Origin of the sequence: Fervidobacterium islandicum, assembly GCF_000767275.3 — a bacterium.
GTDB lineage: Bacteria > Thermotogota > Thermotogae > Thermotogales > Fervidobacteriaceae > Fervidobacterium > Fervidobacterium islandicum.
Window position 1 is genome coordinate 115343 of the sequence record NZ_CP014334.2, and the last position, 57671, is coordinate 173013.

The following is a 57671-nucleotide window of genomic DNA, read 5'->3' on the forward strand; positions in this document are numbered from 1 at the left end:
TTCATCCTCCCATTTCTCAATTACATATTATCAAAAATATCATCGAAGACAATTAAGCCAATTCGCTATCTTGTGGTTGGAAGAAAATCAGAAATTTATAGCATTCTTAAGGAAATCGAAGAAAAATCAAAGGGAAAGTATCAATTTGTAGAATACATTAACCCATCACCGGTGACATTCAAAGAGAAAATAGCACAATACGATAATGTTCTCATAACAGACCCGCAACTTGAAAAAGAAATCGGAAACGAACTGGAGCAAATTAGGCAAACTCACAAAATCGAATATCTTCCAAACTTAGCAGAAATGGTTTTAAAACGCATCCCTCTTGAAGTTATGCAAAAATTCGAAGAATACTACAAAGTTTACTTTGACAACATCAAAGAATCTCCGGCAAAAAGAGTAATGGACATATTCTTTTCACTCATCGGGCTGGTTGTATATTCTCCAGTGATATTGATATCGGCGATATGGATATTCCTCGAAGATGGAAAACCAATTTTATTCAAGCAACAAAGGGTTGGCAAGAACGAGAAAATATTCGAAATAGTCAAACTTCGTTCATTAAGAAATACTAAGATAGATGTAAGCAATCCAAATAAGGATATTGAACAGAGAGCTCTAAAAATAGGTAAGTTCATAAGAAAAACAAGAATAGACGAATCAATACAGTTCTGGCTTATTCTAAAAGGTGACATGAGTCTTGTGGGGCCAAGACCAGAAATGGTTGAATATCACGAAATGATGAAACCACACATACCGTATTATACATATCGTCTCTTGGTAAAGCCGGGTCTAACTGGCTGGGCACAGATTAATTACAAGCATTCGTCGACATTGGAAGAATACAAAATAAAGACGGAGTATGATTTGTACTACGTCAAGAATCGAAGTATCTTTCTGGATTTGAGAATAATTCTGCAAACTTTGGAAAGATTGGTGTTCAAAGATGGAGCTAGATAACAGACTAAGGTTTATTTTACCCTACATAGCTTGGTGAGGTGGCTTTGTTTTGGCAAAGCACATACTTATAGTTGCCCAAGTTTTCTACCCAGAGCAGTACAGAGTTAATGACCTAGTGGCTGAGTGGACAAAAAGGGGTTACAAAGTTTCAGTTCTTACCGGTATCCCAAATTATCCAGAAGGCAAGTTCTATAAAGGATACGGTTTTTTTAAAAGGCGTCATGAATATTACAAAGGAGCAGAGATTTACAGAATTCCAATAATCCCCAGGGGAAGAAATTTTTTTACATTATCGCTTAATTACCTTTCTTTTGCATTATCTGGAATTATTTGGTCTCTGTTTGCAAGATTAAGAGCAGATATAGTTTTCGTGTATGCTGGTTCACCGATAACTCAAGCCTTGCCAGGAATAGTATATGCCAAAAGGCGGAAGATTCCGTGTTTTTTATATGTTTTGGATCTATGGCCAGAAAACGTAGTCGCTGTCACAGGTGTCAAAAATCGGGTTTTTGTCGGAGTGATTAAGAAGCTGGTGAGTTACATATACAAAAACTGCACAAAAATCTTTGTCCCATCAAAGGCTTTTATTGAAAGCATATTAGAAAACGGTGGAACAAAGGAAAAATTAGTTTATTGGCCACAATATGCAGAGGATTTCTATAGACCGCTAAGTGAATGTAGTTACGGCTCTTACATACCTCAAGACCGTTTCAATATTGTATACGCTGGCAACATTGGATACGCCCAAGGATTGGATATTTTAGTAGAAGCCGCAAAAAATCTGAAAAGAATAGGTGCACCGGTTAGATTTAACATGGTTGGAGATGGAAGTTATAAGGAAGAGCTCATAAGGAAAATTCAGGAAGAACAAGTCGAGGATTTTTTCAACTTTCTTGGAAAGCAACCAGCCGAAAAAGTCCCGGAAATGATAGCATGTTGTGATGCGACATTGTTAGTTTTACGTGACAACCCAGTTTATGAAAAATACATTCCGGCTAAACTCCAAACATATTTGGCATGTGGAAAGCCAGTAATCGTATCAGCAAATGGTGAAGCGACGAACATAGTGCGAGACGCACAGGCTGGAGTTGTCTGTCCCGCCGGAGATGTGGAATGCTTGACGCAGGCAATACTATACTTGGCAAGTACTCAAAAAGGGACTTTGGAAAAAATGGGGGAAAACGCCCTTAGATATTCCAAAAAACATTTTGACAAAAATAAGTTGCTGTATTTAATGGATGAATATATCAAGGATGCGATTGCGGAGGTGAGGAAATGAGTATCTTTACTGGGAAGACCCTTCTCATCACAGGGGGAACTGGAACTTTTGGAAATGCTGTACTTAGAAGATTTCTCAATACTGATATAGGAGAGATAAGAATATTCTCACGCGATGAAAAGAAACAGGATGATATGCGAAAGCTTTACAAAAATGACAAGATCAAGTTTTACATAGGGGACGTTCGAGATTTACAGAGTGTTCGTAATGTAATGCCTGGGGTAGATTTTGTGTTCCATGCAGCAGCTTTAAAACAGGTACCCAGCTGTGAGTTCTTTCCACTTGAAGCAGTAAAAACAAATGTAATTGGCACGGATAACGTTCTCACCGCTGCAATAGAATTTGGTGTGAAGAAGGTTGTATGTCTTTCGACTGATAAAGCACCCTATCCTGTCAATGCGATGGGCATGACAAAGGCTCTTATGGAAAAAGTGGTACAAGCAAAATCGAGAACGGTGCCCCCCGATAAAACCACGATGTGTATTACACGTTATGGAAACGTTATGGCCTCAAGAGGGTCTGTTATTCCTTTGTTTGTTCACCAAATTAAAACAGGTCAACCCTTAACAGTAACACACCCTGAGATGACAAGATTTCTCATGAGCATAGACGAAGCGGTAGACCTTGTTTTGTACGCAATGGAGAATGGAAAAAGTGGAGACATCTTAGTCCAAAAGGCTCCAGCTGCACGCGTAGGAGATTTAGCTCAGGCTATAAAAGAATTGTTTGAAGCAGACAACGAAATCAAAATAATTGGCATTCGGCATGGGGAAAGAATGCATGAAATTCTTCTCACCAAGGAAGAACGCACAATTGCAGAGGACCTTGGCAATTTCTTCAGAGTACCAACTGATACAAGAGACCTAAACTATGACAAATACTTCGTTGAAGGCGATCTTAGGGTAGAAAATGTTCAACCTTATGCTTCAAACAACACAACAATCTTAAACATAGAGCAAATCAAAGAAAAGCTCTTGTCTCTTGAATACATACAAGAAGAACTGGCTGAGTACAAGAAAGAAAAAATAAGAATTTTTCAAATAGAAAAATTCGTATAGTGAGGGTTGATTGGAATGAAAATCCTCGTGACCGGTGCCAAGGGATTTGTTGGGAAAAATCTTGTTGCACAACTTAAAAACCTTGGTTATAACGAAATTTATGAGTATGACAGGGAAGCTGAAGAAAAACTTCTATATGACTATACTAAAGAATGTGATTTCGTTTATCATTTAGCAGGTGTGAACAGACCTCAATCTGAGGAAGAATACATGGAGGGGAATTACGGATTTACAAGAAAACTCATAGAAGCTCTTATACAAAATGAGAACAGAGCTCCTATTCTCTATGCATCTTCCATTCAGGCAGAGCTCGATAATCCATATGGAAGAAGTAAGAAAGCTGCTGAAGACCTACTTTTTGAATTCCAAAAGAGTCACGGCAATAAAGTCCTAGTGTATAGACTGTCAAATTTGTTTGGAAAATGGAGCAGGCCCAACTACAACAGTGTTGTTGCAACGTTTTGCTACAACATAGCCAATGATTTACCAATAGAAATAAGAGATCCCAACGCAGTTTTAAGGCTTGTATATATAGACGATGTGGTAGACGAATTTATCAGAGCAATGAACGGTCAAGAGACAAGAAAAGGTCAATTTTGTGAAATACCGAGGACATATACAATAAGGCTCGGTGACTTGGCAGAGATGATTTACAGTTTTAAACAAGCTCGCGAAGACCTATCGGTTCCCAAATTATCTGATGAGTTCGTTAAAAAGCTCCATGCTACGTATTTATCGTACTTACCAAAGGATAAATTTGGATACAAGTTAAAAATGAACGTCGACCACAGAGGCTCTTTCACAGAGTTTCTAAGAACACCAGATAGGGGACAAATTTCTATAAATATCGTAAAGCCTGGTGTCGTAAAAGGTAACCACTGGCATAATACAAAAAACGAAAAATTTCTCGTAGTTAGCGGTAAAGGTGTTATTAGACTAAGAAGAGTAGATTCAAGTGAAGTTATCGAATACCATGTGTCAGGTGAGGAACTTCAGGTTGTTGACATACCACCAGGTTACACTCACAACATTGAGAACACGGGCGATGCAGATATGGTAGTTATAATCTGGGCAAATGAACCTTTTGATCCAGATAAGCCGGACACATACTACTTGGAGGTTTGAGCGATAATGAAAAAACTTAAAGTTATGACTGTTGTTGGAACTCGACCAGAAATAATTAGACTTTCCGAGGTGATTAAGAAACTTGACAGTTGCGAAGCTATAGAACACATCTTTGTGCACACTGGTCAGAACTACGACTATGAACTAAACCAAATATTCTTTGAAGACTTGGGTCTAAGGAAGCCTGATTACTTCCTTGATGCCGCAACCGGTTCCCCGATTGAGACTATAGGGAACATACTTATCAAAATAGATCCCATTCTCAATGAAGTTAAGCCCGATGCTTTCCTCGTTTTAGGAGATACTAACAGCTGTCTTGCGGCAATAGCTGCTAAAAGAAGACGGATACCGATATTTCACATGGAAGCTGGTAATAGGTGTTTCGATCAAAGAGTCCCTGAGGAAACGAACAGAAGAATAGTTGATCATATCGCTGACATAAACCTTACATACAGTACCATTGCTCGCGAATACTTAATTAGAGAAGGCTTTCCACCAGACAGGGTAATAAAAACTGGCAGTCCGATGTACGAGGTAATACATGCCAACATGCAGAAGATACAAAATTCTGATATACTTGAACGCCTCGGACTTGAAAAAGATAAATACTTTGTAGTATCATCACATAGAGAAGAAAACGTTAACGATGAAAAAAACTTTTTTGATTTGGTAGAGAGCTTGAATGCGATCGCAGAGATTTATGGATTGCCGATTATAATGAGCACACATCCCAGAACAAGGAAAATGCTAGAAGCAAAGGGTATAACCTTTCATCCATTGATTAGAACACTTAAGCCTCTGAGTTTTAGTGATTACGTAAAGCTCCAGATGAATGCAAAAGCAGTCCTTAGCGATAGTGGTACGATAAGTGAAGAAGCGTCTATACTTGGACTAAAGGCTCTTAACATAAGACAAGCACACGAAAGACCTGAGGCAATGGAAGAAGCAGCAGTAATGATGGTTGGACTAAAAAAAGATAGAATACTCCAAGGACTCAAGGTTCTTGAAATGCAAGAAAACCGTCGAATGAGGATAGTAGATGATTACAACGTTCCAAATGTTTCCGATAAAATTGTTAGAATAATCCTTTCATATACCGACTACGTAAGGAGAGTCGTTTGGGGAGAGTACTGATGAGAGTCTTACAAATTAACTCGGTTTGTGGTGTTGGAAGCACTGGGAGAATAATGTTGCAGGTTCATAACACTTTGAAAGAAAAAGGTCACGAAAGTTACCTCGCATACGGACGTAAGCCAGTGAGAAATTGCGAGGAAGCTATAAGAATAGGGAATGACCTTGACGTGTACTCTCATGTTTTACTCACTCGAATGTTTGATTTGCATGGATTTGGTTCAAAGAAAGCAACAAAGGAATTTGTAAAAACTCTGGAGAAAATTAACCCAGACATAATACATCTACATAACATACACGGGTACTACTTGCACATAGAGGTACTTTTTGACTTTCTAAAACGATATGATAAGCCCGTTGTTTGGACCTTGCATGACTGCTGGGCTTTCACAGGTCACTGTGCTCATTTTCTCTATGCAAGGTGTGATAAATGGAAGACAGGCTGTTATTCATGTCCAGAAAAGAAGGCATATCCCAAAAGTGTTTTTTTGGACAATTCTAAATCAAATTATCAACGAAAAAGAAAAATCTTTACTGGTGTTAGAAACATGACATTGGTAACACCATCTCAGTGGTTAGCAGGACTGGTCAAGGAATCCTTTTTGGCAGAGTACCCAGTAAAAGTAATTCCAAATGGTGTTGACGTGTCTATCTTCAAACCAACTCCGAGCGATTTCAGAAAGAGGTTTGGGTTGGCCAATAAGTTTGTGATACTCGGAGTTGCTAATGTATGGGATAGGAGAAAGGGTTTCGACTATTTCTTAGAATTGTCTAAATATCTATCCGATGACGAAGTTATCGTACTTGTTGGGGTATCAGATAAACAAATTAAAATGCTACCAAGAAACGTAATAGGTATAAAGAGAACCAGCTTAGCAAAAGAGCTTGCCGAAATTTATACAGCAGCAGATGTGTTTTTTAATCCCACGTTAGAAGACAATTATCCAACCGTAAATCTTGAAGCACAGGCGTGTGGAACATATGTAATAACCTTTGACTCTGGCGGTTCTAGTGAAACTATCGTTTCAGAGAAATCAGGGATGGCTATAAAACCTTGCAGCGCCAAATACATCTTGGATTTGGTAAAAAGCCTGAAGTCAATTGGTACAAAAGGTGTAATTATAGAGAGTTCGATGAGAAGTGTTATTTCTCACCAGTTTATGGTAAACTCATATATTGGCTTGTACGAAGAGTTATATTGTGAAGGGAATGAAAAAGTTGTTGGCGTCTAATTCTAGATGTACAAGAAGCGCACAGATTTATGACTCTAAAGTGTTATTTATAATTATTGCAATAATCGTTTCTTATACCGCTTACCTAACATTATTAACTCCCAAGCTCAATCCTGGGCTACACTGGGTAGCTATTCTTACCTTTTTGCTCAACGGCTCATTCTTTTTAATACAGTTAGCAACTATATCCCCGCTCGGATTTAGTCTCAAAGAGATATATTATTTGTTTATGGTAATTTTCATGTTCGTAGCACCGCTTATCCAATACATTTCTGGACAGTTTCCTTGGTGGGATACATACTTGTTAACAAATGAAAGAATTATTTATGCTAACATTCTCATTTTGCTCTTCACGGTGCTATTTGAGCTAACATATATAAAAACGAATGAACGTGCCAAAACATTTCTGGGAAAGATTTTTCAGAAGGAAATTAAACACCACAGGCTTTACATCTCTTGGTTGTTGATTGTCTCAGCTTTTTACTTTGCTTACCTGCTTCGGGAAGCTTCAACTATTGTTCTTTTGTTTTCCAGAGGTACCTATGGGGAAGTCTTCACAGATGTATCTCAGCCTGTTATGCTGATTTTGAACATTACCTTTGGCGGAATTTCGGTACATCTCTTAGCTTATGTTATTGCTACGGCAAGAAAGCGTGCGTCTATTAATCGCATACTTCTGGCTTTGGCGTCGTTACTGGTTATACTGGAAAATTTTCCAACAGGAAGAGCAAGATTTTGGACGGGGGCAGTTTACTTGGGAATTTTTATAGTTTGGAAAAGAACCTTTAAAAAGAAAAATTTGTTTAAAGTAATTTTTATAGTAAGTTTCATAATACTATTTCCACTTTTGAACCTTTTTAGAGCACAAGCCATTAACGAAGCACTTGGTTCGAACATCAAACCACCAACCATTCTTGAAACTATAACTACCGGTGATTTCGACGCCTATTCAATGTTTGTAAGAACCATAGCGGTAGTTCACGAGGAAGGACCAACAAATGGGAGACAACTCCTAGGCAATCTGCTTTTTTTCGTTCCCAGGTCTATGTGGCAGAATAAACCTGTGGGAAGTGGTCATGAAATAGCTCAAAGACTTGGGTGGAGCTTTACAAATGTGTCATGTCCGCTCGTGGGAGAGGCATACATTAACTTCGGGATTTTGGGAATACCATTGTTTGCAATTGCACTTGGCTATGTGACGAAAAAGTTAGATTCCTTATATTATGGCTCTATAGTTCGTTTTAGTAGTAATGTGCTGGTGATAGAATTACTTTACCCTTTTTACATAGGATTCCTGTTTTTCATTCTTAGAGGGGATTTGCTCAGCTCATTGAGCTATACTATAGGCTTTTCGATACCGGTCTTTGTTGAGATTTTATTTGAGAAAATCTTGCCAAGTAAATTGCTTGGAAGGAGTGTGGTAAATTGGGAAAAAAGCGTTTATTAATAGTTCATAACATTGCTTGGAGTCATTATAAAGCATTACTCTTCACAAAGATTTATGAGATAAGTCAGAAGCATGATGTCCACATGCAAGTTATCCAAGTCGCTTCGACTTCTGGGAATAGAAAAGGGATAGGTGATGTTGATTATTCGATTCATAAGTATCCATGTAATGTTTTATTTAACACCAATTTCGAAGAAATTCCACTTTTGAGAAAAATAACCTCACTTGTTGCTCAGGCTAAAGCATTTAAGCCTGACATTATTGTACTACCAGGGTACGATGATATGGCATGGTGGGCCGTTGCATTTTATGGAAAACTCTATAAAGTAAAGGTGGGAACAGTCATCGAAACTAATGAGTTTGATAAGAAAAGATATTTTTTCAAAGAGGTTTTGAAAAAAATATTTTTAGGAATGTGTGATTATGTTTTACCTTGTGGAACAAAAGCGAAGGAATACATGAGAAAATTAGGTGTGCCTGAAACAAGGATATCTGTTGTTCCATTAACAACTGATGTTGAGAAACTTATTGAACTGTCACAGGATGCTAAGTCCAGTCGTTCGATGATTCTTGACAAATATGGAATTTCAAAAACAAGAAATTTTATTTACGTTGGTAGACTTAGTCCAGAGAAAAACCTAAAACTTCTAATACAAGCCTTTAACGAACTTAAGAAGAAAAATCCAAAGGCGGAGAAATGGGGACTTGTTGTTGTGGGTGACGGACCTCAAAAAGAGGAGTTGAAAACTCTGGCTTCTGATTTAAAAGTTGATGGTATTGTTTTTACTGGAGGCACTTCGTGGGATGAGGTTCCCAAGATAATGGCAGTTTGTGATGTTTTCGTTCTTCCAAGCATTTCGGAACCATGGGGACTGGTGGTAAACGAAGCTATGGCGTGTGGATTACCTGTTGTTGTTTCAAAGAAAGCGGGAGCATATTGGGATTTAGTGAGAGACGGTGAAAATGGATTTGGTTTTGACCCAGAGAGAAAGGATGAGCTGGTAGGAATATTGGATCGTTTGGTCAATATGGAAAAAGATTTGGAAAAATTAGGAGCTGTTAGCAGGCAAATTATAAGCAACTATACCATTGAAAAAGCAGCAGAAAGATTCTTAAGAGCGCTTAATTTGATAAGTTGATTGTTTGTAGATTTTAGAGACCACTCTCCGTTATTTTTAGAGCTTAGAAAAACTGAGGAACATAGCGGATACGACGGACAGCATTAGCTTGTAGTGACGGTAGATTGACTTGTAGTGATGAAAGAAGTTAATTATGAACCGGCGCTGTTGATTTTTTTCCTTTGTTATTTTTAGAAAGGTTCCTAATGATGCCAAAGCCGTTAATACATAAATCAAGGTTGTCAGTTTCCTCAAGCTTTGCTTTAGTCGGAAGAAGTCTGTTAGTATTGATATTTTTAAACAACGTCTTTACTGCACTTTCATATACGCCAAACGAAAGCTTTTAAGACGAAAAAGATAGGGAAGCGGAAGTATTTAAAGTTCTCAGGAATAAGAGTGACTGGTTCAGGAAGGTTAAAAGGTACTCTATCTTTGGTATGACAAGCTCTAGAAGACAACGAAAGAGCGATGGACTTTGTAAATTTGTATAGATTTACCACAAGAAGTGCATTTGGGATAAGGGAAAGGGAATTTTTTGCGTTTGTGAGAATGGGAAAGTTTGAAAGAATGATGGCAGAGTTTGCAAAGGAATTGTTGGTTACCGTATTTGTCGTGACAGTTTTTGTACAAGCTGGTGGAACCGCATTTGGGACAGGAGAGCGTTGAGTTGTTCATATCGGGATACCTCCTTTGTCGAGAGTTGGTTGGGGGGTGTCCCCTCTTTAAAGGATAATGCGGTTTTTGGAAAGTTTCAATACTTTTAGTTAACATTATCTACTTTTACGTAGGAGGTGTTTTCATTGAAAGTTATATACACAGTTTTCGATTATTTAGAAGAAGATGATCGATATGGACTAGTGGAAAGGCTCAATGCTACGAGCATTCTGCTTCATAGTAAAACTGGAAAAATAAATAAGGTTTTATCTCGAGCAATGGTGATAGGAAGATGCTTATTCGATCGCGGAATTCTTGTAACTCAGAGCAAGCAAAGAATTATGGCTGTTTTAAAAAGAATGGGGTTCAAAACCGTTTTTTTAAATCACGGCTGGGGCACCAAACGCACGCCTTCGCACCTTGTCTCTAAAAATAGAAAAGAACTAAAAGACTCCAGATTGGTTAGAAAGTACACAGACTATGTCATATGTTACAGTGACTTTGACAAGACCTATTTTCTCCGACATCCTTTACTTGATGATCTTCCAATGCCTGAATTTGTTCCTCTTGGACATCCGAGAAACGATTTTTTGGTCAAGAATAAAGATAACATTGGGTACAAGTCAGAAGTAAGAAAAAAACTTGGGCTACCAACAGATGCAAAAGTCATTTTAATAGCTCCAACTTATAGGGACATTCCCGAGTACAATGTTGAAGTTCTCAACTTGTATATTAGGGAATTAGAGAAATTGCAAAGATATTTAAATGAGAGGGTCTACGTATTGTACAGGCCGCACTATTCCATAGTGAGTTTAGAATACCAAAATTGGAAGAATATTATAGTTTGCGACAGTAAGAGGTTTCCAGATCCTAGACCTCTGATGTTAGCTTCTGACTTGCTCGTAACTGATTACAGTTCTATTTTTGTTGATTATCTTCTCATAGACCGTCCAGTGGCGTTCTTCCAGCCTGATATAGAGAAATACCAAGAAGTAAGGGGGTTGGCAATCGATCCTGATAATAAAGTTCATATGCCAGGTCCAAAACTCAAAAGTCTCAAGGAAATACTTGAACTTTCTGAAAAAGATTTTGCCGAGTACGACTTAGAAGTTTCTAAAAAGTTTTTTCATAAGTTTACAGACGGCGGTGCTACCGAAAGAGTGGCGAGTTTTATTAATAATCTTCTTAGAACAATATGAAAGGAGGTCTGAAAATTGAAGAAGACCTACGTTATAATTTTAGCTGCTGGAAGTTCAACACGATTCGGTGGCGAGATTCCTAAGCAATTTTCCAAGTTAGCCGGTAAGCTTGTTATTGAGCATACTATTGATATTTTTGAGAACCATCCCTTGATCGACGAAATAATAATAGTTGTAAATCCACAGTTTAGGTTCTATGTGGAAGAAATTGTTACCAAGAATAATTTCAGAAAGGTAAAAAAGATACTAAACGGTGGGAAAACACGTCAAGAAAGCTCTAAAATAGGTGTTTTTTCCATAGATGACGATGATGATGATGCTTACGTTCTGATTCACGATGCCGTTAGACCTTTTGTCTCAGACAAGACTATAAGTGAAGTTATTCGTATGCTGTATGAATATGAATCCGTCGATGTTGCGATAGATGCGACTGATACTGTTATAATGCGTGATGAAACAGGTACTGTCGTTCGAGACATACCAGATCGGAGCAAACTGATGCTTGGTCAAACCCCACAAGGATTTAGACTTAGTGTTATCAAAGAAGCTTATAAACGCTTTGAGGAAAATCCTCTGAAAGTTACAGATGATTGTGGTCTGGTTGTAGGATACGGTCTGGGTAGAGTAGGTATCGTCAAAGGAGAAAGATTTAACATTAAAATTACTTACCCAGAAGACCTATACCTGGCTGACAAGATTTTTCAGGTTAAGAGGTATTTGCTCACGCAAGATGTGTCACATTTTGACAGTTTGTCTGAAAAAGTTGTCTGTGTGTTTGGTGGAACTAGTGGTATTGGTAAATCCATTGTCGAGATGGCAAGGTCATACGGCGCACATGCTTACGGCTTCTCCCGAAGAACAGGAGTTGACGTTAAAAATGCTGAAAGTGTTAGGAAAGCTTTAGAGGAAGTTCATAACAAACATGGACAAATTCACTATGTTGTAAATACTGCAGCTATAATGAACTTAGGTACTATAGAAGCAAGGGAATATGACAGTATTAAGGAGGAAATAGAGGTAAACTATCTTGGTTCGATAGTTGTAGCTAAGGAAAGCTATAGGTTTTTAAGAGAAACAAGAGGAATGCTACTTTTGTTCGCCTCAAGTTCTTACACGCGTGGTCGAGAGTTATATTCTATATATTCCTCAACCAAGGCTGCTATCGTAAACTTAGCACAAGCGTTAGCCAACGAGTGGTCTGCGACTGGAATCAAAGTGAATGTTATTAATCCTGAACGCACAGATACAGAATTAAGAAGGAAGAACTTCGGATACGAAGATAGTTCTATGCTGTTATCTCCAGAGCATGTTGCACGTATTTCGTTGTCCGTTCTTCTCTCAGACTTAAATGGGCAAGTTGTCGATGTTAGAAGGCATGACTATACCGAAGGTTTCGACTTAAATATTTAACTTGCTGGCTTCTTGTACCTCTGTTTAAAATTCGCTTACAGTTGAAAGCTGTTATAAAACTTTCAGATCTTCCAAAGTCTAAATTCCCACATTTATATTCCAAAACTAAGCTCATATTAGGGTTCAAAGCGAAGAAATGTTTTTAGACTTATTTAAAAAATATATTGTTTTGCGTATCAAGTAAGGTTTTGTGATTTGATTAGGGGTGTCTAAACGGAAAAGCCTTAACTCTCTGAAACAATTAATCGATGGATTTTTCATGCTATCAAGGGGGAATTTGGTTGAAGAAATACTTGAAGTTGTATCTAACATTTTCCTTAGGGACTTGGTTTAAAGCAGCGGTAACCGTGATAACAGCACCATTAATAAGTTATTTGTTAACACCAGATGAATTTGGTAGAGCGTCAATGTATAGTATGTTTTTCCAAGCTCTATACACCTTAATGTTCTTGGGAAGTGACCACGCTTTTTTCAGATTTTTCTACGAGAAAAGTGAAAGCGGTAGACGTGAGCTACTATGGAATTGTCTTTATCCTTCTTTGACAACATCAACAATAATAGCTGTTCTTGTTTTTACATTTGGTGATGCCATCAATAGGTATCTTTACGGAGAGCAGTATAGGTATGTTTCTTTGCTTCTCGTCATTACGATATATTTGTCACTTTTTCAAAGGTATAACGCTTCTATAGTGCGCTTACAGAAAAAGGGTTTCCTCTATTCAATAATCGAAGTTGTCAATTCGCTTGCAACCGCTCTATCTACAATTGTGCTCGCAAAAATAACCCACGGAAGCTTTTACTCCATTATAGTTGGACAACTTATTGGCTATTTGGCAAGCTTGCTTGTAGGAATCCCTCAGTTCAAAGGGTATTGGAAACCAACTGCTGTTTCATTGAAGGATATACGAGAGTTGTTGGCGTATGGCTTACCATTTGTGCCAGCACTTTTGATGGGGTGGTTGTTCAGTTCCGTCGACAAAATTAGCCTTAGACAGTATCGTACGTATACAGAAATTGGTTTGTACTCTGTAGCTTACAAAATAGCGTCTGCTTTATTATTAGTCCAAGCTGGTTTTACACTAATATGGGGTCCGACGGCATTTGAAAGGTATGAGCAAAACAAAGATGATAGAACGTTTTTTAAAAAAGCTAATTCAGTTGTGAGTTTTGCCATGTTTTCATTTGGAATGGTTGTTTTTATTTTCAAGGATTTGTTAATACTGCTTTTCTCAAGGAGTTATAGAGAAAGTGCACAAATTCTTCCCTTTTTGATACTCGTGCCTGTAATGTTGACTATTTCCGATACTGCGCAAATAGGAATCAGCATCAGTAAGAAAACTTATTGGCATTTGGCAACAACTATTATGGCAACTGCTGCTAACTACCTGGGCAATAGACTTATGGTTCCATCGTTAGGGGCTCGCGGAGCAGCTATCTCAACAGGTTTATCTTACATTCTCTACATGTTTGTAAGAATGTTCATTTCCGAGAGGCTGTTCCCTGTAGGATATGACATAAAGCGAATTTCAGTGAGTACTTTAGTAACATTAGCAGTTTTGGTAGTGGGCACGTTTAATCATTCGTACACTGTAAATGTTTTGGTTGGAGTCTCAGGGTTGGTGTTAATTACTTTCATGTATGGTGAAGAGTTCAAGATTCTTCGCAGCGAGCTCTTAAGCCTTCTTAGGAAAAACGTGTCAAGTGAATAAAGCGAAGAACACTTTGAGTCTTTGGAATACAGCTTTTCAATCGGTGATTTTAAGCAATTGCAATTAAACCGACTTGCGGCATTGCATAGAGGACTTGGTAGAGTTTTTGTTTGCTCATAGCCCAGTCTTTGCACATGACCTTGTGCTGGTTTGTAAATTGCCGGTCTGTAATTTGCCCAGACATTCGTCATTCCCAATCGTTTTTATATTTCTCTTCTGAACGATTTTCTTAACATTTGTGAGTTATCCTTTTATTGCCAGAAGCACCTTTTAGAATGTTTCAGGTCATTTTGGATTTTACATAATAAAGTTAGAACAGCATGATATAATATAATTATCCAGGAGGTGATAGTAATGCATGAAATTGTACAGTCTTCCGCTATTATTTCAAGTAGAGGTCAGGTGCAGATTCCAGCAAAAATACGAAAGGCAATAGGTGCCCAGACGGGAGATTTGGTCATCTTCCGTATGCTTGATGATGGAACTATTCTGATGAAAATAGTGAAAAGGAAAAGACTTTCTGAGTTGTACGGCTCTTTAAAATCAGGTGTGAAGTTTTCAAGTTTGGAAGATGAGACAGAGAACACCAAAAAGATGTGGACGGCTAAGAGGGAAAGTGAGAGGATGAAGAGATGAAAAAATACTGGATTGATGCAAACATCATCCTAAGATACTTGCTCAACGATAACGATGAATTGTCACCAAAAGCAAAGCATGTAATGGATATGGCGGATAAGGGAGAAATTACACTATTAGTATCTGTGATAACCATTGCTGAGGTTGTATGGGTATTAGAATCGTTTTATGAAATTGCAAAATCCCAAATCGCAGATACTTTGTCGGTATTTGTGTCATCAAGAGGTATAGAATGTGAGGAAAGGGACAACGTGCTCTTGGCTCTTGAGGGCTACAAGTCAAGGAACGTGGATTTTATTGACGCATACCTTGCGCAACATGCTCTAAGCTCAGATGCAGATGGAGTAATAACTTTTGACAAGAAACATTTTGCAAGATTAGGCGTGAAAATATTTGAACCAGACGTTTTTCTAAAGTAGCATCGTTTCTGATAGTCAGAAAGCTCACTGGGGACGTCTGATATTGCTGTAGTTCCTACTAGCTGAAGGGCAATCGTTCTTGGTGTGTTTTTATTGGTTGTGTTGGCTTATTGAAATAATTCAATTCACTATAGGGGATATTATTGTAAAAGAAAAAGTTATACACAAACGACAAGTTCTACGAAAATCTCGGATCTTATACTATCTCCCGGAAAAATGGAAAAGAATGATGTGCTGATGATGAAAAAAATCGAGAAGTATTTCGGAAAAACAGATAGTGTTAACTTATAGTGATGAAAGAGTGTAAGTGTGAAAGAATGAGATTGATATTACCATTGTGCGTTTTCCAAAGATTCTTCACTACACAAAAACCTTGAATATATTTCGCTAAATTCTTCGTATTCTTCAGTCCTCGCTCGAGTCGGAAAAAGTCTTTCAGTAATGAAAACTTAGATTCACACATGTTTTTACCATATGATACTACTTGGGTAAGAAAGCATTGACTTGTTCATCTTTGGGAAACGTGTTCTTGTCAGGAATTGGTTGGGGAGTGCCCCTTTTTAAAGGTTAATGCGCTTTTTGGAAAGTTTTAATACTTTTTTCTGACATTATTCTATGACAAGAGGATAGGTCTAATGAAACATTCCGGGCATCATTAATCAACGTCGCTCGGTGAACTTTGTTAAAGAGGTGGATTCACATGAAAGTTTTCGTCCTGACGAACCTTTTTCCACGTGAGGTGAATTTGGCAAGCGGTTCGGCAGATGGAGTATTCATAACAAGGAGGATCGAACAATGCGTTAAACTCGGCATTGATTATACAGCGGTGCCGGTTTGGTTCAAAGATGGTTGGCTAGACAGCCTTGCAAGACGCTTACTCAGAAAAGAGCAGATTAACCCGGTTAAAGAATTCAACGGGGTTCAGTACTCGCGGGTGGATTGCAAAAGAAAGGCCACCTGGTTGGTGTGGAGATTGATTAGAAAGATAAATCTGATCACTGAAGAGCACATAATAGCAAAGCAAGCCGAAAGTTTTGCACGCTGTGTGGAGTCACGTTTTGACTTATCCAGTTTCGACTTGATCCATGCCCATGGAATGTACACACCACCAGCAGGTTTAATCGCACAGATTCTATCTGAAAAGTATTCAAAACCATACGTTTTGACTGTTCATGGAAGCGATGTTAATATTCTCATGGAGAAAAGAAAGAAGGTCTACTTGGACGTTTTCGAGTCGGCTCAAGCGGTGATTTTTGTCAGCAACGCACTTCTGGAGAAAGCAAGATCTTTTGGTTACTCAGGTAAAAACGCTGTCGTCATTCCAAACGGGTACGATCCACAGATTTTCAGATCGCTCGACAAAGACCAAGTGAGAAGACAGCTTGGAATATACACCGAAGGGTACAAGTACGTTGGGTTCGTGGGAAATTTGATAGAGATAAAGCGAGCTGATAAACTTGTTGAGATATTTGACATGATTAGAAAAGGATATCCAAAAGTTAAGTTTATTGTAGTTGGAGTTGGACATTTGAGGGATAAGATGGAGCAGGAAGCGGAAGATAAAGGGTTGGAGGTTTTGTTCACAGGAAGGTTAGACCAATCTGAGGTAGCGAAATACATGAATGCAATGGATGTTATGGTTTTACCAAGTAGAAATGAAGGCTGGCCATGTGTTGTCTTGGAAGCCCAAGTATGTGGAACATGTGTGGTGGGGAGCAGCAACGGGGGGATTCCAGAAGCGATTGGGTTTCAAGAATACGTGGTTGAAGAAGGACCAGATTTTGAGGAAAGGTTCGCAAAGAAAGTCGTTGAAGTACTACGAAGTGGATATGATAGGCAGAAGATTGTTCAAAGAGCCCAGAAATACACCTGGGAGTACATTGTGAAGATGGAGAAACAGGTCTATGAAGCTGTACTGCAAGAAAAGAAAGAAGAATGTATAACGATAGACTGAAACAAGGTTATACCCTTTCGAAGGAGAGCCATAAATGAGCACGAGAAAATACTTTAAATCTTTTCTTTCCTTTTCAATTGGCACGTGGTTGCGTGCGTTTATTTCTGTTTTCACAACACCAATAATCACTTACTTGATAAATCCTGAAGAATTTGGTAAAAGTGCGATGTATGCAACAGCTTTTGGTGTAATTAACACAACTGTGCTTTTTGGAACCGACCAGGCTTTCGTAAGATTTTTTTATGACTACGAAGAAGACAGGAAAAATGAACTTCTATGGTCGTGTCTTTTGCCTTCTGTTTTTATTGCTACTATTCTCTCGCTGTTTGTCTTAGTTCTGTCGGACAGAATCAGCGTAGTGTTGTATGGTCAGAGATATGATTTTATAAACCTCATGCTCGTTGTAAATATATACCTGTCATTGTTCCAAAGGTACAATCAATTGATAGTAAGGATGTTAAAGAAAGGGATGCTCTATTCTTTGATAGATATAGTTGCCGCCATTTCAACAACAGTTTTTACGATAATCTTTGCACTAATCAGTCGCACATTTTACTCGGTAATTTTGGGAGGATTTGTTGGAACACTGCTTGCACTTTTAGTAGGTATTTCTCAAGGGAAGAGCTATTGGAGGGTAACGAAACCAAGGAAAGAAGAGTTAAAAGAAGTTCTTAAGTATAGCGCTCCATTTGTGCCAACCATGTTGTTGTTTTGGTTGTTTAGTTCAATAGATCGAATAAGCCTAAGGCAATATAGCACATTTGTGCAGATAGGAATTTACAGTGCGGCTTTCAAGGTTGTACAAGTACTAACCTTAGTACAAAGTGGTTTTACCACATTCTGGGTACCAACAGCGTATGAAAGATACTCAAAGGATAATCAGGATACATCATTCTTTGTGAGAGCCAATGAAATGGTAAGTTTTGTTATGTTTTCGGTTGGTTTTCTTCTTTTGGGTTTTAAAGATATATTGTTTTTGTTGTTGGCAAAGTCATATAGAGAAAGTAGTATGGTGTTTCCATTCTTAGCATTCTTGCCAATAATGTATTCTATTTCTGAAACAACGGTAGTGTGGATAAACTTTAAGAAAAAAAGTTATTGGCATATGTTGATAGCGACGGTTTCCGCTTTAACAAACTACATCGGCAATACAGTATTAGTTCCGATTTACGGAGCCAGAGGTGCGGCAATATCAACCGGGATATCGTATATTGTATTTTTCTGGATGAGGACTTTGGTTGCGATGAAGTTGCATCCGGAAGCAGGATACAATTTGAAGAAAGTTACATTGGTAACTGTTTTGATGTCAACTGTTGCGTTAATTGAGACGTTTCAAAACAACGTTGCGGTGAATATGGTTTTGGGAGCATTGGGGATAATAATTACGATAATTGTTTACAAAGAACCTTTTACGTTAGTAAAAAAAGAGTTTTTGGATGTTCTAAAGGCGCGACTTTTGAGGTAATCGTATGAAACCTGAGTTAGACCAGGACTTCTGGAGATATTCTTTTGTAGGCAAGTAGTCCGATTTTGCAAGGTTTTGGTATACCCCATGAATACAAAGACCACAAACAGCTCCTTACCACCCCATCCCAAGCACCCACATCGGGATACAATTTCTAACAGGCAGGTCTATATCGTCTCGGATGACAAAATCTGCCAGTTTTGGGTTTTTGTTTGCTCCTCCGAATTCCAGGTGAATCCCGTTGAAAACTAAATCTGCTTTTGTTTCGTCTTTTTCAGCAAATGGTGTCCCGCGATTTTTCAATGCGAAGACATCCTGCTTCTAAGACATTGTAAATAACAGGGTCAGCGAAGAATATCTTTGAACCTTTGGAGCTTGGCTTTTCAGCCGGTGATTTTAAGTAATTGTAATTAAACCGACTTGCGGCATTGCATAGAGAACTTGGTAGAGTTTTTGTTTGCTCATAGCCCAGTCTTTGCACATGGTCTCGACGTTAATGTTGACTATTGCTTTGACGGTTTTCAGTGAGTTTCCCAGCAAATCATACAAACATTTATGCATTTTCTAGGGAGGTTTTCTCTCAGTAAAATTTCCTTCCTACTGCTGGTTTGTAAATTGCCAGTCTGTAATTTGCCCAGACTTTCGTGATCCTAGATCGTTTTTACATTTCTCTTCTGAGCGATTTTCTTAGTATTTGCAAGTTGTCTTTGCTAGAAACACCTTTCCAAATTTTTAATGTCATTATAGATTTTGCATAATAAAGCTAGAATAACATGATATAATATAATTATCCAGGAGGTGATAGTAATGCATGAAATTGTACAGTCTTCCGCTATTATTTCAAGTAGAGGTCAGGTGCAGATTCCAGCAAAAATACGAAAGGCAATAGGTGCCCAGACGGGAGATTTGGTCATCTTCCGTATGCTTGATGATGGAACTATTCTGATGAAAATAGTGAAAAGGAAAAGACTTTCTGAGTTGTACGGCTCTTTAAAATCAGGTGTGAAGTTTTCAAGTTTGGAAGATGAGACAGAGAACACCAAAAAGATGTGGACGGCTAAGAGGGAAAGTGAGAGGATGAAGAGATGAAAAAATACTGGATTGATGCAAACATCATCCTAAGATACTTGCTCAACGATAACGATGAATTGTCACCAAAAGCAAAGCATGTAATGGATATGGCGGATAAGGGAGAAATTACACTATTAGTATCTGTGATAACCATTGCTGAGGTTGTATGGGTATTAGAATCGTTTTATGAAATTGCAAAATCCCAAATCGCAGATACTTTGTCGGTATTTGTGTCATCAAGAGGTATAGAATGTGAGGAAAGGGACAACGTGCTCTTGGCTCTTGAGGGCTACAAGTCAAGGAACGTGGATTTTATTGACGCATACCTTGCGCAACATGCTCTAAGCTCAGATGCAGATGGAGTAATAACTTTTGACAAGAAACATTTTGCAAGATTAGGCGTGAAAATATTTGAACCAGACGTTTTTCTAAAGTAGCATCGTTTCTGATAGTCAGAAAGCTCACTGGGGACGTCTGATATTGCTGTAGTTCCTACTAGCTGAAGGGCAATCGTTCTTGGTGTGTTTTTATTGGTTGTGTTGGCTTATTGAAATAATTCAATTCACTATAGGGGATATTATTGTAAAAGAAAAAGTTATACACAAACGACAAGTTCTACGAAAATCTCGGATCTTATACTATCTCCCGGAAAAATGGAAAAGAATGATGTGCTGATGATGAAAAAAATCGAGAAGTATTTCGGAAAAACAGATAGTGTTAACTTATAGTGATGAAAGAGTGTAAGTGTGAAAGAATGAGATTGATATTACCATTGTGCGTTTTCCAAAGATTCTTCACTACACAAAAACCTCGAATATGTCTCGCTAAATTCTTCTTATTCTTCAGTCCTCGCTTGAGTCGGAAAAAGTCTTTCAGCAATGAAAACTTGGATTCACACATGTTTTTACCAAATGATACTGCTTGGCCAAGAAAGCATTGAGTTATTCATCTTGGGGGACCTGCTTTTGTCAAGAGTTGGTTGAGGGGTGTCCCCTCTTTAAAGGATAATGCGGTTTTTGGAAAGTTTCAATACTTTTAGTTAACATTATCAAGCACAGGTACTGGGGAGTGAAGTGAAACTTGTCCCAGAAGAATATACGAGCCCGATCTGCCCAGTATGTGGCGACAAGAATCATGCAGATGGTCGGAACTATGAATGCAAGAGTTGCGGATTTAGATATCACAGGGACGGAGTAGGCGCGATAAACATTTTGCAAAGGTATCTTGGAAAAAAATTCCAAGTAGTAGCGGGATTGGCACCCGTCAGAGGAGTGAGGTTTAAACCACACCTCTGTGGCCATGGAGTTAAAAACGCTCCATGGAAGGCAGCCTAAATGAGCAGCTAAGAATCCCACCCCCTTTAGGGAATTGGGAGTGTCAAGTGAATATTGGCTCTTGATAAAAGGACGTCGAGAAGAGGTATTATGTTTCTTTGGTCTACCTTTCTTATGTTCAACAATGCCAGAAATTAGAAAGTTTTTGATCCAAGTTTGAACACTATGCTCATAAACACCTAAGAGAAAAGCAACTGTACTTTTTGGAAGGTGTTCATCCAACAATGTTGTAAATGACCAGTTCCATGCCTGAATTAAAATAGCCGACCAGGGATACCCCGGTCGGTTTTTTGGTATTTTCTGCTTAGTCATCTTCTCCATCAGAGTAAAATAGTTCATTGACTTCTGCCAACTCGTCAGGAGAGACGTAGTCAAAGCGAATGGGTGTGAATGGCAAGTGTGTGCATTTTGGGGGTTTTTTGCCGTACATCATTATAGATACTACTTTGTTTCTTATGTACCAGTTCAAAAACTGCTCTTCATCTCCCCTTCCGTCGGATTCTTTAAGGCCTACCATTAGAACATACCAAATAGTCTGTTCAAGGTCTTCATACGAATAGAGGAATGCTTGTTGATACCCCAAAAGTATGCGGTCCATATGCTAAGGCATGCTTTTATTACTAATTCGTGTATTATCAGGTAAGTGCATAGGGATTTGGCGTGGTAAAAGATATCTTATACTTTGAGGTGCTAAACAGCGTGAAAGGAAGTTGGATGATAAAATATTAAATAGGAAGCTGAACATATCCACAAAGGAGGTAGCTGAACATGGAAGTTACGCATTTTGCATTCTGTGATGAATCGAACTGGAATCAAGGAAGGTTCAGAAGTATTGCAATGGTAAGTGTGCCTGCTAAAGAGTTCCAAGGTATTCAACGGGATTTCAAAGAAATACTAACTACCAATGGAAAGCAAGAATTCAAGTGGAAGAAGATACACGATGCGGTTTATAAGAGAATAGCATATGCTTTTGTGGATAAAGTGCTCTCCTTAGCAACGCAAGAAGAAAAGTTAATAAGAATTGATATTCTAATATGGGATATAAAAGATAGAAGGCACGACATTCCTGGAAGGGACGACGAGTTAAATTTGCAGGTGATGTATTATCATCTTTTCAAGAATGTGATAAGCCAGCGCTGGGACGGTGGTGCCGTCTGGCATCTAATGCCTGACCAGAACACGGTGGTGAACTGGAATCGACTAGAACAGTACTTATTAACATATACAGAAAACAAACAATTAACAAAGGGGCCAATTTCGTTCTTCGAGTTTCTAAAACGGGAATTTTCAATTGCAAGAATAACTCCCGTGGATTCTAAAAATTATCCTCTGGTCCAGGTTGCCGATTTGTTTGCCGGATTGGCCGTGTGTTCTTATACCAATATTTTCATTCTGAGTGTAAAAAGAGAAAAATGGGAGTGAGTTTACTCGAGACAAATGGTTTGAAAACATGGAATCCAAAGAACCCTATCAATTTCTGGTTTTACACTCCCCAGCATGAAAACGATAAAGCACCGACGAGATGAGAAAATGCACTACGTATTAAACTTGTTAATGTTTTGTTAATACATGTTCTTGGTTTGCCTCATACCTTTCGTTTTGTTTATCAAGCTCATAACACAAAATTAGCGAAAAAACAAGTGGCAAAAGCTTGTTTGAAGACAATTCGATTTTCAACTCTAATATATTTCGGAACAGCCTCAGCAAATGTTCATTAGCCACCTAATGGTACGTTGATATTTCGATGCAACTGGTTTGCTGAGCTGTAGTCAATGTAATCACCAGAATAGTTCAGCAGCTTGAGGAAACTCCTGTGTAAAAGTGTTCTGTACGCCATAGATAGCCGCAATAATCTTTCGTATTCATTAGGCGTTTTAGGAGTCCCCCCATGTATTAGAGCGTTTCTTTCTCTTATTGCTTCTTTTTCAGTCTTGCCGATTCTCAGTCCTATGCGTTCCAGAAAGAGTTCAATTTTCTCGCTCATTCCTATACTATTAGCGTTTTGTATCTTGCTAATAATGCGTTCTTTGAAGTCATAGTCTTTTAATTTTTGTTTTAGGGCCTTAAGTTCTGGCTTAATTAATTCTTTCCACTCATCGTTTGGAACGTATGTTTTCAAATCGTTTTTGTTTTGTAAATCGAGGTACCTTTTAGCCAACATTTCCAGTGCAGATTGCATGATTGGAATTTGTAATTCCAGAGGAACTTCCAATGAGTAGAATAGTCTTACCAAAAAGTCGTTTAGTCCGAGCTTGTCACGTAAATTCAGATATTGTAAAGTCAGAACTGAAAATGTCTGTTCAAATTGTAATGGATTCGTAGGAACTGGGATTGGAGGAACAGGCTGTTTTCTGCATTTTGCAACGATATTTTCACCCCAAGGGTTGAGTCCAACAGCTTTTATAGGCCTTGAGTTAAAGTCATACGTTGTGTAACCTACTTTTAGAAGGTGTTTTCCCAAAATAAACCCTGCTATTTCGGAGATCGCTTCTTCTGTCTCTTCCTCAGGTAACCCCCATTCCTTTCGGTATTCAATTGCCAAGTTACGCGACCAATTGGGACCAAATTCCTTGGGTACCAGTGCAACTATGAATTTTGTTTTACCAATGTCAACAAAAAAGAAATCAAAAGCCACAGCTGTATTACCTTGCTCGAGCACTCGTATACTGATCGGTTCTGAGATGCGTCTTTCTAATTTGTACTCGGTTGTCAATACCCTCTGAGTTTTTCTAAAGAAATAGAAATTTTCGTTCCAACCCGGACCGTTCAAGTACCAATACACGATTCTAGATTCATCATTTTCTTTGGCGTTTTGCCAACGTATTTCTATTTCGTTGCAAGTTACGTCAAACCGAAATGGAACGTTGCGGGAACTAAATTCCGTTTCTTTCACTAAGCAACCTTTTGAACTCCATTTCACCAAACTGCTCAAACATGATCCTTCTAAGTCAAATTCTCCATCTGAGCCAATGAGCTGAAAATACTCTGGCACTATGCTATCTGATGAGATCGATAGGATTAGTCTGTACATCTCATCGCGTTCAATCTTAATTTTTTGGTAATGAGTTATGCTGTCTTTGGTCTCTTTTTTACAATCAAAAGCAAGATCAGGAAAAAAGGCTTCCCATTCAAGAAGGTTTTTAATATTCACCCATAAGCACCTCCTACTTGTGAAGTTTGATTTACAGCTGTTCGTCTGGCTGAGTTATGAAATGTGTAAATGACTAAACGGTTACTTCAATATATTCATCCTCTCTAATTTTGTCTTGAATGTGCCAAAGCTTGCATTTGTTGGTTTGACTACTATTCCGATGGCTCTAGCATTTATTACTTATGCAGCACGGAGCGTATAGCATTTTCGTCACAAGCGCCAGCGACAGCAAATACATCTTCTCCAACAAGGAAAAGCACCAACAAGACAGATGTCGGAAAATTCAGCTGTACTGAGGTGAATTTTTGAAATTTCCTTGTACTGACTTTTGAGACTCTTAAGGTTGTTGAGACCGTTGGAAGAAACTGCTACTCCAATTTTCAATTTTCTCATACTCTCGTCCCAGTGAGTCCCGTGGTGTGGAGTAATTAGTACATCGAAGCACGTTCTATTACCTTGAGCAAGTTTATTGACTACTTCTTGTATATCTAAAGAGGAAGCATTTCTATTACCAAGGTCCCCCATGAAAAGTAATTCATCGTCTTTATAAAAAGCCAGGCTAAGGCGGTTAGTAACCTCTCTCATTTTCTTGTCTGCATCGCGCGTAGCCTTTGGGATTGATTTTTGAACATCCTTAATGAAACTAGGTTCGAGTTCAGTTTCGTCTGTTTCTTTACCTGAGTGCTCGAACCGAATTTTTTTCAACTCTTCTGAGGAATAAAACAATTCAACGTTACGATCACTTTGTTCGGGGGATGACGGTGTTAAGTAATTGACTATTTTGCTTTTCCTGAAAAATTCATCAACGTTTTTAAGTAGCGGATCTACTTCAAGTGCTTTTTTTTATGACTCTAAGGCAGATTTGACATCCTTATATATACTCTCATCGTTTTTGACTGTTTTTGGTGGCCAGAGTATGGTTAGGTAGTCGTTCCGAATTTCAATTATGTCTCCTTGTGACAATGGTTTAAACTTAAATTCTTGATTCACAACTTTCTGCATGATTCCAAGAAAGTCAACCGGTACGAAATATTTATGTTGGTAAATAAAGCTGTATTTATAGATCGTAAGTGTTGCGTTTAAGCTTGCAAGAGCTAAAGCAATATCACTGTCTGGCAGTGATGGTTTCCCTTCTGGCGATTCAATATCAGGCACTGCTGGAAAGTAGACAAAGCGTGAGCCATGGTAAGCAATGTCACCGAAGGTTATCCCGTTCTTTGCCATATATATTAGCCCATTATAATGGTCCCAGTGGTAATGGGATTAAATAAAGCTCTCCAATATTTGTCCTTTCTTTAAAACTCTAAGCAGCCCTTTAAAAGGCGTTGTCAGGCTATTCAGTGAACCACAATCGATTACAATAAGAAATTCGTCGCAAGAGGTTCTGATACCAACGCAAAGTCTGTGATCGACATCCGCCACCTTCACGCACTGCATTCTTATCCCACCTTTCGCGTTTTGAACGGTTTAGGTGTTACAAGATTAAAAAGTTCAAAAAAACTCGCAGTTAATTAAAAGTGAAAACAGCTCTTGTGGTAATTTTGCCATGGCGTTTATTTCAGAGTTATGGTACAGCAAATGTCAAGCTATACATAGGCCAAATGATATGTCTTTACTAAAGCGATATTAAACTTACATTAGTTTATCAGAGCTCTACTTATTTTTGTTATTAAGAGTTGAGGGCTTTTATTAGAAATTCTTTTATATCTTCCAGTTTTTTCAACATCTCCGTACGTTTTTTGAGTTTTTCTGGATCCTCCTCATCTTTCCAAATGCTGTAAAGTGCGTATAGCACGTTAAGAGGCTTTCTGTGACTATCTTTTGGTTTTTCGATTCCTAAGAAGTTTTCTAAGTCTATCTCAAAGTAGTAGATGCCTTTAGTAAGCTCAGTGAGGTTGTGAGATATAAATTCGTTAACAACTCTGTGACGGTTTTTGTTTGAGTCTTTGTCGATAATTACCGAATGTGGGATTCCAAGTTTGGTTAATAGGTTGACATACTTGTTGATGTTGTATTTTCCGAGGCAGTCAAGAAAGTATATACCTTTGTCCTTCAAGTCACTCCATTCATTATTTAACAAGAAGCTGAACAGTGCCTTTTCGGAAGCCCCTTCGCACAGTACGACGTGGTTTGAGAAAAAAATCGTTGCCCTTTCTTTGTCGATCCATAGGAAGTACTTAATGGATTCTTGTTCAATTTTCTCTTCTTCAGGAGGTTCATCTTTGAGTATCTTATTTATTTCGTCGCGTGTGCTTTTATCGCACTCTTGACTATTTGCAAAATCTTTCAGATAGTTAATTAGCTCTGTATTTTCTTGGAGGAGTGCTTTAATATCTTCCGAGTTAAGCTGATAAACCTTAGTAGTGCCATTCACCCGGTTTACCCTGCACAATCCTTCTAAATCAAGCAGATTTGGCGAGACAAAAGCTGGCGAATGGGTAGTAACTACCACTTGTATATTGTCCTGTTTTGCCAGTTCTCTGAGTTTCCCATTTAAAAACTCCTGTTGAGTTGGGTGGAGGTACACTTCGGGTTCTTCAAACAGCAAAAGGGTGAAGTCTGGATTGAATTCCTTTCGAGCAGATTTCTTTTTGGTGCTTTGCTTCTTTCTAAAGTCAGCGGCGAGTTTAATTAGCGTAAAGATTAGGTATCTTTGAACTCCCTGACCGCAATTGTTAATGTCGATGGTATCAGCGAGATTTTCATCTTTGATGTACGACTTCGTCAAGTTCTTTATTATTAGCTCCTCGGAAAGTGGCAGTATCTCAAGCCCAAACTCAAGATTCCAAGGTTTTAAAGCTTCGTTTACGTTTTTCATGAGAGCATTGATTGATAGTTCGGAATCTATATCACTTGACTGTAGGTCATTGGAGAGTTTTTCAAGTGCCTCCTTTGCTTTCTGATACGCTTTGCTACTTTCGAAGGTGCTAGCTGCAACAAGTTCAAGAAGGTCCCTAAAAGGGGATCGACCCGAGAGCTTTAGTGTTTCATTACTTGTGCTGACATCTGGTATGTAAACTAACTTGCCTATTTTTTGTTGCCCAACGTTTTTGGCACCGTAGAAAGGTGTTTCTGACAGTTCTCCATTTGATTTATAAGCATATATACCACCGAGTTTATCTTTGTCTTCTGTATAAAACCACTTTCTAATTTTCAACGTGTTATTGGGTCCCTGATATTCTTTTGGTAACGATTTAAATTCTTCGTCCGTCAAATGATAGAGCACTTCAATCCAGCTTTCTTGAAAGTTTGTATTCTCCGATTTGTGGAGCTTTGGTAGGTCCCGTTCTTTTTCAAAAGCAAGATCCCCATACAAAACTCGAAGGGCAGACATAATGTTTGTCTTCCCAGTGTTGTTTGGACCCATCAGTACGCTGTAATCCTTCATATGAAGGGTAACATCCGTGATTGAACGGAAGTTGTGAATAGTAACTTCTTTGATTTTCATACCCCTTCCCCCCTTCTAAAGAGTGAATTTTTTTCGCCAGAAATAAACAACAGTCAACAACATAAATTTTTCATGCTTAGCGCAAGCTAAAATGATGCCGTTATGTTGTCTTTTGACCGGGTAGTGGTGTGAATCACTTTATTATTATTGTATCACAACATTAACAAAAAACATTGTGAAATTTTCTGCCAATCCTTAAGCTAAATGAAGTAAAGGCACGCAAGATTATATCTTTATTAACTAACTATTGCACATAAGCCAGAAGCAATTCATTATGACGTTTATTTCTCTTGGACTACAAAATTGCATACACAAACTTAAACTTATGTCAGTTAAAATCGCTACCTGTGTTATTTTATATATGGTAAGCTTAAAAGAATTTCAGAGACACCTGCAATAATCTTGAAGAGTTTGGGGATGAGAACGGTATACACAGGAAGGAGGTGAGTTAGTATGAAAGGATATTCAAAAGACATCTTCTGGTAGATTGCTTTGTTAGCACTTCTTTTTGGTAGCATACTTATCGATGCCATTTTATCGGATGATTAGAACGACGGTACGTCGGACCTTCGAGTTAAATTATTCAAAGAACTTGTTCGCTCTTTGATTAAACTATGCCTCAAGAAGTTGTACAATGTGCTTAAGGAACGAGTAGGTGAACCAGACTCGAAAGTCTTGAGAAAAATGGCTGAACTAGTTGAAAAAGTTATTTTCTGAAAGAATGAACAGGCAACAGCGTCACAGGTACACCGAATATTATTTTTCGCGAAGGTTGAACTACGTACAAAGCAGTCTCATCGTTGAATTTTGACAGTAGGCGCCCTACGACCTTCTGAAATGCTGTTGTTGTATCGAGAAGGCACCTTTTTACCGCATCGGGTTGGAAGGTACCGTGCAGCAACCTCTTCCAATGCTGGTAGTTCTACCACGAAAGGAAATATGCTCGAAGCGCAGATTTTGACCTTTTTAACTATGACCTTGTCAGGGATTTGAACTACCATCCGGAACCAAGAATCCAAGACCGACTGTTGAATATTTTGCACGAGGCCAGGCACCCGCCTGGCTTTTTGAATTATTCAATCAACATCACTATCGGAGTAGAATAGTTCGTTGACTTCCGCAAGTTCGTCTGGAGAAACGTAGTCGAAGCGAATGGGTGTAAATGGCAAATGTGTGCATTTTGGTGGTTTTTTGCCGTTTATCGTGATTGATACTACTTTGTTCCTTGTGTACCAATTCAAGAACTGTTCTTCATCTCCCTTCCATCGAATTCTTGCAAGCCCACCATTAGGATATACCAAATAGTCTGCTTGAAATCTTCGTATAAACAAAGGAATGCTTTGTTGATACACCTAAAGTATGATCTTCTTATGAAATCTCTTCTGTGGCGGATAACATTTGCAGGCAACCTCGACAGGAAACATTACGGCGATTCTAAAGCCCCACCTTTAGGTTTATCGTCCAGCTTATTGCAGTAAAAATTTACAAAACTGCTATTTTTTATTAACATCACACATGGTAAAATAAAAGTAACTTTCTTTTTTCATGAGACTAAAAAGCATTTATCTAATTCACTTAACACACAAACATTCATTTGGTTAGACCAGACATTTAAACCAACGTGAGTTTGGAAGAAAGATTGTAAAAGTAACTCTGCTGTGAAGGAACGGGAAAAATCTCAAAAAGACACGTGTAATGGTTACGAACTCCTGAACGAAAACAACGCACCCAATGTTATTACCGCTTTGCTAGAGTACCATCCCCAGTATTGATAAGCTGCATGCGTGATTTAGCAGGTTCTTGATCATCTCAGCGCCTATTTGAGTTTCTGTAATTCTCTTAGTAATCAAGAGTTTTAGCAATATGAAAACCAAGCATTCGTAATGGGAAGAAAAAATCCTTAGGCTTTTGGAATCTAGAAACGAAGGAATGTACTTATAGGCTTGGAGAAGCTACCGGCGATTACTAAGCCCCGCCAATCACCTTCACAAACTTGATAATAAAGTTATATTCAGTGGATGGCTTTTTCTCTTGCAAATTCTGTAACTCATCTACGGTCGGGTTGCGTTATAAATGGCCTCTCCTAGGGAATGCCCCTTTAAAAATTCTGCAATGCTTTTAATTGACAGAAACAAAAGTTTGATGGAAAAGGGTACGTTTCTTAGGAAATAATATGGACTTCGGAAATTTTTAATACTTTTAGTTAACAGCATCAATCACTTAAAAGGGGTATCAAGGATGATTAGACTAAAAAGTATTTTTATCAAAAACTATAGGTCTATAGGTTCCGAAGGAATTACTATTGAATTTCCAGAAAACCAACCCGTTGTAATAATTGGGGAAAACAACTCTGGGAAAACGAATATATTACGTGCCGTAGATGTTCTATTCGGAGAGTGGAATCCGAAATATAAAGAGTTTGAGGCTTGGGATTTTTTTAACAGAAGTGAAGAGAACATAATTGAGCTTAAGGCAGAAATAGAGCAATTCGATGGTATGTTACGTGAATCTTCATCAACTCTCAAGCGCTTGGAACTAAAAGTTGAGAAGGGGAAACAAAATGTCTTAACTATCATCAACGAAGACGGAAGTAACGATGAGCGTCAAGCGAATTACGTTCGAGAACAAATCGCTTCGATTTTTATTATGTCTGAGCGCAACTTAGCGTATCAATTGAGTTACGCAAACAAGTATACATTACTATCCAGAGTTACTAAAAGATTTCACGAGAGCCTTGTTGAAAATAAAGAAAGAGTTGAAGCGCTAAAACATTATTACGAGAGCATTATAGATGTGTTTAATGAAGTAGAGGAATTCAAAGAATTTAAGAAAATGATAAGTGGAAGTATGAATAATTTTCTTTCAAACATGTCTTACGCACTTGGGATAGATTTTTCTGCGTACGACCCTAGCAATTATTATAAGAATTTACGGCTAGTTCCCGTTGAGAACAATGTTGTTCGTGAACTTGAGGAACTTGGTACGGGGCAACAGCAAATACTGGCTATTTCTTTGGCATATGCATATGCAAAAGCTTTCAAAAGCGATTCAAGCCTGATTCTAATTATAGACGAACCCGAGAGTCATTTACATCCTATGGCTCAGAAATATGTGGCGAAGGTTCTTTACGAAATGGCAAAAAATGGCTTGCAGGTTATTATTTCAACACATAGCCCATATTTTGTTGACTTAGAATATTTAGAGGGAATTAACGTTGTTAGAAGAGAAAATGGTTCTACCAGAGTGAAACAGATAAGGCGTGAAGGATTAGCTAGATATTGCCAAGAACATGGAGCTACTAAAGCGAGTCCTGACAAGATAGTACCATTCTATGCAAAAAGCGCTACTCCAAGCATTCTTCGGGGGTTATTTTCCAAGAAAGTGGTCTTGGTGGAAGGACCTTCGGAAGAACTTGCATTGCCAATTTATCTAGAAAAGGTTGGGCTAGATTTGGTCAAGGAAGGAATCGATGTGATCAGTGTTGGAGGCAAGGGTGAAATACCAAAGTGGTGGCGTTTCTTTACTGTATTTGATATTCCCTGCTATGTTTGTTTCGATAATGATTCTAGTAAAGACAACGGTAGGAAGAAAACAACCGACATTTTGAATACAATAGGAATGGCTGAGAAAAACTTCTACAACGATTTTATTGAAGATAACTGGGTTATAACTGCATCTTGTTGTGTGTTTGAGAAAGATTTTGAGGACTCTCTTAGGAAGCATTTTAAAGAATATACTATGTTGGAGGAGAATGTAAGGAACCAACTTGGAGACTCGAAACCGCTTGTTGCAAGAGAGGTTGCATTGGCGCTTTGCACAAGCCACTTCAGGGAAGATGATGAAGGTTGGCAAAAATTTAGAAAACTTAAGGATGTTCTACTGAAATTACGAAGATAGTAGAAGGATTAAATAACAGCGTTAACCTTCCCTTAGTTCTGCCAGTGAAGTTCTATGAACCACAGTTTAAGCCTGTAATAGGGTGAAGCTTAAGCGTTTTCATGAAAAGTCCTTATGCCTATTGAGAGATTTTACATTAAAATCAACGCAAACTTCCCGAATCCCTTCCACAAAAATTCACGGTTTAACATACACACACCACCCACGGTCTATTGTTGTTTGGATCTTATTGAAAATCCTTTTAGATTTGGCCGTGAACGGTTCTTTTGTTTTTTGATTTTGAATTAGCTTTGCAGTAAAATAGAAGTTAAAAGTTGGTTGTTAATTTTTGGTAGGTAAGGGTGATGGTTGTATGGCGTATTATTCTGGAAATTTGAAATTGATTGTAGACTGGCGTGATGATGTTTTGATGGATTTTGTTGATGATTTGACCTTAGAGCAGATTGAAGGCGAACTGCTCTGGGAGGAAGCCTGGCATTCTTGCGCACTTGATGGTGTTATTGTGCCACGTGAGGAGTTGGATGCGGTTAAAGAAATCGCTGCTAAGAGGTTGGAGTATTCAGAAAAGATAATCGAGAAGATGTTGAAAGGCAAGATTAGTGAGAAAAAGCTGTCTGATGTTTTGAGTTACTCGTTTGATGATATAAAACCGAGCTGGGCGGAAGTGATAAGGTACTACGAAGTTGCCATGGCGATGTATGGTATGGCACTGGAGATGCGCGAAAACGTGTTGTTTTTACTTCCAAAACTGCCAAGGTTGATTCACAGAAGTCTGTTCTATGGTATCCCTGGGAAGGAGAAGAGTGGGGAGTACAGAAAGACATCAAGTATCGAAGATGCCGGTGTGCCATCTTTGCTGAAAGAACTCGCCCCAAAGGATAATATCGAAGAGTTCATGAAAATTTGGTCTGAATTTACGAGACTTTTGTTTGTGCAAAGGTGGAATTATACATTGGATAATGTTGAGTACTCTCACGCATTGTTCATGAGCATCCTACCTTTCGAGTACGGAAATGGTCGAGTTGGTCGGATTATCATGAACATGCTTCTTTTGATGGCTAAGTACGGGAACGCAATTATTTCATCCGATGAAGAGGAAAAGAAGATGTACTTCAGAGGACTTGAGAGAGGAGCAAAGGTATTCCACGAACAGTTTGTATCAGGCCAGACACTTCCAATGCAATTGGCAATTCTATACCAAATGCGAAGAAGTAGCGATTTGATAAAAAGCATTGTGTACGGTTTGGCTGATTCGTATGATATTTTGCTAACTTATTATCTGAAGGACAAGCTTGTCCCATTGAGCGAGTTTGTTAAGCAGAGTGGGAAGAAGCTTTCTGAAGTTCAGCGGTTGGTGCGAAGTAGAAAGCTGATTCGCAAAAAGATAGACGGAGAATGGTATGTATATTCTGAAATTGCACCAAAATCACTCGAAGAATTTCTTGGCTCTGGTAGGATGAATACCGTTGAGAAAGAATCCAAGCAAAATGATGGGGCAAAAAAGAAGAACAAGAAATAGTTTTTAATTCATTTGCAGGTTCAGGATTATACCATTCAAAGCTGTACGAAAGAAGAAGTGATTAAAAGTGGGCCGGCAAGATTACTTGGTACAAAATTTGACCTATCGAAAGTTCAATTTTTTATTTTTTTGACCTATTGGTAGGTCAAGATTTGGCTGTTGCATTAGCTTACCAAAATGATGCGTCATGATGCATCATTGATGCGTCAACATATCTCTGTGATGCATCAATTTTATACCATGATGCATCAGTTCTGAAGTAATGCCAAGCTGTAAGTATCTAAAACTTGTGGATTTCGAAAACACTGCTGAAATTAAAAACGCCAGGCAGCTGCCTGGCGTTTTTTCAATCATTTACTCATCCTCACCATCTGAATAGAATAGTTCATTAACCTCCGCAGGCTCATCTGGGGAAACGTAGTCGAAGCGAATTGGTGTAAACGGTAAGTGCGTGCATTTGGGTGGCTTTTTGCCGTACATCATTATAGATACCACTTTGTTTCTTATGTACCAATTCAAAAACTGCTCTTCATCTCTCCTTCCGTCGAATTCTTGCGAGGCTGCTATAGGGATGTATCAAGTGGTTTGTTCATTTGATTGTTAATGCCCAAAAAATGCCATCCTTTCGGTAAGCTGTGCCTTTATTATTAATTGGTGTATTAGCATTTAAGTACGCAGAGATTTTGCGCCGTAAAAGGTAACTGATACTTGGGAGGAATAAACAGCACGAAATGAATAGAGTGATAAAATATTAAATAGGGTGCTATCAACGTATCTTCGAAGGAAGTGATATAGATGTCACAAGAGTGGCTACTTCCTGAGGAATTTACAGATAATGACTTTGAGGACTATGTTTCAGCATTATTACAAGTATCAGGAATGTTTGTAGAACGAAATGTTAAAATGGACAACACTCTCGAACTCGACGTAATAGTAACCGAGCTTTCTCAAAATGAGTCGCCAAGTACAACTATTGTCGAAGTTAAATCCGGCGACTGGGGCTTGGAAGATGTGTTCAAGCTCAAAGGCTGGATGGACTTTATCGGGGTAAATAAAGGGCTTTTTATCTACAGCACACGAAGAAAAAAGGAAATAAGCGAGGAAGTCAAAAGAAGATTTATGGAACTTGGGGTCCAACTGAGGTGTTTACCGCAAACTTTGAGTGAATTCGAAAAAGCTATCCAAATCCTATGTAATGAAGAACATGTTACTGTAGACGAAAAGGATGTCAAAATTTGGATGATTACACAACGAATTGAAAGAAAGTTGATGAACTTCTTAAGTTCCTTAAGAAAACATCCAGGAAAGAAATCCTCTCTACTCGAAAACTTTAAGGCAATATCTTCCAATACTAATGAGCATGCTGAACTTCTACATGAATACTATCGTATGATAAAGGACAAAGTGTTTTTCCTAAACGAGAATTTTGAAAAGCTGAAGGAACTTTACAGGGAATGTCAGAAAGGGAAGTATAGAGTTTCTGAACAGTGCGTAAGCGATCATTCAAAAAATCAAAGTGAAAAGACAGGAGGGATTCCAGAGGAGCTTTTTGAGCGCACTTTTTACGATTGCGAATTCAATATACTTCAGATTTCCACGTATATAGAACATATGGCAAGGTTATCTATACTGAAGACTGCTGTCGGGCTAATGTTATGTAAAAACTGGAAAGACTCATATGAGGATGATGAATCGATACCAAAATCATTCTACGGTGGCTTGTGTACGCTTGAGAACGAAAGTTATTCTTTCCTCTATCCTGTTTTTTGGCAATGGTTCTTGCTAGTTTTTGGTGGTTTTATCTTGCGAGACCGTGAGAATGAGGAGTTTGAGATATTATCCAAAAAAACAAAGGTGCCAGTTGAGGAGATACGAAAAGCTTTAGAAGTGTACGACAGGTTTTTTCCAAAGTTTTACGGTTCAGAACCAAAACCGTGGTTTGTGGACTTGTCAAATGAACTAAAATTGGTCTCTTTGTTTTCATGTGTGTTTCAAGGTGTTGGAGTTTATTATCGAACTCTTTTGTATGGAAAGCCTGGTGATGTTAAGAGTCTTGGGATTTCTGATCGGCGCACGTTGGACTACTTAGAGAAGTGTTATCATCTTGCTGAGACTGTATTTAACTCAAAAGATTGAATCATGCACTAACGAGATACAGCTCTAGAAAGAACCATCTTTTGTTTCTTTCCACCAAAAAGTCACCTGGAAGTCAAGATTGGTAGGACGGAGCGTGGACAAGCTAATCAGTGATTAAGGCTTATATGTTAACTAAGTGAGTTAAAATGGAAACTGAAAAAGTTTTCCTCGTAAATGCCGTTGTTTATGTTTTGTACGCAAGCAAATCCTACCTTGATTCGTCCAAGAAGATAGAATCCCAGATAGCTATGATACTTAAGTCGTTCAGTGTAAACGTCTTCTCCTTCATCCAATTTGCCTTTTTTCGAAATGTACGATACATTGTACAAACCGAACCTGTTTGTCCGATTGGAAGCGAAGTTTATTTTATTTTTTCCTACCTGGTAGCATACTTTTTTGCACACTGCTCTCAGCTTTGGTTAACTGTTCCCGCTTCTTTCAGGCAGGTGTGATGAGGTTAAACGGGAGCAATCTCGGGATATACGTACCATTTTCCATCTATCTTTTTGCGAATTAGTTTTCTGGTGTTGAGCAAGTAGTTTACTTCGGACGGTTTTTTTCCGATTTGTTTTGCGAATTCGCTTAGTGGAATGAGTTTGGCGCTCAAATATTTTGTGAGCAAGATATCGTACGAATCCATCAAACCGTATGCGATTGCTTTTGTAAGATGCCCGGTACGTTGTGCTTTGTATACGATTTCAAGTATCTTCAGTTCCGGTGGACCAAATTCCAAATTCGGTGTTAGTATGAGTGTAGCTATTTCAATTCCTTTTAGGTATGTTTCTTTGTCCTTCCCTTGGGATGGGATGATTGCGTTTAGGTAGGATGCAAGCATTAGTAGAATGTTCAGAATGATTCGACTGACTCGACCATTCCCATATTCAAAAGGTAGGATACTCATGAACAATGCGTGGGAATGTTCCGCAGCGTTAAACATGACCTCGTCAGTTAATCTTCTTTTTTTCAGCAAGAACAATGTGTATTCGGCCCAGAGCTCCATGAGTTTTTCGATGTTGTCTTCGGGAGCATATTTTACGAGCAGAGGTGTAATACCAAGGTCTTTGCTGAGTACTTTCTTGTTGTTTGGTTTTCTGTACTCTCCGGCTCTGTTCTTTTCCGGAATGCCGTAGAACAAGCTTGCGTGGATTATTTTTGGTAACAAATGAATTTGTTGGAGTATATTCATGTCTTCTTGCAATGCCAAGGCATACATTGAGGAAGCCACTTCAAAATATCTGATTAGCTCAGCCCAGCTCGGCTTTATTCTGTCAAATGAATAGCTGAGAACTTTTGAGAGTTCTTTTTGACTGAGCCTCCCTTGCAAGAATTCTTCAATAACTTTATCAGAAAGCACGGCTCGTTGTTCAGCTATTTGCTTGATTTGTTCTATTTCCTCTCGTGGTACGATAACACCATCGAGTGCACAAGAGTGCCAAGCTTCTTCCCAGAGCAATTGGTCGGTAATATCGTCTAATGGTAAGTCTCCGACAACGTCATCGAGCATAAATTCACGCCAGTTGGTTCTTGAAAGCAGGTTTCGAGGATTGTAGGACATGCCATTTCATCTCCTTTCCAGAGAGTTAATTGACACTCCCAGTCCCCTAAAGGGGATGGGATTCTTAGTAGCTCAAGGCTACCTTCCATGGAGCTGTTTTGACTCCATGGCTACAAAGGTGTGGCTTAAATCTCACACCTTTGACGGGTGCCAACCCCGCTACTACTTGGCCACCGCCAAGATACCTTTTGTATATGTTTATCGCTCCTACTCCGTCCCTGTGGTACTCAAATCCACACTTTGCACACTTGTACCTGCGACCTTCTGAGTGATTTTGTTGTCCGCACACCGGACACGTTCTGCTTGTACAACTTTCTGAAATTTGCTCAACTTTTATTCCGTGCACCTGCGCTTTGTACATTATTAGGTTTGTTATTCGTCTAAAGCACCACTGATGCACTTTTTGCATTGCGTTGTCGTTGCCTTCTACTCTTTCTCGAATGTTTGTGACATCCCCTATCACGATGGTGCTTATTGCTTTTTGATAACACATCCCCACAAATTGGCTCGTGATTTTGTGTAGTATATCGTTCAGCTGGTTGCTTAGTTTTCTCAACAGTTTGTTTTTTGCTCTTAGAAGCTTTCTGTACCTTCTTGAGTCTTTTTTGCATTTGCTGATTGCTGACTGGAGTTTTGCCAGTTCTTTGTTCCTGTAGCGAAGCACCTGGTTCAGTGCACCACCATGATATGAAACGACTTCTTGACCATCAAAGAAGGTGATGGGACGGAGTATGCCCAAATCTACCGCTGCAAGCTTTGTGCTTTTTTCTTTGCGCTCTTCAATCTTCACCTCTATTCCAAGGTGAAGATAGTATTTGCCTGCTTCATGCACCAACTTAGCTTGTCTAATCTTTGCAGCAGATGGCAGACTTGTTTGAATCTCAAAAGGCTCTCTGTCTTTGCCTAAGGATAGCCTCAATCTACCATCGGGCAGAAGTTTGATTGCACTATCTTTCCAAATGAAGGGCATGAACTTTTTTGTTTTGTACGGTGGTTTTGCATCAGGATTGGACTTAAGGGCTTTAAAATAACCATCGAGGGCTTGGAAGTAGAGTTGGACGAACGCTTGCTTTGAGTGAGTGTGAATATTGATGCTGGAAGCCCAACGAAGGATGAACTTCTGTGCGCTATTTTCAGAAAGCCAGAAGTCTTTCTTTTGTTTGATTTTCCTGACAAGAGAAAGAGTTTTGTTGTAGATTCTTGCTGCAGTTTGGTTAAGTTCGTTGCACATAGTATACAATTCAGCTGGAACAGGAACTTTGTAGGTTCGGATTATATATTTTGGCATGTGCGCTGGCTCACCTCCTTTCTTAACAATTATACTAGAGTTCTTGAACAAAACTTGCAAGCCCTTACTACTCCCCTAAAGGAGAGTAGCTTGCGGGCTTGTTAATGTACTGTCAATCTCAAAACAAGTGAAGGTTTTGAGTACGTGGGATCAGTAGATTTTAAAAGCACTGGAAATTATACATTTTCACCACCCCATTCCGAGTGTCCACATGGGAATGGCATTTCTCACCGGCAGGTCTATATCGTCCCTTATCGCATAATGTGCCTGCTTTCTTTTCTTGTTAGCCCCTCCTATTTCTATGGTTATGTTGTTGTATACGTAGTCACCTTTTGTTTCATCTTTTTGAGCCAATAGTGTCCCTCTATCTTTTAGTGCAAAGACGACAAATGCTTCACGGAAGTTGCCGATTTCTCCATCCAATGCGCTGTAGATAACTGGGTCTGAGAAGAATATTTTCGCACCTTTTGAGTATGGGCTTTCGATGAGAGATTTTTGAACGATGGTTACGAGCCCGACTTGGCCCATGGCATTTAGAAGTTGATAGAGCTTTTCTTTGCTCAGTCTCCATTCTTTGCACATGCTTTCTACGTTTATTGTCGGTATTTTCGAGTATGCCAAATAGCTAACGATGGCGTTCATGACTCCGAAATGGTTCTCACTTAGTGTACCAACGATGTGAGGGATATCGTAGTAGATGGATTTTTGGATGATGTTCATGATGCGGTCTTTGAAGTTTGGTTCAGTGTAGAATGGTCTTGTGCCGTGGTCTTTATAGGATTTGAAGTATTTCATCACGTCGACCTCTCGGAGTATTTTCATCGATATATCCGATAGTTCGCTACTGAACGGGTCGGTAATAACAGGCAGTATTTTTCCTGTCTCAAAGTGTATGAACTCTCGTAAAGACATGAGGGGAAGTGAGATGATAACGAATCTTCGCGAGAGTTCCGCGATGCTTTTGTGCAGCATTATCGAACTACTATCACTAATCCATATTTTTTTGTTCGGAAATGAATCGTAAAGACTTTTGAGTTGGATTCCCCAATCTTTTAGAAAATGTATTTCATCGATGATTATTCCATCGTAGGATGAAAGGATATGTTGGCTCAGCTCGTAGAACGGGACAACACCAACAAGCGGGTCGTCTGCGGATATGTAGAACATGTTTTCTTCCTGCGCGATTGAGAGCAGGAATGTCGTTTTTCCACTACCACGAGGTCCACATAATAATATTCCTCTGCTTACGAAGCGCTTTTTCAATTCCTCAAAGTACAATCTTCGCTTTGCTGGAAGAAAAGATATAGACCTTTTCATTCTCAATTCAAGTAGTTCCAGCACATTCTCGATGTTCATGACCTACACCTCCAAGTGTTGTGCAAGTTTCAGAACTATTATACATCATTTTCGTTCTTTTTCAAAACGAAAAATGCAAAAAATTTAGAAACCGTTCTCTAACAGAACGATTTTGTTTGAAATTCGTTCTCTATGGAAACGAATCGGTAGAACGATTTGGAGCTTATGCTTACAAGATTAAGGATAGATAGTGTCTGAGCGTGTTCACTCTTCAGGTTCTTCTTCCAGCTCTTCTTCGTATCAGGATACTGCTTTGGTGGCTTGCCGAAGATTTCAAGGATTGCAGGGGATTTCTTGTTCGGTTCTGGTTCGGTGATTTTCTTTAGTTCCACAATGAACTGCCACTCATCGCCGTAGTCAAATAGGAATAGCATTTTTTGGCGGGGTCATGTGAAAACTTGGCAGACTTTGACTTTTTTTACACCTTTCTTTGTCGGTAGGTTCTTGATTATACGCTCCACTAATTTGTACTTCTCGGGTGGCAGGTCTGAGAATAATTTTTTAAGGTCCACTATGCCTTCATCACCTTCCAAGTCTGTTTTGAGTTCGTATCGTACTTTTGAGTTGATCCAGTTTTTTGTGTTGTCAAAAAAGTCGAAGAGATGGTCGAAATCAAATTCGAAAGCGTCGATGATCGTTAATCCCGGTCGATAGGGTGTGGTTTTGCCCAGAACTGCGATGACTGGGTACGGTGGCTCATCAACTTCTTCCAAGAATGGCGCACGTATCCAAGATTTTGCGAGGGTGACTCTGAAGATGTAGAGATTGTTGTTTAATTGAGAGCTGCTGAGAGTTTTTTCGTTTTTGCCTTTCGTGCGTTCAAACTTTCTTTTTTCTTGCTTGTACACTCATTATTTTAACAAATTTTGGCTTTAGAATTTTTGAATCAAAGCTGTTGAAAGCGGAAGATTTGTGGTATAATATTTTTGGGACCACCCTTGACCTCTCGTTTGTTTGGATTATTTGAAAATCCTTTTGAATTGGGGCGTGGGTGGTCCCTTTGTTTTATATTTAAAAACAGTCTTGAGACATCACTAAGTTAGATGTGAACTGGAAAAGTGAGAAGAAATAGTCAAAGCAGTAGTTGTGTGTGGTGAGATTAAAGCGACAGATGAGGCCAAGAACTTTGCAAAAAAACACATAAATTGTAAGCGACAGAAAATAAAGTACATTTTCAAAGGCTCTTGCTAATCGTGAGTACGACTTTGTGATAAAATAAAGATAGCTGTGATTGAACAATGTTCTGTCTTTTCGTATTACACTAAAGTTATTAACAAATTTCACAGGTGTAACTACTTGTCCAGATATCGCTTTTTAACTTCAAACAGGACAAAGGGATGCTGTTCGAAAATTATTTAGATAAAGAAACTTTGGTTCAGATGTATACAGCCTCTCGAAAAAAGTGGACAAAATACGGAGGTTACAATATGAATAACATGTTAACAAGGCTAGTAGAGTGCAGAAGAAGTGTTTTTAAACCTATCTTTGTTGAAATAACAAATAAAGAATGGTTATATATGCTTAAGGAAGAAACAAGGAATTCCCTGATGATTGAGGGCATTTTTGTGGATGAGGATGAATTAGACAGAGCTTTGAATACAAACTACAAGTCGGCAAGTGAAGTGGTGAATTATTTTAAAACGGCAAGATTTTTCTACAATCTAGCTTTTGAGTATTCCAAGACGCAGGAAAAGTTGTTGACTGTTGCTTTAGTGAGAACATGCCACAGAATGTTGTTTGATGGTTTAATCCAGAATGAAAGCCGACTTGGGAATTTTAGATATGGACCAATAAAGATAACCGGTGCGAAAATTAAACCACCAGAATACGATATTGCAGACTGGGTTAAGTTGTGGATCAGATATGTAGAATATGCCTATCAAAAACACCCGGTTCACGAAGCTACCGCAAGAACTCATGTGTTGTTTGAAAGCATCCATCCTTTCGAGGATGGTAACGGCAGGATAGGGAGAATTTTGACGAATACTATTTTGATCTACTATGGATATTTGAATATAGTAGTTAAAGGTATGGATGACAGTGAGCGTATGGAATATATTAAGGCGTTGGAAAGTGCGGAAAAAGGGATTAGAAAGTTGTTCCGAGAGTCAGCAAACGATCAAACGCCAGAGAAGATAGATGCAATGTTCTCAACGGAGGATACAAAACCACTTGCAAGAATGATAGCGTACAGTTTAATCGAGGCTTTTGATAGGGAAATTTGTTCTGCTAATAGGGATAAATTGGTTAAAGTCGACGAATTTGCAAATCAGATTGGAAAGAGTGCGGATGCAGTGAGAAAGATGATAGAACGTAAGCAATTAATTGCGATAAAGCCAGAGGGTAGGTGGTTGGTGTATCCACAACTTTTGAGTGATTGTACAATAGAATGATAAGTATTTAACCTTGTGGATTTTAAAAACACCGAAGATTGGAAAAACGAAAAACGCCAGGCGCCTGCCTGGCTTTTTCAGTCGTTCAATCATCCTCACCATCTGAATAGAATAGTTCATTTAATTCTGCAAGCTCATCTGGGGAAACGTAGTCGAAGCGAATGGGTGTGAATGGCAAATGTGTGCACTTTGGTGGTTTTTTGCCGTACATCATTATAGATACTACTTTGTTTCTTATGTACCAATTCAAAAACTGCTCTTCATCTCCCCTTCCGTCGAATTCTTTAAGGCCTACCATTAGAATATACCAAATAGTCTGTTCGAGGTCTTCATACGAATAGAGGAATGCCTTGTTGATACCCCAAAAGTATGCCGTCCATCTGCGCACGAGGTGCTTGTAGCTTAGCACTTTTTCGTGCCATTTGCGGATGTCTTCTGATTTTGCGGCTGGTTGTTGGTCTTGCTCTTCTTGCCCGAATTGTTCTTCAAACGGATTTTGTTTACCTTGTTGCATTGGATTAACCTCCTTGCAGATGAGTTTTGAGGATGGTTACCAGTGGGGGGTGTATACATACGTATACATATAATACCAAAATTTTCTCCCCTATGTCAAGGGGAGAGTGACAAGGGAAAGATACAAAACGCATGCCAATTAGATGTATCTACTGAGTTTTACACTTTCTTTGGATAAATTTTTTGTTCCACGAAGGGATACAACTAATTGGAGGTGGTTGTATGGCGAGTGTGTCGAATCCGTTCAAGATTGGTAAGTTGTACAGTGCTAAAGATTTTATCGATAGATGGAAAGAGTACGAGAGTCTTTGCAGTGCAATCGAGAGCGGAAACAACGCTGTAGTTGTTGCTCCAAGAAGGTTTGGCAAGACTTGGCTGCTTCAAAAGTTTATGGCTGAAAGCGGTTATCCTGCGGTCTATGTTGATTTGTTCGGGTTATTTTCACTGCGCGGGTTTGTGCAAAAGGTTGTGAAGCAGGTATACGAGCTTTTGAAAGAAGAAAGTCCCATGGTGTTTGTTGGTAAGTATTTGAAGAATTTTGCAAGGTATGTAAAGTTTTCAGTTGATTTGGGAAGTGTTTCATTTGCGCTGGATGGTGATGTGAGTGATGATATACTCATTGAGCAGATGTATGAGCTTTTGGAAGGTGCACAGAAGGCCGTTGGCCGAAGGCTTGTTGTGATTCTTGATGAATTCCAAGCCTATGGAGCTATATCTGAAAGGTTGCCCGAGAGTTTGAGGAGTTTTTTCCAAACAAGAAGCGATGTGCTTTTTGTCTTTTCCGGCTCGATGAGGCATATGATAGAAGAGTTGTTCTTTGAAGCATCCGGTGTTTTATACCATTCCTGTTTGCGAATCGATATGACGAGCATGTTGCCTGAAAATGAGTGTGTTGAATATATCCTCAGAAAGTTTGAGGAAACGGATAAGAATATAAGTTTAGAGAGTGCAAGGAAGGTATACGAGCTTACGAAAGGGCATCCGTATTTTCTTCAACTTTTGTGCTATGAACTGTGGAACAAAACGGAAAGTTCTTCGGGTATCGAGCAGGTGGAAGAGGTATTTGATTATCTGTGCGATAGGGAGGCGTACGGGTACGATATGATAATCGAAACACTCGACTACAAGTATTTGAGAAATGTGCTAAAATTAATAAGTGAACAGGATGGGGATTATTTTAGTGCGGAGAATTTGGAAAAGTACAAACTCCCCAGTGCAGGTGCACTGAACAAACTTCTCAAAAGATTGACGCAGCACGGCATACTGGAAAAGCAAGGCAGAGGGAAGTATCAGATAATCGATCCGCTGTTTGAGAGGTATGTAGTGAGAAGGTTGGATTAAACATACGGGAGATGAATGGAGACGCAAGAAACTTAAGAGAGTATGTTAAAGTCTGAAGAATCATTTGCTTGCTGCGCGCTTTTAAGCTTCTTTAGAACAGTACTCGAAAGGTAGTTAATGTTTCGATAATGACAAGAAGCGCAACCAGAAAATGAGGCTATTTGACTTAACAAAAAAGGTAGCGTTGTGCACCTGTGCGGATACGAATTGGTTAAGATTAAGTCTAACTATGGGATGTTGATGGTTTATCTTTCATAGTTTATCAAGTTTTAAGGTAGGAAATTAATAAACATTGTATAGAAAGATTTCTGCAGTTTGTCTGCCATCACATATATCGGCAGTGATTGTAAGCTCCACAGACTTTACTTTGAACCACAACACTTGTGGATTTTTTTTTGAGATGTTCTTTTACTGAGTCTAGTTTTTTATTTTTGATTATAAGATTTCAAAATTCAAAATTTCGTAAGTAGCAAGTGATTTTCTTGCATCTGTTTGAATTTATATTGTAGTAACTTTTGGATCTAATTCTTCTCAGTTTGGGGTGATTTGGGTGTTCACACACATTTTCCTTACCGACAGCATTTACACTCATAATTACGTGAAGTTTATCCTCAGGAATTTCCCTGCGGAAGACCATGTGTTTTGGACAGTTAAACCAGATATTTACCATGATCTTAGTAATGCTCAAATCAAGAAAATAGATCCAGAGGATTTGATCGATACTTTTAGATTATATCGTTTTGCAAGAAATTCGAGAAAAGTAATCATACATTCGCTATTTTACACCAAATTCTATCCTGTTCTTTTTGTGCAACGGTCGCTATTAAGAAAAGCGGTTTGGATCATTTGGGGTGCAGATTTGTATTCTTATTTGAATTCACACATAATTAACAAGCCAAAGAAATTCAAGCTCAAAGTAAAAGCGTATATGTACAAAAAGATTGTGCAGAATTTGAGGTGGATAGGTAGTTTGGTCAAAGGAGATTACGACCGATTAGCTGAGCATATAGACACCAAAGCAGAGTGGAGGCATTTGTTCTATCCGAATCCCGTTGACTTTGATTTGCTTGATAAGATCCTTGAAAATAACTCTGGTAGAAGTGAATCCAAGATAGTACTGTTGAACCACAGTTCAAGAGCAGATGGATTTCATATTGAAGCACTTAACTTCTTAAGAAACTATGTGACTCACAACACAAAAATAATCTGTCCTTTGTCGTACGGGAATAAGGATTATGCACAATACGTGATTGAGTGTGGACAAGAAATGTACGGTGAAAGATTCGTGCCATTAACGGAGTTTTTGAATCCTCAGGAGTACGGCAAGCTGCTTAATTCAGTAGATGTAGCAGTGTTTAACCACAGCTATCAAGCTGGACTGGGGAATATACTTGCCTTGCTCTATCTTGGAAAAAAAGTATACATCAGGTCAGAAACGAGTCCATGGAAAATGTTAATAGATCTTGGTGTCAAAGTATTTGACACCAACTGTTTAACTGGTGGTAGAGAAACCGATTTCTGGTACATGAGTGAAGAAGATAGAGAGAATAATCGCAGGATAATCAGAAGAGAGTTCTCAGAGGAAAAGTGTGCACAATTGTGGAGAAGTTTTTTTGAAGAAGGTGATTGATGTGAAGGGGATAGTCTTGGCTGGGGGTTCGGGTACTCGCTTTTATCCTGCCACAATAGCGGTGAACAAACAACTTCTACCATTGTACGACAAACCGCTGATATACTATCCGCTCTCTGTCCTAATGCTTGCAGGAATTCGAGAGATTCTCGTTATTTCAAGTGCCGAGTATTTACCACTTTATCAAAAACTGCTTGGTGATGGTTCGCACATAGGTGTTCGTTTTGAGTACAAAGTTCAGCAAGAGCCAAGAGGCATTGCTGAAGCTTTTCTGATTGGGGAAGATTTTATTGAGGATGATCCAGTGTGCCTTGTGCTTGGAGATAATGTGTTTTTCGGTCAAGCTTTTACACCGATACTGCAACGGGCAGCGAGATTAAAAGAAGGTGCGATAATTTTTGCCTACCCTGTGCGAAATCCAAAAGACTTTGGCGTAGTTGAGTTCGATGAGAATTTCAATGCGATAAGTATTGAAGAAAAGCCAGCAAATCCAAAATCAAACTACGCGGTGCCAGGATTGTACTTCTACGATAACAATGTCGTGGAAGTAGCAAAGACAATAAAGCCATCATGGCGAGGGGAACTGGAGATTACGGATGTGAATAAGGAGTACTTAAGGATGGGGAAGTTGAAGGTAATTCCATTGGGCCGAGGCTTTGCGTGGCTTGATACAGGCACACCGGAAAGTTTTCTTGAAGCAGCGAATTTCGTTGCAACGATACAAAAACGTCAAGGATTATACATTGCTTGCTTAGAAGAGATAGCATACCGAATGGGGTTCATATCAAGAGAGCAATTAATTGAGCTTGGAAAAAGGATGGAGAAAACGGAGTATGGTAGGTATCTATTAGAAATAGGGAGAGAAGAACGATGATAAATGTGACAAGAAGTGTAATGCCGAGTTTGGAAAAATACGAGGAAAAGATAGAAAAGCTTTGGGAAACGCGGTGGCTGACGAACAATGGAAGCTATCTACAAGAACTTGAGCAGAAATTGTCAGAGAGGTTTGGGACAAATTGTGTGGTGGTATCAAACGGAACGCTCGCACTTTTGATTGCAGTTGAGCTTTTTGAATTTCCGAAAGGCTCAGAGATTATTGTAACACCGTTCACATTCGCAGCGACAGTTGAAGCAATAATCTGGCAAGGATATGTTCCTGTGTTTGCTGACATTGATCCAGAGACGTTCAATATTTCTCCATCCGAAATAGAAGAAAAGATAACAGAAAAGACAGTGGCGGTCATGCCGGTGCACGTGTTCGGAAATCCATGCGAAGTTGAACGAATCGAAGAAATAGCTAAGAAGCATAACTTAAAAGTAATATACGATGCCGCACACTGCTTTGATGTGTATTACAAGGGTAATTCGATATACAAATACGGTGATGTTTCAATAGCGAGTTTTCATGCAACAAAGGTGTTCCACACAATAGAAGGTGGAGCGATAATGTCTGATAATAGTGAATTAATAAGAAAAGCAAAGAGATTAAGGAATTTTGGATTTGATGAGAATATAAACATAGTTGAAGCGGGAATAAATGCGAAGATGAATGAGTTTCAAGCTGTGATGGGGCTTTTGAACCTTGAAATTGTTGACGAAGAGATAGCAAAAAGAAAGATGGTTTTTGAAAAGTACAAAGAGCTGCTTTCAAAAGCTCGAGTGGAGTTTCAGAAAATGAATCCATTCACCACAAAGTACAACTATATATACATGCCCGTTTTGTTTGAGACCGAGCAGGTAAGGGACTTGGTCTTTGAGGAGCTTAAAGTGGCAGGGTACAACACGCGAAAGTATTTCTATCCTTCGCTGAATAAGGTATTTTCAAACCAGTCGTGCCCCAATTCTGAGAACATAGCTTCACGGATACTACACTTGCCTTTGTACGGTGATTTGGAAGGTGAACATGTTGAGAACGTATGCAACATCATCATGAAAATAGCGGGGGTGAAGTGATGATGGCTGTCAGAACGTCATTCTATACAAGGGAAGAACTGGAAGAAATAGGATTTGCAAAGCTTGGGCAGAATGTTCTGATAAGCAGAAAGGCTTCTATATATTCACCTGAGTTGATGGAAATCGGGGATAACGTAAGGATAGATGATTTCTGTATAATTTCTGGAAAGATAAGATTGGGCAATTATATCCATATTGCATCTGGATGCTATCTTTTTGCTGGAGAGTATGGTATAGAAATGGAAAACTTTTCTGGTCTGTCAAGTAGGGTTACAATATATGCTGTGACCGATGACTACAGCGGTAAATATTTGACAAATCCTACTGTACCTGAAGAATACAGAAATGTGATTGGGGGTAAGGTTCACATTGGAAAACATGTAATTATAGGTACTGGGTCAACCGTGCTCCCAGGTGTGGAGATTGGAGAAGGTGCGGCCATAGGTGCTATGAGCTTGGTTACGAAATCTATACAACCATGGAAAATAGCAGTCGGTATACCTGCAAAGGAAATTCGTGAAAGAAGTAGGGATTTGCTTGAACTAGAACAACAGTTTTTAAAAGGCAGGTCGGACGCAAAATGAAATACTTAATTACCGGTGGAGCAGGTTTCATTGGAACGAATTTTATCTATTACATGCTTGAGAAACATCCCGAGAATGAGTATGTGTGTTTGGACAAACTGACGTACGCAGGTAATTTGGCTAATTTGAAGAAAGCAATGGAATACAAGAACTTTCGGTTCGTTAAAGGTGATATAGGGGATAGGGAGTTTGTGTTTAGTTTGTTCGAGCAAGAAAAGTTCGATATTGTTGTGAACTTTGCAGCAGAATCGCACGTTGATAGATCCATCGAAAATCCTGGCCCTTTTCTTACTACAAACGTGCTTGGAACACAAGTGTTGCTTGATGCGTGCAGAAAGTACGGAATAGTAAGATTTCATCAGATTTCAACGGATGAAGTTTATGGGGATTTGCCACTTGACAGGCCTGAGTTGAAATTCAAAGAAAGTGATCCTTTGAAACCATCTTCACCGTACTCAGCTTCAAAAGCGTCAGCTGATTTGCTCGTGCTTGCATATCACAGAACGTACGGTTTGCCTGTTACCATCTCAAGGTGTTCAAACAACTACGGACCGTACCAGTTTCCAGAAAAACTGATACCACTGATGATAATAAATGCGATGAACGAAAAAGAGCTACCGGTTTATGGAGCAGGGCAGAACGTAAGGGATTGGATATACGTAACAGACCACTGCGAAGCGATAGAATTGATACTTGAGAAAGGCAGGGTGGGGGAAGTGTATAACATAGGTGGAAATTGCGAGAAGAGGAATATAGATGTTGTGAAGATGATAGTTCAAAAGTTAGGAAAGCCGGAAGAATTGATAAGGTATGTGAAAGACAGGCCGGGGCATGATTTGAGATATGCGATGGATATTAGTAAGATGAGAGAAGAATTCGGATGGGAGCCGAAGGTTGGATTTGAGGAAGGGATCGAAAAGACGATAGAGTGGTACAGAAGTAATAAAGAATGGTGGATGGAAATTATTAACGGGGAGTACATGGAGTATTATGATAGAATGTACAGTAAGAGGTAGTAAAAATCGATTTGATGACAGCAAATTTTAGCACAATAGTGGTTACAACTTTGACCTTGAAGTAGTTTTTCTATATTTTTTATAAACTGAGCATTTAGAATACATTGGAGGCTACGATTTGAAATGAAGAAATACATAAAATCTTACTTTTCATTTTCTCTTGGAATCTGGTTAAAAGCCTTTATATCTGTGGTTACAGCTCCAATTATTTCATATTTGATATCACCTGAAGAGTTTGGCAAGGCTTCCATGTTCTTGGTTGCTTTTTCGGTGCTAAATATAATTGCTTTGTTAGGAACCGACCAAGCTTATGTTAGGTTTTTCAACGAGTACGAGAAAGAAAAAAGGGCCTTTCTTTTTTCAAATAGTCTTTACACGTCCTTGATTAGTGCCACTTTTATTTCTATGATAATTTTGATAGCTGATAAGAAAGTAAGTTTACTATTATACGGTTCGGAGCACAGATTCGTTAATTTATTACTAGTTATTACAGTTTATATATCGATATTCCAAACTTTTAACCAGTTCACGGTCATGATGGAAGGTAATGGATTTCTTTATTCTTTGATAAATGTTGCAAATACTTTGGTCACTATTCTATCTACAATATTTTTTGCTTTGATGCTGAACAGGAGTTTTTATGCTATTGTTTTAGGCAATCTATTCGGATATTTGGCTGCGATAGTAGTCGGTGCAACAAAAACCCCGAGTTATTGGAAATTACGTCGAATGAATTGGACTGAGGTCAAGAAGATCCTGGCTTTTGGAGTTCCACTGGTTCCAACATTCTTGGTTTCTTGGGTCTACACATCAATTGATAGGATAAGTTTAAGGCAGTACGGCACACTTGAAGAGATTGGACTGTACAGCGCAGCGTATAGAATCGTTACTGCGATCAATATTATTCAAGGCGGGTTCTCGTCTTTTTGGATTTCGACAGCGTACAAGGAGTATGAGAAAGATAAGAACAACACTCAGTTCTTTAAAAAGGCTCACGATATGGTTGGGCTCGTTTTGTTTATAGTTGCGTTTTTGGTCCTTGGATTCAAAGACGTTATATTCTTGATTTTTTCTAAAAGCTACAGAGTGAGTGCTAATATAGCTCCTTTCCTTATTCTCATGCCAATTTTGTATTCTCTTTCAGAAACAACGGTTGGTGGTATAAATTTTACTAAAAAGACATATTGGCATTTTGTCATCCTAATTGTTTGTGCTGCGACAAATTTCTTAGGGAACTCGATGCTTGTGCCTTTGTATGGTGCCAAAGGAGCTGCTGTTTCAACTGGTCTTTCTTATGTTATGTTTTATTTCATGAGAACGCTGATTTCAGAAAAAGTCTTTCGTGTTGGTTATGATTTAAGGAAGTCGACTATAGGTATCGTGCTCCTCATTATCGCAGCAGGTATTGGAACTCTTACAAGCAAGATTAGTGTGAACCTGTTAGTCATGCTTACTAGTATGGGCTTGGTTGTTCTGGTTTATAAGGAAGAAGCAAGTTTCTTGCTTGGAAGTGTGAAGCAGCTTCTCAAATCGAAATCGGATAATTCTTGGTAGTATTTGGGGGTGCAACGATGTGCGGCATTGCTGGGATAATAAAAACCGATGATGTTCCAGTTCGACAAGATGAGATCAAGAAGATGACAGATGTGGTAGCCCATCGAGGTCCCGATGGGGAGGGGTTCTATTTTGGAAAAAACTTCGCATTCGGACACAGAAGGTTGGCGATAATTGATTTAACCGATGCGGGAAAACAGCCGATGAGGTATGAAGGTAAAAATGGTACATATGTTATTACTTACAATGGTGAGGTGTACAATTACATAGAATTGAAAGAGGAACTTATTAAAGACGGGTATGTATTCAATACGCACACAGATACAGAAGTAATTCTTGCTGCGTACGATAAGTGGGGAAGGGATTGTGTTAAGAGATTCAACGGGATGTGGGCGTTTGCAATATACGATGAGAAGCGGAATGAGATATTCCTCTCAAGGGACAGGTTTGGAATAAAGCCGCTTTATTATACAAAACTCGGTAATTATTTTGCGTTTGGTTCTGAGATAAAGCAGTTCACAGTGCTTGATGGTTGGAAGGCTAAATTAAACAGAGCAAGGGCGTATGATTTTCTTGCGTTGTCAATTTCAGATCACACCGAAGAAACGCTTTTTGATGGTGTATACCAGTTATTTCCAGGGTTCAATCTTGTGTACGACCTTTCAACGCACAAATACGCACTTTTTAAATGGTATGACCTAAATGATATCAAAGAAAATAAAGATATCTCCTTTGATGAAGCCTGCCGAATGTTTAGAGAACTTTTGTTCGACTCGGTGCGGATACATCTAAGAAGCGATGTGAAGGTCGGTTCGTGTCTTTCCGGGGGACTTGACAGTTCAACACTTGTTTGCGTTATGAACAGGTTAATAGATAACAAAGAAAATCAGGAAACAGTATCGGCAACGACGGAAGTCAAAAGACACAGGGAAATTGAATACGCACAAGAGGTGGCGAAATACACAGGTGTTAAGTTGCACGTCATTTATCCTACTTTCGATGAGCTAAGTGAAAAACTCCAAGAGATAGTGTGGTATCATGATATGCCGTTTGGTTCAACGTTTATATTTGCACAGTGGAAGGTTTTTGAGACCGCTCGAAAGAACGGACTGATAGTTATGCTCGATGGACAAGGTGCTGATGAGATTCTGGCAGGGTACCACCATGTGTATGGACCTTTCCTGGCTTCTCTTCTTAGGAAATTGGATATAGGTAGATTTTTCAAAGAGTTTAATGCAATTTCAAAGCTTGGATATTCAAAAGGGTTAATTTTCAAGCTTGTGATGGCTAATTTAATCCCACAGATGCTTGCTGGAAAGCTCAGGAAGTTAAGGCGTAAAGAGTCCTTTTTTAGAAGTGTTGAAGGTGCATCTGATTTCTCATTTACATACAAAAACATGCGTGATTACAGGATAGATATGTTTTACAAAACAAGTTTGATTCCTCTTCTGAGGTACGAGGATAGAAACTCTATGAGATTTTCCGTCGAGGGAAGAGTGCCATATCTTGATTACCGCCTTGTTGAGTTTATGCTTTCGCTTCCTGAGAAGTATCTTGTTCAAAACGGAGTTACGAAAGTAATTTTAAGAAATGCGATGCGCGGGATTGTACCGGACAAGGTACTTGATAGGAAAGATAAGCTGGGATTTGAAACACCAGAGAGTGTCTGGATGAGAGAACATGGGGATTTTGTTCTGCCAAAAGTGAAAGAAGCCATAGAGCTGTCTGGAGGACTTGTAAGCGAAAGATTCATAGATTACGTAAGAGACTTTCTTGAGTCGAAAATACAGTACGATCGAGTAATATGGAGAGTACTCATCTTTGGAGAATGGATTAAGAAGTTCGATGTTCGAATCTAATGGAGTGATAGTAGTGAATGTACTCATAATCGGATATCTCCATGACAAGTACGATAAGCGTGTTTTTAGGACAGTGAATGCGCTTTCAAAGAGAGCAAAAGTGATGTATCAGTACTTCTCAAAACAACCAGCAAAGTCATACTATGAAGGTAATGTTCATTATTATCCTCTGACTAAGTCAAGCGAAAGAAATCCTTTAAAAAAGATTAAGAGCAGGGTTGATTTCGATAGAAGTATCGTAAAACTTATAAAAACTGCAGAATACGACATCCTTTACATGCACGCTTTTCCTTTTAGTATGCCGCTGGCTGCTTTTAAGTGGGCAAAGAAAAGGAATAAAGTGGTTGTCTATGACCTTCACGAACTTCATCCAGAAGACATGTTCGAGAACTTGCCTGCTCCGTTGAGATATTTGAAAAGGTTTATCTTTTGGAATGTTTTTCGCAAGCAAATAGAACTGTGTGACAAGATAATCTGCGTTTCACAAGATACAGAAACTACAATATTTGAAAAGATAGGCCTGAGAAAGCCGAGTCTTGTTGTTCCGAATTATGCTTCCCTTAAGTTGAGCAGTCCATCGAAAAACAAGGAAATATGCATAGTTGGGAAGACACCGAGAGGTTTATCGCAAGCACATATAAAGTTGCTGAGTAGATTAAATGAGGCAGGCTTTTTGATAAAGGTTATAGGTTATACACCTAACTTTCCAGACGATTTGAAATACATCAGTTTGGAAGCTCTTCCGTATGAGAGAATGATGGAGGAGATTTCAAAATCGGCTTTTAGTTTTATTTCGTATGACCCACCTTCGGGTAAATCAAGTAGGAACTATATGTTTGCTTTACCAAATAAGTTTTTTGATTCAATAGCAGCAGGAACACCAGTAATTGTCAGAGACAGTTTTGTGACGATGAGCAAGCTTGTGAAGGAGTTGGTGATAGGAGAGGTTATAGAGCCAGAGGATGTTGATAAATCGGTGGAAGATATACTTAGAGCATATGAGAATTACGAAATACTTTTTGAAAACGTGGTGAAATACCAAGACATGTTCGTTTGGGACGAGGCTAAGGAAAAGGAGTTTGTTGAGTTTGTGATTGGATAAATAGAGCTATGCATCATATCAACACAAGCCAGGCATGCGGTCTGGCTTTTTTGTTTGTTTGGTTAGGTTCAAGCGTTGCAATTTTCCTTCGGCGCTTCGATTTCTTAGTAGAAGGCACTTAAATGGTATGATAAAATTAGTTAGCAAAGAATTAAACATATTTGGCTCTCAAAAGTGGACAATTTCGGAAGGAGAGTGGATTAAGAATGCGCATTGGCATTGTCTTTGGCACAAGACCTGAAATTATCAAGGTTGCACCTGTGTATTTAAAAGCCAAAGAGATGAGTTTGGACGCAGATTTTATCTGCACAGGGCAGCATCGGGAAATGGTTGATATGATGAAAGGGATATTCGGAGTTGATTCAGATATCGACATGAACATCATGACGGCAAACCAGACTTTGAACGATGTGATGTACAAGGTTGTTAAAGGTTTTGAGGAGCTTTTGAAAGAACGTAAATACGATTGGATTTTGGTTCAGGGCGATACGACAACAGCGATGGCAGCCGCACTTGCTTCGTTCAACAGGGGTGTTAAGGTTGGGCATATAGAAGCTGGTTTGAGAAGTGGGGATTTGTACGACCCGTTCCCTGAAGAGATGAACAGAAGAGTCATTGACCAGGTTTCTGAGAAGATGTTTGCACCAACGCAAAAGTCAAAGGAAACACTTCTGAGGGAAGGATTCGACGAAAGTAGAATTGTTGTTACTGGAAATACGGTGATAGATGCACAGATGTACGTGATGAATCACTTCGACCTTGATGGCATCAGGAAGAAGATAATTGACCATGAGAATTACTTTCTTGTCACGTTACACAGAAGGGAGAACATAGGGCAAAGGATGAGGAATATTCTCAGCGCACTGAGAAAGTTTTCAGAAAGAGAAGGAATTGAGATAGTTTTTCCTGTGCACAAAAATCCAAAGGTGAGAGAGGTTGTTTACGATGTGCTCGAAGGATGCAAAACGGCACATTTATTGGAGCCTGTAGATTACGTCGAACTCACTGCTCTTTTAAAGGGCGCAAGGTTTGTTGCTACAGACAGCGGTGGGATACAGGAAGAAGCACCAACGTTTGGAAAATTCGTTGCTGTGTGCAGAGAAACAACGGAGCGGCCTGAGTTGATAGAAAGCGGATTTGGTGTTCTGGCTGGCACGCAGGAAGAGAGCGTGTTGGATGCACTCTACAAAGCGGTTGATTTTGAGCCACACGATTTGAGAAATCCGTTTGGTGATGGGAAAGCATCCGAGAGGATACTCAAATCGCTCATGGAGGAAAATAGATGAAGAAGGTACTTGTAATAGGCTACATGCATCCAAAAGAGGATAAGCGTGTGCACAGAACGGTGAAAGCGCTTTCAAAAGTTGCACACGTGTTCTATCAGTACTTGACCGATAGACCTGAGAAAGAATACAGAGATGGGAACATACATTATCTTCCCATTGAATGGCACGAGAATTTGAATGCAAACGCTTTCGTTAAGCTTTGGAAGAGGCGAAAGCTCGATAAAAAGATAGTGGACTTAATAGAGAATTCGGACTTTGATATTCTTTACATGCACCACTTTTTGCCTTCAAAACCAATTGAACCTTTTGTGTATGCAAAAAAGAAGGGGAAAAGAATAGTTTACGATGTGCATGAGTACCATCCAGAGAATTTTCTATCGAATTTTTCTGGAATAATTGGAAAATTGAAGACTGCGATTATGAGAAGTATATTTGAACGGCAAATTGAGTTGTCTGATAAGCTTGTGTTTGTGTCTTACGAACAGATGGAGTATTCGTTGAGAGGAAGAAAAAAAGAATGCTTGGTTGTTCCAAATTATGCGAGTATCGTGTTATCGAGTACCGAAAAGGAAAAGTCAATTGTCTATGTTGGGAAGATAACAAGAGCCCTTGGTGAAGAGGAACAGGTTGTAAAAGAACTTATCAGACAAGGTTTTATTTTCAAAATAGTAGGTATGGATTCAAAAGCTTTCTCGAACATTAATCATATTTGTACTGGCTTTCTTCCGTATGAGGAAATGATGAAAGAGATATCGAAGGCTTCATTTTCGCTCGTGTCCTTTAAAACTACTGGGAGAGAAGATTACAAGAACGATTTATGGTCGTTGCCGCATAAATTTTTCGACTCGCTTGCCGCAAGCACTCCGGTGATTGTGAGCGATAGATTTGTTTCCTTGAGACGAGTTGTTGAGGAACTTGGCGTAGGTGTGGTGATTAATCCAAAAGATGTTGATGGCTCAGTGAGGAAGATACTGGAAGCGTATAAAGAATACGATAAGCTTTTAGCGAATGTTGAGAGGTACAAAGATAGATTCGTTTGGGATGAAAGAAAAGAGAAAGAGTTCATTGAGTTCGTTCTTGGATAAGAATGTAGAATTCAGGGGAGGTTGTCCGATGAAAGTCCTATCCTTGGTCGGTGCAAGGCCGCAGTTTATTAAGGAAGCTGTTTTACACAAAGAGTTTGAAAAAGCAGGCATTCAAGAAATTCTCGTCCACTCTGGTCAGCACTATGATTTCAACATGAGCGATGTGTTTTTCCAAGTGCTCGAAATTAGAAAGCCCGATTATTACCTCAGCGTGGGTTCTGGACTGCACGGTGAGATGACCGGCAAGATTATGATCGAGTTTGAGAAGATCGTGCTTGAAGAGAAACCTGATGTGATACTTGTCTACGGCGATACAAACACAACACTTGCAGGGGCGATTGTGGGAGCAAAGCTCAAGATACCCGTTGCACACGTTGAAGCTGGCTTAAGGCAAGAGCCGAAAGATATGCCTGAAGAGATAAACCGAGTGCTCACAGATAGAGTTTCTAAGTATCTTTTCTGTCCGACTCAACTGGCTGTTGAGAATTTGAAAAAAGAAGGTATAGAGCAAGGAGTTTATTTTGTCGGAGATGTGATGTACGATTTGTTTTTGATGATGAAACCGTTGTTTAAGTACGACGTATATGAGTCGGCAAGTCTTGAGGAAGGAAAGTACATAGTTATGACCCTTCACAGGGATTTTAATGTGGACAACAAGGAGAAGTTCGAAAAGATTTTGAAGGAAGTTGCCAAGGTTGCCGAAAAAGTTAAAGTTGTGTTTCCGGTTCATCCAAGGACAAGGAAGAGAATCTCAGAATTTGGACTCGATGAATATTTGAAGGACATCTTGGTTATAGAACCTATCGATTATCTGAATTTGATGGGCTTAGTTGAAAAGTCGTGGAAAGTGATAACTGACAGCGGTGGGTTGCAAAAGGAGGCGTATTTTGCTGGTAAGCGTGCAGTAGTTGTGATGCCAGACTCTGGATGGCGTGAATTGGTGGAAACAGGATGGAACATATTAGCTGATGGTGAAGGGATATACGATGCGGTGTTTAGCAGCGAAGAAAAGCGATATCCAACAGGACTATATGGAAATGGCGATGCAGGCAAGAGGATAGTGGAGATTTTGAAGCAGTAGTGACCTGCGTGTTTGAAGATATTCCTTTGACTCTAAGACCAAACAGAATATTTCCGTTGTGCAAGAAGCACGACGCAATTACAAGCCCCCATCATGATTTGGTGGGGGCTTTTGTTATCTTGGTTCATTACCAAAGTTCAACATACGATTGCCACTCCTACTATACCTGAAAAATTCCATGTCAACACACGTGCAGAATTTTACACTATGAAATTTGATAGTTTTGTGGAATCCTAAGCTAAATGTAAACTTTACCTATGATGGAAATTTTGTTAGCCTTGCGAAATTTCGAGAGAATTTCCATAAATGAAAGGAAGCGAAAGAAATGTTTAGATTGACAAAGATAACCGCCGCTATTTGTAACTCATGACTCTTGGAAAATGGAACGTATGAGTGATATGATACGTAACGAAACTGGTAAGACCACTATACCATCATACCTTGTATATCTAGTCAATCTATGGAGGTGTCCGGTGTGAAGAGCAAAGTTGCAATTGTCAATTCAAGCAGTTTCGGAAAGTATTTCCCTGAGCATGTTGAAATACTTCAACAAAAGTTTGACGTTCAGAGGTTCGATTTACCACCGAAATTGAGTGGTAGAGAGTTGGCAGACGTTCTTAAAGGTTTTAAATACATAATTGCAAGTACAACACCTTTCTTTGATAGCGTGTTTTTTGATAATGTCGAAGGTTTGGTACTGATATCAAGACACGGCCTTGG

Annotated in this window: 54 protein-coding genes and 2 pseudogenes (2 of these 56 running past the window's edge); 37 read left to right on the plus strand and 19 right to left on the minus strand. The window is 39.0% G+C overall.

The genetic code is table 11. From position 1 onward, the window contains the following. The 8 genes in view from NA23_RS00510 to NA23_RS00545 are tightly spaced (at most 49 nt apart) and all read left to right on the plus strand, a layout consistent with a single transcriptional unit that may run on beyond the window. Positions 1-963: the 3' portion of a sugar transferase gene (locus tag NA23_RS00510; protein WP_014450733.1), read on the plus strand. The gene continues 273 nt to the left of window position 1, outside the view; only the last 963 of its 1236 coding nucleotides appear in the window; its start codon lies beyond the left edge, outside the window; it ends in the stop codon at positions 961-963. 49 nt (positions 964-1012) lie between these two features. Then, entirely contained in the window at positions 1013-2242 is a 1230-nt protein-coding gene (locus NA23_RS00515; protein ID WP_033191498.1) for a glycosyltransferase family 4 protein, read from the plus strand. Then, positions 2239-3300, plus strand: coding sequence for a polysaccharide biosynthesis protein (locus NA23_RS00520; protein WP_203225722.1), 1062 nt, complete (start codon positions 2239-2241; stop codon positions 3298-3300). The genes NA23_RS00515 and NA23_RS00520 overlap by 4 nt, the downstream gene beginning before the upstream one ends. A 15-nt stretch (positions 3301-3315) precedes the next feature. After that, positions 3316-4425, plus strand: a complete 1110-nt coding sequence (locus NA23_RS00525) for a capsular polysaccharide biosynthesis protein CapF (RefSeq protein ID WP_033191497.1) — start codon at positions 3316-3318, stop codon at positions 4423-4425. Positions 4426-4431: 6 nt separating this feature from the next. After that, complete coding sequence (gene wecB / locus NA23_RS00530) at positions 4432-5559, plus strand: non-hydrolyzing UDP-N-acetylglucosamine 2-epimerase (protein ID WP_033191496.1); 1128 nt, start codon at positions 4432-4434, stop codon at positions 5557-5559. Beyond that, positions 5559-6788, plus strand: a complete 1230-nt coding sequence (locus NA23_RS00535; protein ID WP_033191495.1) for a glycosyltransferase — start codon at positions 5559-5561, stop codon at positions 6786-6788. The genes wecB (NA23_RS00530) and NA23_RS00535 overlap by 1 nt, the downstream gene beginning before the upstream one ends. Next, positions 6766-8235, plus strand: coding sequence for an O-antigen polymerase (locus NA23_RS00540; protein WP_236938707.1), 1470 nt, complete (start codon positions 6766-6768; stop codon positions 8233-8235). The genes NA23_RS00535 and NA23_RS00540 overlap by 23 nt, the downstream gene beginning before the upstream one ends. Beyond that, a complete protein-coding gene (locus NA23_RS00545; RefSeq protein ID WP_033191493.1) occupies positions 8214-9374 on the plus strand; it encodes a glycosyltransferase family 4 protein in 1161 nt (386 codons plus the stop codon). The genes NA23_RS00540 and NA23_RS00545 overlap by 22 nt, the downstream gene beginning before the upstream one ends. 426 nt (positions 9375-9800) lie before the next feature. Here NA23_RS00545 and NA23_RS10665 read toward each other — a convergent pair whose 3' ends face one another. Then, entirely contained in the window at positions 9801-10124 is a 324-nt protein-coding gene (locus NA23_RS10665; RefSeq protein ID WP_427854518.1) for an IS1/IS1595 family N-terminal zinc-binding domain-containing protein, read from the minus strand. Between the two features lie 29 nt (positions 10125-10153). Here NA23_RS10665 and NA23_RS00555 point away from each other — a divergent pair, with 29 nt between their 5' ends. From NA23_RS00555 to NA23_RS00575, 5 genes are all read left to right on the plus strand, one after another. Continuing rightward, on the plus strand, positions 10154-11206 hold the full coding sequence (locus NA23_RS00555; protein ID WP_033191491.1) for a CDP-glycerol glycerophosphotransferase family protein: 1053 nt from the start codon (positions 10154-10156) through the stop codon (positions 11204-11206). A gap of 15 nt (positions 11207-11221) precedes the next feature. Beyond that, positions 11222-12616, plus strand: a complete 1395-nt coding sequence (ispD, locus tag NA23_RS00560) for a 2-C-methyl-D-erythritol 4-phosphate cytidylyltransferase (RefSeq protein WP_033191490.1) — start codon at positions 11222-11224, stop codon at positions 12614-12616. 281 nt (positions 12617-12897) lie between these two features. After that, a complete protein-coding gene (locus tag NA23_RS00565) occupies positions 12898-14325 on the plus strand; it encodes an oligosaccharide flippase family protein (RefSeq protein ID WP_033191489.1) in 1428 nt (475 codons plus the stop codon). A gap of 354 nt (positions 14326-14679) precedes the next feature. After that, positions 14680-14961: an AbrB/MazE/SpoVT family DNA-binding domain-containing protein gene (locus NA23_RS00570; protein WP_014450749.1), complete on the plus strand. Its 282-nt coding sequence runs from the start codon at positions 14680-14682 to the stop codon at positions 14959-14961. Beyond that, positions 14958-15380, plus strand: coding sequence for a type II toxin-antitoxin system VapC family toxin (locus NA23_RS00575; RefSeq protein WP_033191488.1), 423 nt, complete (start codon positions 14958-14960; stop codon positions 15378-15380). Before NA23_RS00570 ends, NA23_RS00575 begins: the two co-directional genes overlap by 4 nt. 280 nt (positions 15381-15660) lie before the next feature. On the opposite strand, the pseudogene NA23_RS00580 reads toward NA23_RS00575, so the two are convergent. After that, positions 15661-15849, minus strand: a pseudogene (locus NA23_RS00580) (DDE-type integrase/transposase/recombinase); the annotation flags it as partial. A gap of 231 nt (positions 15850-16080) precedes the next feature. On the opposite strand from NA23_RS00580, the gene NA23_RS00585 reads away from it, so the two are divergent. Beyond that, positions 16081-17334 carry a glycosyltransferase family 4 protein gene (locus NA23_RS00585; protein ID WP_033192799.1) on the plus strand — a complete coding sequence of 418 codons (1254 nt, stop codon included), beginning with the start codon at positions 16081-16083 and terminating at the stop codon, positions 17332-17334. A gap of 34 nt (positions 17335-17368) precedes the next feature. Continuing rightward, positions 17369-18799, plus strand: coding sequence for a lipopolysaccharide biosynthesis protein (locus NA23_RS00590; protein WP_033192798.1), 1431 nt, complete (start codon positions 17369-17371; stop codon positions 18797-18799). 114 nt (positions 18800-18913) lie between these two features. Here NA23_RS00590 and NA23_RS00595 read toward each other — a convergent pair whose 3' ends face one another. Together NA23_RS00595 and NA23_RS00600 are read right to left on the minus strand one after the other, a co-directional pair. Then, the gene (locus NA23_RS00595; RefSeq protein ID WP_052107308.1) at positions 18914-19102 is read right to left on the minus strand and encodes a hypothetical protein; all 189 of its coding nucleotides are present in this window, start codon (positions 19100-19102) and stop codon (positions 18914-18916) included. 93 nt (positions 19103-19195) lie between these two features. Beyond that, positions 19196-19348: a hypothetical protein gene (locus NA23_RS00600; protein ID WP_249477094.1), complete on the minus strand. Its 153-nt coding sequence runs from the start codon at positions 19346-19348 to the stop codon at positions 19196-19198. 258 nt (positions 19349-19606) lie between these two features. Between NA23_RS00600 and NA23_RS00605 the strand changes: the two genes are divergently transcribed. Beyond that, complete coding sequence (locus NA23_RS00605; RefSeq protein WP_014450749.1) at positions 19607-19888, plus strand: AbrB/MazE/SpoVT family DNA-binding domain-containing protein; 282 nt, start codon at positions 19607-19609, stop codon at positions 19886-19888. Then, positions 19885-20307 carry a type II toxin-antitoxin system VapC family toxin gene (locus tag NA23_RS00610; protein ID WP_033191488.1) on the plus strand — a complete coding sequence of 141 codons (423 nt, stop codon included), beginning with the start codon at positions 19885-19887 and terminating at the stop codon, positions 20305-20307. The genes NA23_RS00605 and NA23_RS00610 overlap by 4 nt, the downstream gene beginning before the upstream one ends. A gap of 280 nt (positions 20308-20587) precedes the next feature. Here NA23_RS00610 and NA23_RS00615 read toward each other — a convergent pair whose 3' ends face one another. Beyond that, positions 20588-20770, minus strand: coding sequence for a DDE-type integrase/transposase/recombinase (locus NA23_RS00615; RefSeq protein WP_231882302.1), 183 nt, complete (start codon positions 20768-20770; stop codon positions 20588-20590). 146 nt (positions 20771-20916) lie between these two features. Here NA23_RS00615 and NA23_RS00620 point away from each other — a divergent pair. Further along, positions 20917-21204: pseudogene (locus NA23_RS00620) on the plus strand (zinc ribbon domain-containing protein); the annotation flags it as partial. Between the two features lie 304 nt (positions 21205-21508). Here the strand turns inward: NA23_RS00620 and NA23_RS00625 are convergent. Next, positions 21509-21802, minus strand: a complete 294-nt coding sequence (locus tag NA23_RS00625) for a hypothetical protein (protein ID WP_033191486.1) — start codon at positions 21800-21802, stop codon at positions 21509-21511. Positions 21803-21972: 170 nt separating this feature from the next. Between NA23_RS00625 and NA23_RS00630 the strand changes: the two genes are divergently transcribed. After that, positions 21973-22626, plus strand: a complete 654-nt coding sequence (locus NA23_RS00630; RefSeq protein WP_033191485.1) for a DUF3800 domain-containing protein — start codon at positions 21973-21975, stop codon at positions 22624-22626. Between the two features lie 292 nt (positions 22627-22918). Here NA23_RS00630 and NA23_RS00635 read toward each other — a convergent pair whose 3' ends face one another. The 6 genes from NA23_RS00635 to NA23_RS00660 all read right to left on the minus strand — a co-directional run bounded on the left by NA23_RS00635 (position 22919) and on the right by NA23_RS00660 (position 29155). Next, positions 22919-24355: a hypothetical protein gene (locus tag NA23_RS00635; protein WP_033191484.1), complete on the minus strand. Its 1437-nt coding sequence runs from the start codon at positions 24353-24355 to the stop codon at positions 22919-22921. A gap of 210 nt (positions 24356-24565) precedes the next feature. Continuing rightward, complete coding sequence (locus tag NA23_RS00640; RefSeq protein WP_145974429.1) at positions 24566-25060, minus strand: hypothetical protein; 495 nt, start codon at positions 25058-25060, stop codon at positions 24566-24568. A 138-nt stretch (positions 25061-25198) separates the two neighbouring features. Continuing rightward, positions 25199-25579: a hypothetical protein gene (locus NA23_RS00645; protein ID WP_033191482.1), complete on the minus strand. Its 381-nt coding sequence runs from the start codon at positions 25577-25579 to the stop codon at positions 25199-25201. A 39-nt stretch (positions 25580-25618) separates the two neighbouring features. Then, positions 25619-25792 (minus strand): hypothetical protein, encoded by a 174-nt coding sequence (locus NA23_RS00650; RefSeq protein WP_158510121.1) that lies wholly within the window; start codon positions 25790-25792, stop codon positions 25619-25621. A 232-nt stretch (positions 25793-26024) separates the two neighbouring features. Continuing rightward, positions 26025-27803 carry an ATP-dependent nuclease gene (locus NA23_RS00655; RefSeq protein WP_033191481.1) on the minus strand — a complete coding sequence of 593 codons (1779 nt, stop codon included), beginning with the start codon at positions 27801-27803 and terminating at the stop codon, positions 26025-26027. A gap of 1076 nt (positions 27804-28879) precedes the next feature. Further along, positions 28880-29155, minus strand: coding sequence for a hypothetical protein (locus NA23_RS00660; RefSeq protein ID WP_236938408.1), 276 nt, complete (start codon positions 29153-29155; stop codon positions 28880-28882). Positions 29156-30041: 886 nt separating this feature from the next. Between NA23_RS00660 and NA23_RS00665 the strand changes: the two genes are divergently transcribed. Together NA23_RS00665 and NA23_RS00670 are read left to right on the plus strand one after the other, a co-directional pair. Then, entirely contained in the window at positions 30042-31700 is a 1659-nt protein-coding gene (locus NA23_RS00665) for an ATP-dependent nuclease (RefSeq protein ID WP_033191478.1), read from the plus strand. Positions 31701-32028: 328 nt separating this feature from the next. Continuing rightward, a complete protein-coding gene (locus NA23_RS00670; protein WP_145974430.1) occupies positions 32029-33219 on the plus strand; it encodes a Fic family protein in 1191 nt (396 codons plus the stop codon). A gap of 354 nt (positions 33220-33573) precedes the next feature. Here NA23_RS00670 and NA23_RS00675 read toward each other — a convergent pair whose 3' ends face one another. Further along, a complete protein-coding gene (locus tag NA23_RS00675) occupies positions 33574-33738 on the minus strand; it encodes a hypothetical protein (protein ID WP_236938412.1) in 165 nt (54 codons plus the stop codon). Positions 33739-34014: 276 nt separating this feature from the next. On the opposite strand from NA23_RS00675, the gene NA23_RS00680 reads away from it, so the two are divergent. Beyond that, a complete protein-coding gene (locus tag NA23_RS00680; protein ID WP_033191476.1) occupies positions 34015-35355 on the plus strand; it encodes a restriction endonuclease in 1341 nt (446 codons plus the stop codon). Positions 35356-35501: 146 nt separating this feature from the next. Then, positions 35502-35807: a hypothetical protein gene (locus NA23_RS00685; protein ID WP_033191475.1), complete on the plus strand. Its 306-nt coding sequence runs from the start codon at positions 35502-35504 to the stop codon at positions 35805-35807. Between the two features lie 5 nt (positions 35808-35812). On the opposite strand, the gene NA23_RS00690 is transcribed toward NA23_RS00685, so the two are convergent. The 5 genes from NA23_RS00690 to NA23_RS00710 form a co-directional block, all read right to left on the minus strand. Then, on the minus strand, positions 35813-36910 hold the full coding sequence (locus tag NA23_RS00690; RefSeq protein ID WP_033191474.1) for a Fic family protein: 1098 nt from the start codon (positions 36908-36910) through the stop codon (positions 35813-35815). A gap of 64 nt (positions 36911-36974) precedes the next feature. Next, a complete protein-coding gene (locus NA23_RS00695; RefSeq protein WP_033192534.1) occupies positions 36975-38198 on the minus strand; it encodes an RNA-guided endonuclease InsQ/TnpB family protein in 1224 nt (407 codons plus the stop codon). A 186-nt stretch (positions 38199-38384) separates the two neighbouring features. Continuing rightward, complete coding sequence (locus tag NA23_RS00700) at positions 38385-39554, minus strand: ATP-binding protein (protein WP_033191473.1); 1170 nt, start codon at positions 39552-39554, stop codon at positions 38385-38387. A gap of 98 nt (positions 39555-39652) precedes the next feature. Continuing rightward, on the minus strand, positions 39653-39928 hold the full coding sequence (locus NA23_RS00705) for a plasmid pRiA4b ORF-3 family protein (protein WP_249477096.1): 276 nt from the start codon (positions 39926-39928) through the stop codon (positions 39653-39655). 12 nt (positions 39929-39940) lie between these two features. After that, positions 39941-40402 carry a hypothetical protein gene (locus NA23_RS00710; protein ID WP_033191471.1) on the minus strand — a complete coding sequence of 154 codons (462 nt, stop codon included), beginning with the start codon at positions 40400-40402 and terminating at the stop codon, positions 39941-39943. Between the two features lie 579 nt (positions 40403-40981). Here NA23_RS00710 and NA23_RS00715 point away from each other — a divergent pair. Next, positions 40982-41947, plus strand: a complete 966-nt coding sequence (locus NA23_RS00715) for a Fic family protein (protein ID WP_062946203.1) — start codon at positions 40982-40984, stop codon at positions 41945-41947. Positions 41948-42032: 85 nt separating this feature from the next. Here NA23_RS00715 and NA23_RS00720 read toward each other — a convergent pair whose 3' ends face one another. Beyond that, entirely contained in the window at positions 42033-42461 is a 429-nt protein-coding gene (locus NA23_RS00720) for a hypothetical protein (protein ID WP_052107114.1), read from the minus strand. A 221-nt stretch (positions 42462-42682) separates the two neighbouring features. Between NA23_RS00720 and NA23_RS00725 the strand changes: the two genes are divergently transcribed. The 13 genes from NA23_RS00725 to NA23_RS00785 form a co-directional block, all read left to right on the plus strand. Then, complete coding sequence (locus tag NA23_RS00725) at positions 42683-43801, plus strand: AAA family ATPase (RefSeq protein ID WP_033191470.1); 1119 nt, start codon at positions 42683-42685, stop codon at positions 43799-43801. Positions 43802-44351: 550 nt separating this feature from the next. Continuing rightward, positions 44352-45431 carry a TDP-N-acetylfucosamine:lipid II N-acetylfucosaminyltransferase family protein gene (locus tag NA23_RS00730; RefSeq protein WP_033191469.1) on the plus strand — a complete coding sequence of 360 codons (1080 nt, stop codon included), beginning with the start codon at positions 44352-44354 and terminating at the stop codon, positions 45429-45431. Position 45432: 1 nt separating this feature from the next. Next, a complete protein-coding gene (gene rfbA, locus NA23_RS00735; protein ID WP_033192531.1) occupies positions 45433-46305 on the plus strand; it encodes a glucose-1-phosphate thymidylyltransferase RfbA in 873 nt (290 codons plus the stop codon). Beyond that, a complete protein-coding gene (locus NA23_RS00740) occupies positions 46302-47384 on the plus strand; it encodes a DegT/DnrJ/EryC1/StrS family aminotransferase (protein ID WP_033191468.1) in 1083 nt (360 codons plus the stop codon). The genes rfbA and NA23_RS00740 overlap by 4 nt, the downstream gene beginning before the upstream one ends. A gap of 2 nt (positions 47385-47386) precedes the next feature. Then, the gene (locus NA23_RS00745) at positions 47387-47968 is read left to right on the plus strand and encodes an acyltransferase (RefSeq protein WP_033192530.1); all 582 of its coding nucleotides are present in this window, start codon (positions 47387-47389) and stop codon (positions 47966-47968) included. Further along, positions 47965-48984 (plus strand): dTDP-glucose 4,6-dehydratase, encoded by a 1020-nt coding sequence (rfbB, locus tag NA23_RS00750; protein ID WP_033191467.1) that lies wholly within the window; start codon positions 47965-47967, stop codon positions 48982-48984. Before NA23_RS00745 ends, rfbB begins: the two co-directional genes overlap by 4 nt. Before the next feature lie 123 nt (positions 48985-49107). Then, the gene (locus tag NA23_RS00755; protein WP_033191466.1) at positions 49108-50538 is read left to right on the plus strand and encodes a lipopolysaccharide biosynthesis protein; all 1431 of its coding nucleotides are present in this window, start codon (positions 49108-49110) and stop codon (positions 50536-50538) included. Then, complete coding sequence (gene asnB / locus NA23_RS00760) at positions 50532-52397, plus strand: asparagine synthase (glutamine-hydrolyzing) (protein WP_249477098.1); 1866 nt, start codon at positions 50532-50534, stop codon at positions 52395-52397. The genes NA23_RS00755 and asnB overlap by 7 nt, the downstream gene beginning before the upstream one ends. Positions 52398-52410: 13 nt before the next feature. Further along, positions 52411-53499 carry a glycosyltransferase gene (locus tag NA23_RS00765; RefSeq protein WP_033192529.1) on the plus strand — a complete coding sequence of 363 codons (1089 nt, stop codon included), beginning with the start codon at positions 52411-52413 and terminating at the stop codon, positions 53497-53499. 206 nt (positions 53500-53705) lie between these two features. Beyond that, on the plus strand, positions 53706-54785 hold the full coding sequence (gene wecB / locus NA23_RS00770) for a non-hydrolyzing UDP-N-acetylglucosamine 2-epimerase (protein WP_033191464.1): 1080 nt from the start codon (positions 53706-53708) through the stop codon (positions 54783-54785). Next, a complete protein-coding gene (locus NA23_RS00775) occupies positions 54782-55870 on the plus strand; it encodes a glycosyltransferase (protein WP_033191463.1) in 1089 nt (362 codons plus the stop codon). Before wecB (NA23_RS00770) ends, NA23_RS00775 begins: the two co-directional genes overlap by 4 nt. A 28-nt stretch (positions 55871-55898) precedes the next feature. Beyond that, positions 55899-56951: a non-hydrolyzing UDP-N-acetylglucosamine 2-epimerase gene (gene wecB / locus NA23_RS00780; RefSeq protein ID WP_033191462.1), complete on the plus strand. Its 1053-nt coding sequence runs from the start codon at positions 55899-55901 to the stop codon at positions 56949-56951. 475 nt (positions 56952-57426) lie between these two features. Beyond that, on the plus strand, positions 57427-57671 hold the beginning of the coding sequence (locus tag NA23_RS00785) for a D-isomer specific 2-hydroxyacid dehydrogenase family protein (protein WP_145974431.1). The gene runs 775 nt beyond the window's last position; only the first 245 of its 1020 coding nucleotides appear in the window; it begins with the start codon at positions 57427-57429; its stop codon lies beyond the right edge, outside the window.

Bases quoted from the DNA above. Each gene is read 5' to 3' on its own strand.
- NA23_RS00775 (WP_033191463.1), top strand. From the start codon at position 54,782: ATGAAGAAGGTACTTGTAATAGGCTACATGCATCCAAAAGAGGATAAG.
- NA23_RS00650 (WP_158510121.1), bottom strand. From the start codon at position 25,792: ATGCAGTGCGTGAAGGTGGCGGATGTCGATCACAGACTTTGCGTTGGT.
- NA23_RS00520 (WP_203225722.1), top strand. From the start codon at position 2,239: ATGAGTATCTTTACTGGGAAGACCCTTCTCATCACAGGGGGAACTGGA.
- NA23_RS00720 (WP_052107114.1), bottom strand. From the start codon at position 42,461: ATGCAACAAGGTAAACAAAATCCGTTTGAAGAACAATTCGGGCAAGAA.
- NA23_RS00655 (WP_033191481.1), bottom strand. From the start codon at position 27,803: ATGAAAATCAAAGAAGTTACTATTCACAACTTCCGTTCAATCACGGAT.
- rfbB (WP_033191467.1), top strand. From the start codon at position 47,965: ATGAAATACTTAATTACCGGTGGAGCAGGTTTCATTGGAACGAATTTT.
- NA23_RS00755 (WP_033191466.1), top strand. From the start codon at position 49,108: ATGAAGAAATACATAAAATCTTACTTTTCATTTTCTCTTGGAATCTGG.
- NA23_RS00535 (WP_033191495.1), top strand. From the start codon at position 5,559: ATGAGAGTCTTACAAATTAACTCGGTTTGTGGTGTTGGAAGCACTGGG.
- NA23_RS00645 (WP_033191482.1), bottom strand. From the start codon at position 25,579: ATGGCAAAGAACGGGATAACCTTCGGTGACATTGCTTACCATGGCTCA.
- NA23_RS00575 (WP_033191488.1), top strand. From the start codon at position 14,958: ATGAAAAAATACTGGATTGATGCAAACATCATCCTAAGATACTTGCTC.
- wecB (WP_033191464.1), top strand. From the start codon at position 53,706: ATGCGCATTGGCATTGTCTTTGGCACAAGACCTGAAATTATCAAGGTT.
- NA23_RS00690 (WP_033191474.1), bottom strand. From the start codon at position 36,910: ATGTCCTACAATCCTCGAAACCTGCTTTCAAGAACCAACTGGCGTGAA.
- NA23_RS10665 (WP_427854518.1), bottom strand. From the start codon at position 10,124: ATGTTAACTAAAAGTATTGAAACTTTCCAAAAACCGCATTATCCTTTA.
- NA23_RS00745 (WP_033192530.1), top strand. From the start codon at position 47,387: ATGGCTGTCAGAACGTCATTCTATACAAGGGAAGAACTGGAAGAAATA.
- wecB (WP_033191462.1), top strand. From the start codon at position 55,899: ATGAAAGTCCTATCCTTGGTCGGTGCAAGGCCGCAGTTTATTAAGGAA.
- NA23_RS00615 (WP_231882302.1), bottom strand. From the start codon at position 20,770: ATGTGTGAATCCAAGTTTTCATTGCTGAAAGACTTTTTCCGACTCAAG.
- NA23_RS00665 (WP_033191478.1), top strand. From the start codon at position 30,042: ATGATTAGACTAAAAAGTATTTTTATCAAAAACTATAGGTCTATAGGT.
- NA23_RS00570 (WP_014450749.1), top strand. From the start codon at position 14,680: ATGCATGAAATTGTACAGTCTTCCGCTATTATTTCAAGTAGAGGTCAG.
- NA23_RS00705 (WP_249477096.1), bottom strand. From the start codon at position 39,928: ATGCTATTCCTATTTGACTACGGCGATGAGTGGCAGTTCATTGTGGAA.
- NA23_RS00715 (WP_062946203.1), top strand. From the start codon at position 40,982: ATGAATAACATGTTAACAAGGCTAGTAGAGTGCAGAAGAAGTGTTTTT.
- wecB (WP_033191496.1), top strand. From the start codon at position 4,432: ATGAAAAAACTTAAAGTTATGACTGTTGTTGGAACTCGACCAGAAATA.
- NA23_RS00540 (WP_236938707.1), top strand. From the start codon at position 6,766: ATGAAAAAGTTGTTGGCGTCTAATTCTAGATGTACAAGAAGCGCACAG.
- NA23_RS00525 (WP_033191497.1), top strand. From the start codon at position 3,316: ATGAAAATCCTCGTGACCGGTGCCAAGGGATTTGTTGGGAAAAATCTT.
- NA23_RS00605 (WP_014450749.1), top strand. From the start codon at position 19,607: ATGCATGAAATTGTACAGTCTTCCGCTATTATTTCAAGTAGAGGTCAG.
- NA23_RS00740 (WP_033191468.1), top strand. From the start codon at position 46,302: ATGATAAATGTGACAAGAAGTGTAATGCCGAGTTTGGAAAAATACGAG.
- NA23_RS00680 (WP_033191476.1), top strand. From the start codon at position 34,015: ATGTCACAAGAGTGGCTACTTCCTGAGGAATTTACAGATAATGACTTT.
- NA23_RS00625 (WP_033191486.1), bottom strand. From the start codon at position 21,802: ATGGACCGCATACTTTTGGGGTATCAACAAGCATTCCTCTATTCGTAT.
- NA23_RS00725 (WP_033191470.1), top strand. From the start codon at position 42,683: ATGGCGAGTGTGTCGAATCCGTTCAAGATTGGTAAGTTGTACAGTGCT.
- NA23_RS00630 (WP_033191485.1), top strand. From the start codon at position 21,973: ATGGAAGTTACGCATTTTGCATTCTGTGATGAATCGAACTGGAATCAA.
- NA23_RS00610 (WP_033191488.1), top strand. From the start codon at position 19,885: ATGAAAAAATACTGGATTGATGCAAACATCATCCTAAGATACTTGCTC.
- NA23_RS00585 (WP_033192799.1), top strand. From the start codon at position 16,081: ATGAAAGTTTTCGTCCTGACGAACCTTTTTCCACGTGAGGTGAATTTG.
- NA23_RS00695 (WP_033192534.1), bottom strand. From the start codon at position 38,198: ATGCCAAAATATATAATCCGAACCTACAAAGTTCCTGTTCCAGCTGAA.
- NA23_RS00700 (WP_033191473.1), bottom strand. From the start codon at position 39,554: ATGAACATCGAGAATGTGCTGGAACTACTTGAATTGAGAATGAAAAGG.
- NA23_RS00685 (WP_033191475.1), top strand. From the start codon at position 35,502: ATGGAAACTGAAAAAGTTTTCCTCGTAAATGCCGTTGTTTATGTTTTG.
- NA23_RS00590 (WP_033192798.1), top strand. From the start codon at position 17,369: ATGAGCACGAGAAAATACTTTAAATCTTTTCTTTCCTTTTCAATTGGC.